The organism is Pedobacter changchengzhani (assembly GCF_004354365.1).
GTDB classification, from domain to species: Bacteria; Bacteroidota; Bacteroidia; order Sphingobacteriales; family Sphingobacteriaceae; genus Pedobacter; species Pedobacter changchengzhani.
The window spans coordinates 1-57,671 of record NZ_SJCY01000011.1 but is presented as its reverse complement, the minus strand read 5'-3'; the positions used below and the strand labels follow the sequence as shown (position 1 = coordinate 57,671).

The window sequence follows — 57,671 nt, the reverse complement described above, 5'->3', positions numbered from 1 at the left end:
TATTCAAAAGTTATTACAATGACAAAATCACCTAAAACTGGTGCATATTCATTCAAAGAACTTATTGTACATAACGACCACGTAAAAGATGCTATCGCATCTAAATAGGGTTAATATTTTTTATATTAAAATATTAAAGGCCGTTCCGTTTTATATGGAAGGGCTTTTTTTCGTTAGATAAAATTAAAGATATGGGTCTATTCGATTTTTTCAAAAAGAAGGAAACTGCGCCTGAAGCACAAGAAGCTTTGGATAAAGGTTTGGAGAAAACCAAAGAAGGTTTCTTTAGCAAAATAACCAAAGCCGTAGCAGGAAAATCTTCTGTTGATGATGAAGTGCTTGATAATTTGGAAGAAGTTTTAGTTACATCTGATGTTGGTGTTACGACGACACTGAAAATTATCAAAAGAATTGAAGAACGTGTTTCCAAAGATAAATACGTAAACACTTCTGAATTGAATTTTATCCTTCGTGATGAAATTCAATTGCTTTTATCCGAAAATAATAGCAATGATTTCCGTCAGTTCGAGTATGGCGATCATAAACCGTATGTAATTATGGTAGTTGGTGTAAATGGTGTTGGCAAAACGACAACCATTGGCAAGCTGGCGCATAAACTTAAAGAGTCGGGTTTAAAAGTTGTTTTAGGCGCAGCCGATACTTTTAGAGCTGCAGCCGTTGATCAACTTAAACTTTGGGGACAAAGAGTAGATGTAAGAGTAGTTGCGCAGCCCATGGGTTCAGACCCTGCTGCAGTAGCATTTGATACTTTGCAATCGGCTGTTGCCAATGGCGAAGACGTGGTGATTATTGATACTGCAGGCCGTTTGCACAACAAAGTGGGTTTAATGAACGAGCTTGGAAAAATTAAGCAAGTGATGCAAAAGGTTGTACCTGGTGCACCGCACGAAATTTTATTGGTACTCGATGCCTCAACAGGGCAAAATGCTTTTGAGCAATGTAAACAATTTACAGAAGCGACGGACGTAAATGCTTTGGCGATAACAAAATTAGATGGAACAGCGAAAGGTGGCGTAATCATCGGAATTTCAGATCAGTTTAAAATCCCTGTAAAATATATAGGTGTTGGAGAAAAAATTGGCGATTTGCAGTTGTTTGACAAAAAAGAGTTTGTAAATAGTTTGTTTAAATAATTCGTATTTTTGCACCTATGAGAAGTATAATTATTCATGCCGAAAACAAGAAAGATATTTCTTTACTAAAAGAATTATCTAAGAAAATGGGGCTTTCTGCTCAGATCTTAAGTGTTGATGAAAAAGAAGACATTAATTTGGCACAAATAATGAAACAGAATAAAGAAAGTGATAACTTAATACAAGAGGAAGCTGTAGCTTATTATCACTCCTTGAGTAAAAAATAATGACAATTAATTACAATAAAAAATTTCTAAAAGATTTAGCCTCCATTCCTAAAAAAGATAGAAATAAAATTGAATTTTTTGCTTTTGAAGAAATATCAAAATTTTCTAACTCTTCTTTATTATTAAACCTAGAGAAACTAACAGGATTTAACCAATACTATAAAATTAGATTTGGCAACTACCGTATTGGAATAAAACTAATTGATGAAGTTTTAACTTTCGAAAGAGTGCTCCACCGAAAAGAGATTTATAAATTATTCCCATAATTATCTAAGTCTAAATCAATACACAACACTATTTATTGATTTACTTGAGCTACAATAAACATTATGAATACCAAACCAATAAAAAAAAAGCCAGTTGTTACCCAACCTAAAATTAATGTAATTACTTTAGGTTGCTCGAAAAATATATACGATTCTGAAGTGTTGATGGGTCAGTTGCGTGGAAACAATTTAAACGTTGTGCACGAAAGTGATAAGATGGGCAAAAATGATATCGTAGTCATTAACACCTGTGGTTTTATTGATAACGCAAAACAAGAATCTATTGATACCATATTGCAGTTTAGCGAGCTAAAAGAAGCAGGTAAAATAGGCAAAGTTGTGGTTACTGGATGTTTATCAGAACGCTATAAGCCAGAACTAACTGCAGAAATTACCAATGTTGACGCTTTTTTCGGCACCAACGATTTACATAATATACTACACGAGTTAGGTGCAAATTACAAACACGAACTTATTGGCGAACGTTTGTTAACTACACCATCGCACTTTGCATATTTAAAAATTGCCGAAGGCTGTAACCGCCCGTGCTCATTTTGCGCCATACCTTTAATGCGTGGCAAGCATTTAAGTAAACCAATGGAAGAATTGGTTAACGAAGCAAAAATTTTGGCCAAAAACGGCACTAAAGAACTTATTTTAATTGCACAAGATTTAACCTATTACGGTTTAGATATTTACGGCGTTCGTAAACTTGATGAATTAATGCGTCGCCTATCTGATGTTGACGGCGTAGAGTGGATTCGCTTGCAGTATGCCTACCCTTCTGGTTTCCCGATGGAAATTTTGGATGTAATGAACGAACGCGATAACGTTTGCAATTATTTAGATATGCCATTGCAGCACATTACAGATAATATGCTAAAATCGATGCGCCGTGGCACTACCAAGCAAAAAACAATTGATTTAGTAAATCAAATTAGAGATAAAGTGCCGAATATTGCCATGAGAACTACGCTAATTTGTGGTTACCCAGGAGAAACGGAGTACGATTTTGAAGAAATGAAAACTTGGGTTGCAGAAACCAAATTTGACCGTTTAGGTTGCTTTACCTATTCTCATGAAGAAAAAACTCACGCGCATAATCTAGTTGATGATATTGCTGACGAAGTGAAACAACAACGTGTTGATGATATTATGGAAATTCAACAAGGAATTTCTTTTGATATTAACCAAGAGAAAGTTGGTAAAACTTATAAAGTATTGGTAGATAAAAAAGAAGGTGATTTCTTTGTGGGCAGAACCGAATTTGACTCGCCAGAAGTAGATAACGAAGTTTTAATTGATGCAAAAACGGGTTATGCAGCTAACGGAAGTTTTGTAAATGTTAAAATTGACAGAGCCGAAGATTTTGATTTATATGGAACGATAGTAAAATAAAAACTACTATTTTTAGATATGCCAATCATATCAATGTTTTATGGGATAATTGTGATGATGTATTACTTTAACAATAAAAAACATCACCTTTCAAATATCAAGGAAAGGAAGCTGTTTTTTCTTTAGAAAACGGTGCAGTTTTGGATGGAGAAGTTCCTAATAAACAAAGAAAACTAGTTGAGGCTTGGATTGAAGTGCACAAAGAAGAATTAATAGCAAATTGGGAGCTTGCTGTAAGTGGTGAAAAAATATTCCCAATAGACCCTTTAAAATAATGAAAGTTATAAAAGTTAAGCCCAACAAGATTTTCAGCTAAAAATAACATTCGAAAATGACGAAGAAAAAATTTTTGATTTCAAGCCTTATTTAACCAAAGGCATTTTTCAAGAATTAAAAGAACCTGAAGCTTTTTACGCAGTTAAGACCTCACTAGGTTCTATAACTTGGCTGTCTGGACAAGACTTTAGTCCTGAAACCTTATACTTGGAGGGAAAATAGACCAAAACATCCTACTAAACGATAGTTTGACGTTTGGTGAGAAAACCCAACCGATAGACGTAAATCAAGTTGCTATAAAACAACAAATGGTCGGCTTAAAACCGACCATTTGTTGTCAAATTAAGTTTTGCAATTGCATCACTTAAAACCTGTTACTTAATACTAGTTTAGTTTTTCTTAACCATTCTAGTTTTAATTTGGCTTGCTTTTAACCAAACTTTGGCACCTTTAGAATTTACATAATACTTTTTGTTTTTCGAATCGATATAAACATCCGATCCATCTGGCGCCATTTTACCTTTCCAAACCTGATCCGTAACTTTTGACGCACCTTTTACAGCAACCTCAGCAGTTTTGTTACCTACAGATTTTGCGCCTTTATCTATCGCTTTACCTGTGTGCTGTATTGCTTTACCAACTTCTGTTTTCTTTTCTTGTGCGTTAACACTTAAGGTTAAACCGCCTAATAATGCAACAGATAATAACCCAATTATATATTTCTTTTTCATAATAATAAATCTTTATTTATATGCTTAACAATGCGGTTGGAGTTTTGTTTCACAAACCCCATTATTACTAAACCTTATTGCAGCGATTATCATTTTTATAAGTTTGAGCGTTGCAAAACGCTAAACTTATAAAAATATAATAGCGAAAAGAAGGACTGTTGGAAGCGATGAGCACTGCCGTTGTTTTTCTAAAATTAATTTAATTTTTCGGTAAGCAGTTTCATGGCCTTATAGGGTGTGCTACCCTCGTACAGAATTTTATAAACCGCATCACAGATAGGCATATCTACCTCATATTGCTTATTTTTTAAATGAATACATTTAGTTGCATAATAACCCTCTGCAATCATATTCATTTCCAATTGGGCAGATTTGACCGTATAACCCTTACCTACCATGTTGCCGAAAGTACGGTTGCGGCTAAATTGTGAATAGGCTGTTACCAACAAATCGCCTAAATATGCCGATTCTTTGATGTCTCTGTTTATAGGGTGTACAGCATCAACAAAACGGCTAATCTCTCTTATTGCATTGCTGATTAATACTGCTTGAAAATTATCGCCATAGCCTACACCGTGGCAAATACCGCTGGCTACGGCGTAAATATTTTTTAAAACCGCAGCGTATTCTGTACCAAATATATCGTCAGAAATATTGGTGTTTATGTAACGAGTTTTTAAAAATGTAGCAAACTTTGTTGCCAATTCCAAATCAGTACAGGCAATTGTTAAGTATGAAAGCTTTTCTAAAGCGACTTCTTCTGCATGGCATGGTCCGCTCAATACCAATATATCGTGATAAGGAATGCCATATTTTTCGTTTAAAAACTCTCCAATAATTAAATTATCTTCGGGCACAATACCTTTAATGGCCGAAATTATCTTTTTGCCTTTTAAATCTGCGCTATTTATGCCTGCTAAGGTGTTTTTCAAAAAAGCTGCTGGCACATTTAATATAATGTAATCGGCATTGCTGATAATTTCTTTCAAATTGGAAGAAAGATGATGATGTGGCAAATTGATTTCTACGGAACTGATGTAGTTTGGATTGTGTTTAAATTTTTTAATATGATCAATAGCTTCATCGTTTCGCATCCACCAAAAAATATCCTTTTCGGTGGTGTTATCAGAAAGCATTTTTATAATAGATGTGGCCCAACTTCCGCCACCAATCATCGCTATTTTTGGTATCATGGTAATAAAATAAAAATCCCGACTTAAATGTTTTAAGTCGGGACAATTTACTATAAAATATTTTGTTCTAAGCCTTACTTTTTCGCTTCGGTAGTAAATAGCTTATCCTTAGTTGTTTTTTCTACAATTAACCCATCTTTTAGCTTGTTCTGGATGGCAGAATAAGGACCTGTAACAATTTCGTCACCCGATTTTAAACCCGATTTAATGATAATAAATTGATCATCTTGAATGCCTGTTGTTACTTCAACCTTTTTAACTTTATTAGCATTTAGCACGTAAACAAACTGTTTTACCGCCTTATCATTTAATTTGGCTTTTTGCTTATCCATACTTGCTTGGTTACCATCATTACCGCCACTCTTATCATCGGCGGGCTTTTTTGTGTCGGTAAAAACCGCCTGAATTGGAATAGACAAACCTTTTAGCGATTCGCTTTCAATATCGACAGTTGCAGACATGCCTGGTTTAAATTTAGATTGTTGTTTGCCCTCTAAACTTTCGGTAATTCTTACTTTAACAGAGAAATTAGTAACCTGATCAACCGATGAAGATGCCGCACCCACTGCTGTAGATGAACTTGCAATTTCGGTTACGATGCCTTTAAATTTTTGGTCGGAAAAAGCATCTACTTCTATTGATGCATTATCGCCCACTTTTACACGGGTAATATCGTTTTCGTTTACATCAACATTTACTTCCATTGATGAAAGGTTGGAAATACGCATAATTTCTGTACCTGCCATTTGTGAAGTACCTAAAATACGGTCGCCCATTTCTATTGATAACTTTGATACCACACCATCTACAGGTGCGTAAATTGTAGCCTTAGCGAGGTTTGCACCAGCTTCTTTTACGTTAGCGCCAGTTTGATCTAATGTAAATTTTGCGCCTGTAACACCTTCTTTTGCACTTGCTAAGTTTGCCTTTGCACTTAAATACGCTGCTTTTGCTGCATCAAATTCTGATGCAGAAATAACTTTTTTGCCAAATAACTCAACATTACGTTTATAAGTAGCTTCTGCATTTGCAAAGTTTGCTTGATTTTGAATTAATTGCTGCTGTGCACCGGCAACACTTGCTTTTTGAGCATTGTATGAGGCTACCGTGCGCTCATAACCAGATTGCAATACATCTGGCCTCACTTTACAGAGTAGTTGTCCTTTTTTTACAATATCGCCTTCTTTAACTTTAAGTTCTACAACTTCTCCCGATACTTCAGAACTTAGCTTAACTTCAGTTTCGGGTAAAATTTTGCCACTGGCGGTAACGGTTTCTACAACGGTACGTTCACTTGCTTTTTCTGCAGTAACTTTTTCGATTTTTTTGCCACCAATTACACCGGTTAAAGCAAGAATGGCCAAAATAGCTAAAAGTGATCCTACGGCTATTAAAATATGTTTTAGTTTCATAATTTATTTTCTTGTTCGTTTTTCGTTGTTCGTGTTCCCCAAAGGGATATTAGTTACGGGTTATGGGTTGCGAGTTATCAGTTTAAGCGCTTATCCCCAAACCCCAAAGGGGCTTTTAAGAACTAATTTGCTGAGCACTTTAAGCTTTGTTCTTTAATCTTTGTTCCTTTATCCCCAAATCCCAAAGGGGCTTTTAATAACCAATTGGCGTTTCAGCTTTAGTCTTTCAGCTTTGGTCTTTTAAGCTTTATTCTTTAATCTTTGTTCCTTTATCCCCAAACCCCAAAGGGGCTTTTAATAACCAATTGGCGTTTCAGCTTTAGTCTTTCTGCTTTTGGCTTTAAGCTTAAAATACAATCTGTTTGCCTAAGTAGTAATCAATCACTTTAGAGCGAAATAGCAAATCGTATTTAGCTTGAATGAAATCAATTTCAGCTTTATTTCTATTGGTTTGTGAGGTGGTATAATCTAATGAGTTAACTAAACCAACATTATAACGTTGTTCGACCACATAAAAAGCATCTTTTTGAGCATCGAAAGCATTTTTAGTTGAAACAAAACGACTTTGAGCCGCTTTAAGATCGGTTATCGCCTGAAAAATAATTTTGTTTAAGTTATTTTTAACCAATTGCTCTTGAGTAGCCGTATTATCGAAATTGATTTTTGCTCTCCTCACGCCACTTCTTGCAGAAAAGCCATTAAAAATTGGGATCTGCAAACTCATGCCAATGCTTTGTCCGAAACGTTGGTTTATCTGATCAGCAAAAGATTGCTGAGGTGTTAGTCCGTTATAGCTGTATTGGTAGGAATACGACGACGATAAGCCAGCGCCGAAACTTAACCTTGGATAATAAGCGCCTTTAGCAACATCTATTGCCTGTTTAGAAGCTAAAGTTCTTAGATTAGCCAATTTAACATCTGGAAAAGTTTTTAAAGCACTATCAAAAATTTCTTGAGTATCTTCTGTAGATGGCGTAACTTTTATTTGATCGATTAATGGCGCTTGAACCACAAATTTATCACCAGGCGACATTTCCATTAACTGACCTAAGGTTAAATAAGAAATGGCCAATTGATTTGTTGCGTTGGTTAAATTTAACTCAGCTGTTGCCACTTGCGATTTTGCCTGAGAAACATCTGCCAGCGTTTTGTTGCCCGCATCTAACAAAGCGTTTTCTCTATTTAAAGTTTTCTTTGCGATATCTAATTGGTCGATTGATGCTTTTTGCAAATCGGTATTGTATAAAACCTGTAGATATGAAGTTACCACTTGAAGGATTAAATCATTCTTAACTTTATCTACATTACTTTTATCGGCCTCTAATAAAGTTTTATTTTGTCTAATTTGATTAATTTTCGAAAAGCCTTGAAACACTTCAACATTAGTGCTTAAATTACCACTTGTGTACAATGAGGTTTGGTTGGTTACCTGAAAAGTGGTTTGATCTAAACCCCGCCCAAAAGTTAAATTCGGTCCAATACTTCCGTTTAACGTTGGGTACAGCGCATATTTAGATTGGCTTAAATTTTCGTCGCTCAATGCTACGCTAAATTGCGCCTGCTTTATTTGCAAATTATTCTTCAATGTAAGGTCCACGGCCTGCTGTATAGTTATTACATTTTGCGCATGCACATTTTGAAAAGCAAAAAAGCTTAAAACGAGGCCAAAGCCACTTAAAAGTTTATTCTGAGTAAATATTTTCATAATTTGTTTCAAATCTATACAATCAAATTAAATAATTTCAATCTATATCAGCAATTCGTAACTTTGACTCGATGTATCTGGTCAAATCGCCACTTTTACTTAAATGGTATTATCCATCTTTACTTTGGAATATGCCACGAACCGACAAAGTTATTTATTTAACCTTTGACGATGGGCCTATACCGAATGTTACAGATTTTGTATTAAAAACCTTAAAACAATTTAATGCAAAAGCTACATTTTTTTGTATCGGCGATAATATTAGGAAAAATCCTGATGTGTTCCAAAGGGTAAAAGATGAAGGGCACGCCATCGGGAACCACACTTTTAATCATTTAAAAGGCTGGAAAACAGACGATGAAACCTATATTCAAAATGCATTAAAATGCCAAACACTTACGCAAACCAATCTTTTTCGTCCGCCTTACGGGAGGATTAAGAAAAGCCAAATTGCCAAATTAGTTACGGGTTACGAGTTGTCAGTTGTCGGTTTAAATCTCCATGCCCCAAAACCCGTAACCAATAACCCACAACTCAAAATAGTGATGTGGGATGTTTTAAGTGGCGATTTCGATGTTAAGCTAAGTCCGGAGAAGTGTTATCAAAATGTGATCAAAAATGCAGAAAATGGCTCCATCGTTGTTTTTCACGATAGTTTAAAAGCCTTTGAAAGGTTGAAATATGCGTTGCCCAAAGTTTTGACGTATTTTACCGAAAAGGGGTTTAGGTTTGAAGGGCTTTAATAAGATTGAGGTTAAGGTTGAGGCTGAGACCGAGACTGAGGCGAAGATTAAGGTTGAGACTGAGGTTGAGGTTGAGATTGAGATTGAGGCTGAGGTTGAGAGTTAAAACTAATTAGCTTGATATCTTTGTTCGTTGTTCCTTTTATCGCCAAATCCAAAAGTAGCTTTTATGTTGTAGAAATAAATTGCCTCATTAATCTTTGTTCTTTAATCTTTACTCATTGTTCCTCTCCCCCAACCAATTATTTAGAATTCTTCCAAATAATACAATGATTGAAGTATGACTTAATCAGCCGCATTTTTTTTGTAAATTCGCAGCAACAGAATAGAATTTTCTCACCTTTTAATAACTAAGAAATCGATGGCTTTTGATTTAGACATGATTAAAAAGGTTTATGCAAACTTTGGTAGCCGTGTTGATGCTGCCCGCAAAATAGTTGGCAGACCTTTAACATTATCAGAAAAAATATTATATGCTCACCTTTGGGATGGAGACCCGAAAAAAGCATTTGCTCGCGGAACAGATTATGTAGATTTTGCTCCAGATCGTGTAGCGATGCAAGATGCAACAGCACAAATGGCATTATTGCAATTTATGCAAGCTGGTCGCCCACAAGTTGCCGTACCTTCTACGGTACATTGCGATCACTTAATTACCGCTAAAGTTGGCGCTGCGATAGATTTACCGAACGCTAAAACAGAGAGTGCCGAAGTTTTCGATTTCTTATCGTCAGTTTCGAATAAATACGGTATTGGTTTTTGGAAACCGGGTGCAGGAATTATTCACCAAGTGGTATTAGAAAACTACGCTTTCCCAGGTGGAATGATGATTGGAACCGACTCACATACCGTTAATGCAGGTGGTTTAGGCATGGTTGCCATTGGTGTTGGTGGTGCTGATGCTTGCGATGTTATGGCAGGTTTACCTTGGGAACTTAAATTCCCTAAATTAATTGGTATTAAATTAACAGGTAAATTAAACGGCTGGACAGCAGCCAAAGATATTATTTTAAAAGTAGCTGGTATTTTAACCGTAAAAGGTGGTACTGGTGCAATTGTAGAATATTTTGGTGATGGTGCAACAAACTTAAGCTGTACTGGTAAAGGAACCATTTGTAATATGGGCGCCGAAATTGGCGCAACTACATCAACCTTTGGTTACGATGAAAGTATGGAACGTTATTTACGTGCAACCAACAGAAATGAAGTTGCCGACGAAGCCAACAAAATAAAAGAATACTTAACTGGCGATGCTGAAGTTTATGCAAATCCTGAAAACTATTTTGATCAAGTAATCGAAATTAATTTGGATGAATTAGAGCCATATTTAAACGGTCCTTTTACACCAGATTTAGCTACGCCAGTTTCGCAAATGAAAATTGAAGCAGAGAAAAATGGCTGGCCTTTAAAAGTAGAATGGGGCTTAATTGGTTCTTGCACAAACTCTTCTTACGAAGATTTATCAAGAGCAGCATCGATAGCCAACCAAGCGATAGAAAAAGGTTTAACCACTAAATCGGCTTTTGGTATCAACCCAGGTTCTGAGCAAGTACGTTATACCGCAAACCGCGATGGTTTCTTAAAAACTTTCGAAGATTTAGATGCAACTATCTTTACCAACGCTTGTGGCCCATGTATAGGTATGTGGGACAGAACAGGTGCAGAGAAAGCAGAAAAAAATACCATTGTACACTCGTTTAATAGAAATTTCGCTAAACGTGCCGATGGTAATCCAAATACATTTGCATTTGTTGCTTCGCCAGAAATGGTTGCTGCAATTGCAATTTCGGGTAACCTAGGTTTTAACCCATTAACCGATACGTTAACAAATAACAAAGGTGAGCAAGTTAAGTTAGATCCGCCTACTGGCCACGAATTACCAGAGAAAGGTTTTGCTGTAGAAGATGCTGGTTTCCAAGCGCCTGCAGCAGATGGTTCGGGTGTTAACGTTTTGGTTTCTCCAACTTCGCACCGTTTGCAATTATTAGCACCTTTTACTGCTTGGGAAGGCACCGATCTTAAAGGCTTAAAATTATTAATTAAAGCTAAAGGAAAATGTACTACCGATCATATTTCTATGGCTGGTCCTTGGTTAAAATTCCGTGGTCACTTAGATAATATTTCTAACAACATGTTAATTGGTGCGGTTAATTATTTTAATGATAAAACCGATACTGTTAAAAATGAAACCACTGGCGAATATGGCCCAGTTCCTGCTACGCAACGCGATTATAAAGCAAAAGGCTTAGGTTCTATCGTAGTTGGCGACGAAAACTATGGCGAAGGTTCATCTCGCGAACATGCAGCAATGGAGCCCCGTCATTTAGGCGTTCGTGCAGTATTGGTAAAATCTTTCGCTCGTATTCACGAAACTAACCTTAAAAAACAAGGTATGTTGGGCTTAACTTTCTGCGATAAAGACGATTACGATAAAATACTAGAAGACGATACGATCGATATTTTAGGTTTAACCACGTTTACACCTGATGTGCCTTTAACTATCGTATTGCATCACGCTGATGGCTCGGAAGAACAATTCCCTGTAAACCATACCTACAACGCCCAACAAATTGAATGGTTTGTAGCAGGTGGCGCATTAAATATTATTAGAAGAGAAGCAGCGGCTAAAGCGGCGCTTTAATGAACAAGGATAAAGGAGCAAAGAATAAAGATAAAGAACCAGATAGTATGGAGAAATGTCTTTGATCTTTGTTCCTTAATCTTTAATCTAAAAAAAAATCCCGTTTTGCCAATTGCAGAACGGGATTTTTTTGTTTGAGGCATAAACTCTTTGGCCCTATTTATGACGAAATTTCAAAGTAACGAATTAGCATTTTTATCGTTTTAAGATTCCCACCTGCGTGGGAAAAGACGACGAAGTGAAACCAATTATATCGAAAAATAGTCCAACTTAATTTTCTTAATTCCTTAATGGTTAAATAATTAAAACTGATTTTTTTGAACTAATTAATAACCGAAAATGTTATGAGAGGAGTATTACGTTCTCTTTGCCTCGTTATTGCTCAGCATTAAAAAATATCGCTCAAAATTATTTGTAAAGCAGGAACAAAAGCATCTATTAAAAGTTCGTCCCGTTCTACCTGCCTACCGGCCGGCAGGCGCTTTATCTTTTTGTAAAGGTATCTCGTTGACATGAAGTAACAGCAACAAAAAGTATATCGCTTCTACCGGGTTTAAATAACTCAGGCCATTTGGTTATAAAATCCTACTCAAATTCATGTCCGCAGGCATAACAATGATAACATTTATTTGCCTTAAATGGATAGCTAGCGGTTAATAACGAAATGATAGTTACCCACCAACTAAATCGCTTTTGCGTAGCTTGGCCATAACTAACATTAGTCGATCCACAATTTTCGCACACTACATTGTCTTCATTTACCACCTCTTCTTCTTCCGTTGCAATAGCATTATCTTCACCTAAGAATGCTTTAATTTCTTCTACATCTCTTTCAAAAACAATTAACCTAACGCCACCAACCGCTTGGTTATAAAGTGGGTTAATGGTTGATATATTTTCATCAGCCAAAAAGCAGGCAAACCCAGCATCATCTAGCCTGGTTTTAATGATATTGGCTTCAATAGGGTTATAATAACTGGCGTAAACAGTAGTTCTGTCGTTCATGGTGTAAATATATGAAACTGTGCTGATTTTGTGTTCGCAAAATCGTAGTTGAGAGGAGGCACAACGAAGCTCGGAATGAGCTCCTTTGGAGCAATCTAATTCGCTTTTATAGAGATTGAACCAACCAACAGGAAAGATTGCATTACCCCATCGCTTTTCCGCACGCCCCATAACGAATGGCAAGCGGACCAAAGACAATTTTACCAAATAATTCTGCTCAAAATAGGTTTTTAAGGCTCTTTCTCAGCCCTTCACTACCGGTTGGTGCCTCACCAAACACAAGAAAACTTCTCAAAACATTTAGGTTAATAGAAACCCTAACCGTTAAAAAAACCACTAATCACAAGCCACAATAAAAATGAAGTAAACCTTTTTTTTTATAGCTTTACTAAATGCGCTTGTTAATATTCATCCTCATTACATTTACTTTCAGCATTTCGTCAGAAGCGAAATTTGCACCACCACTTAACGATGATATAAATGGCGCAATCAACATTACAAACACGAGCGCTTTTTGTACTACCGATGCTGCTTATGAGAATTTTGAAGCAACTACAAGCCCTTTTTCTGCCCCTTCAGGTTGGGGCGCATCAGCAGGCAAAGATGTTTGGTTTAAATTCACAGCATCCAAATACGACGTAAATATATCTGTTAGTGGCCAAGTAAACTCATCCAGTACAAACACACTGATTAATCCATTAGTAGCTTTATATACTTATGACGCCCCTACAGCTAATTTAAATGAAATGCCCAGTAACTCATTTACATCAAACAACGTAACATCTTTAAACAAAGGTGGTTTAACAATAGGTACTATATATTACATTAGAGTAAGCGCACAAAACGACCAAACCGGCACCTTCAAATTGTGTTTGGATAATTACTTCCCACCGCTACAACCCGGACAAGATTGCGGAACAGTTTCAGTTTTATGCACCAAAGAGACTTTTACACAATTGAATGTAACAGGTGCTGGCTTAAACAACCACGAAACTGACGGTACTTGCTTAGGTACTGAATCTAACTCTGCATGGTATTTATTTACAGCAAGCGAGAGTGGCACATTTACATTCTTAATTACCCCTACCGTAACCACAAACGATATAGACTGGGTTTTTTACGACTTAGGAGTTGGTGGAAATTGCGCTAATGTGAGTGCAACTACGGCAATTCGATGTGCTTCTGGCAGTGGCGTAGATTGTTTTCCCAGTTATTATAAAACAGGCTTAAGTTTAACCGAAACTGATTTAAACGAATCGTCTGGCTGTGTAGATGGACAAAATGGATTGGTAAAATATGTAGATTTAGTAAAAGGGCGAACGTATGCATTAATTATTGATAACTTTTCGAGTGGCAATAATGGATTTACATTAGAATTTGGTGGTACAGCAGATTTTGCAGGCGCCAAAGCAGAAATTGATGTCAAAAAATTAAACCCATGTACCGATAACCAAGCTTATGTATTCGAAAGTAAATCATCCAATTATAATACCCTAAAATGGACATTTGGCGAAGGTGCAAGCACAGCATCAGAAACTACTGAAGGTCCGTTTACCATTACCTACAGCACGCCTGGCGAAAAAGTTGTGGTATTAGAGGCAATGGGTGCTAATGGATGTAGTGTAATCAGTACTCAAACTTTCATAGTGGCTAAAACACCCGATAAACCAGTAGTTAATGCATCTAAAACTAATTTATGCGTAGGCGACGTTTTAGAACTTTCCACACCTCAGGTTAATTATGCAACTTACCATTGGACTGGCCCAAATGGTTTTACTTCAAGCGAACAAAATCCTAAAATCCCCATTACTGGGATAGAGAATGTAGGCGAATACAAATTATTTATACAGGTTGGAGATTGTGTAAGCGATCTGAATAGCATAAAAATCCAATCTGTTGATTTAATACCTAAAGCCGTTTTCTCGTGCAATGTAAATAATAAATGTGAGCAAAATCAAAGTTTTACATTCACAAATTCATCCACCAACTACACAAAAATAAAATGGGATTTCGGCGAAGGTGTTGACCAAATTATTAATACACAAAATGATAGCCGTGAAGTAACCTACTCATCCATTGGAGAAAAAACGATAATACTAATTGTAGAAACGAATAATGGATGTACATCTACTCAAATACAAAAATTTATAGTAGAAATTAAGCCAGATAAACCGATAATATCCATTAACCAACCGGCTTTTTGTTTAAACGATGTAATTGAGTTTACCGTAAATAAAGATAATACACTGAAATATTTGTGGACAGGACCTAATAATTTCACCGCTAGCGATGCTGATGTTAAAATACCAATTAACAATTTTAACCAAGCGGGCACGTATTATTTAACCGCAACAGCGGGAAGTTGTACGAGTGATATTGCAAGTATTACCGTACCGCCAATTGCGAAAATCCCCATCGCTTCTTTTACCACCACACCAAACTTCAACATTAAATTTTCGCCACCTGTGCCAATTAATTTCAATAATAACTCCTTATACGCCGATTTTTACGAATGGGATTTTGGCGACGGCACAACTTCATTATCAGCAAATCCGCTTCACACCTATAACCAATCGGGCACCTATAAAATTACCTTAAAAGCAACATCAAAAAATGGTTGTTGGAATTCGGTAACGAAAGGCGATTTGGTCATTTTAAAAAACGCATCAATATTTACACCCAACGCATTTTCGCCAAATGGCGATGGAATAAACGACGAGTTTGTTGTTGGCATTACCAACTTAGTTAAATACCGATTACAAATTTATAACCGTTTAGGAAACCAAGTTTTCTTTACAGATAACATATTCGACAATTGGAATGGCAGATTTAAGAATGAAGACTTACCCGTTGGCGTTTATTATTATGTAATTTTCGGTACCGATATTTTTAAAAAAGATGTTAAATATTCTGGATATATTACGTTGATTAGGTAGATAGAACAAACACTTTGGAGATGCATCTCTTAATTTTTGGCTAAAGCCCAACACGTATTTGATATAATGAGGGTGTCTCAGAATTAATTTTGCTTTTGAATAGTCAGAATAATATTTTATGCGGCCGTCTTTCCAGCGCAGGCGGAAATCGTAATGCGACAAAAACAGGCCACGAAATTAGTCCCTATTAAAGTATTAACCTGAATTCGATAATTCAATCCTTGACTTAAAATATTTTAATTGGCTCTTAGGTCTAAATGGTCATCCTGATCTAACGCTATTGTGTGGGAAACTTCAGCAATTTGCGCCACTTCCGTCCTTCCCGCATAGGCGGGAATCTGAAAGCAATAAATAGGCTTTTCTTTCGCATTAGGATTCCCGTTTTCACGGGAAGGACGAGAGGCATAAGCATAATGCCAATGAAGCATGGTTTTTAATAAGACAAATTTATCGAACTCAGGCTAATAGGATGCCCAGTCGAGCTGAGCATGGCGACAGCGCCAAATTTAATTCTTTTACAATTTCTTAACTTGTTTTTGACACAGCCTCCTATTAATTTATTACTGCAGTCGGTTTTAACCGACTGATATTTATTAAAAATGTTGTTGGCTTTAGCCAAATGTTTAAAAGCGTTTTTCCTGATTCGGTAAATTAATCTAAAGACAGCCCAATCTCTTTTAATAAAATTGCAGCATTAAAAGTTTTACAAGCGCCATGTTTTAATTTATAATCAAATTTCATTTCACCGTCGCTAATTTGAATATCGAAATGATAATTCCGAACCGCAGTTTGATGCGTTTCTTTAAGCTCGGAAAGTTGCAAATCGTGCGTTGCAAATAAAGCAGGCGTTTTGGTAGAAATCAGCTTCTCTATAAAAACTTTCGAGCCTAAATATTTATCTCTACTGTTAGTACCGCGCAACATTTCATCAATTAAAACCAAAGCGTTTTTGTGTATTGCCACCTGATCCAAAATCATTTTTAACCGATTTAATTCAGCTTTAAAAGTCGATGTACTTTCATTTAGCGAATCCTTAATACGCATATAGGTAAGGATTTTAAAACTCGATAAAGACATTTTATTTGCACAAACCGGCGCACCCAAGTAAGCCAAAACCATGTTTATCCCTAAAGTGCGTAAAAAAGTGCTTTTCCCCGCCATGTTTGAGCCTGTTACAATATCTACAGTTGGTTGTTTCTCCAACTCAAAACTATTTGCTACGCGATAACTTTCATTAATAAGTGGATGCCCAAGCTCAACAGCCACAATTTCAAAATTATGCTTAATGTCAGGAAAAGTCCATTTAGGTTGATTATACGCAACTGTGGCAATTGATATCAATTCCTCAAAATCGCCAATTCGGTTTAGCGCATCAATTACATGGTCGGATGATGTTTTGCACCACTGGTTTAGTTTAATGCAACACCTAAAATCCCAAAGTAAAAATGCATTTAAAATTCCGCCAACTAAAATATTTAGGCGTGCATCAAAATTTTGAATAATCTTAGAAAGCGACTTAATTTCATGGCTAACTGGGGTTTTAAATTTGAATAACGAAAGAATGTACGCACTTTTCCAATTTTGGTTTTCTGTCCACTTTACTGCTACAGCATAATCATTTAATAAGTTTGAACCATTACCAAACCCATAAAATACTAGGTTAACTTTTGGATTTAATATAATTGTCCACCCGATATTTGCAACCAAAAATAAGCCTAAAAGATTACCAAAAACACCATCGACAAATAAAGTTAATAGCACTAAACCAATGGTAAAATATGGGATAATTTTAGTGTAAAACTTAAAGAATGTTCCATTTGTAAATTCTAATTGCTTTTGCAGTTGATTTTTTAATTGAGATTTTATCTGTTCAATTTTAGTGTTATCATGTCCGTAAAGATTTGCTCGAAAACCATAAGTATCTGTTGTTTTTGAAGTAATTTCTTTAACTGCTTCCTGCCGTTGGATGATTAAATTTATATCTACTGGTTCGGCCAAATGTGATGCCAGCAAATGATTTCCATTTTTTGTACTGCATCTATTTAGTAAAGCAAATAACGATGACGGACCAAAAATATCTAAATCAGAAGAATAAGGATGCGCTTCTGAAGCGAAACCATCACCGTTATCGTAACCGTTTGGTAAATCGTGTAAAATATTAAGCTCATTTTGATACACCCATAAAAGCTGCTTTAGATAAATGACTTCCCGATCTAAAATACTTTGCTTTTTAACAACTAAAGCAAACAAAATAATCGGCACTAAAATAGAAATGCCAAAAATGAGGTTAAAAACTTCTTTTTCTGCGCTCACAAATAGCACGAAAAGCAAAATGGCCAACAAAAATAATCCGACACGTACAAAAGATAATTTATCAATCTGCTTTTTAGTTTTAGCAATTGTAGCCGTAATCTTTGTAGTTTCTAAATTATAATCACTAATTATTTCTTCTTGTGTTTTAACCATTATATTTACATTTTAAAATCATAAAGGTAGCTAATTATTTAAATGAAGATTACACTAATCGCCATTGGCAAAACCGAAGACAAATATTTAATTGAAGGCATTGAAAAATACATTAATCGGCTAAAACATTATATAAATTTCAGCTTTTTGGCTATCCCCGATGTTAAGAATGTTAAAAATTTAAGCGAAGCACAACAAAAGACCAAAGAAGCAGAATTGCTGCATAAACAAATTAACAATAACGACGTTGTAATACTGCTTGATGAGAAAGGCAAAAAATATAGTTCAGTTGCTTTTTCTGATTATTTAAACAAACAAATGGTGGGCAGTGTACAACATTTAATATTTATAATTGGCGGTCCTTACGGTTTCGACGAAACCATTTATAAAAGGGCAAATGGTTCAATTTCTTTATCTGATATGACTTTTTCGCACCAAATGATCAGAATGTTTTTTGTTGAACAACTTTACAGAGGTTTCAGCATTTTAAAGGGCGAGCCTTACCACCACGCTTAATTTTAAAAACAATACTGTGGAAATTCCCACCAAAAATCATCATTAAAATAAAAATTATGTTGTTAGATAAATATAAAAGAAACTACAAAATAAAAAGCAATCAAAAAGAGAGCAACAAATATTTGAAAATTAGCGTATTCATATCATTTGTTATCATTATTGCTTTGTGGTACTTTTTTGGTTAAAGTCCAAAAAAAAACATCAACCGAGGCTGATGTTTTTTAATAACTTTAAAAAAGATTAAACACCTTTCTTACTTGTCATACTTGCTTTTTTAGCAGGTGCAGATGTTTTAGTACTTGCTTTTGCGCTTGATGCTTTTCCAGTAGCTGTTTTTTGCTTTTTATCAGCAGCGGTTTTCTCTTCTGATAATTTAACTTCAGCATCTGTTCCAGGCGTATCTGGCGTATCTTCGGTAAATAAAGGCAAATCTTTAATGATGTTGTACCAGCCAATTATTTTCTTCATATCTGAAGCATAAACTTTCTCATCATCATGATTTGGAGCCACCTCGTTAAAATAAGTACGCAATACAGTAGTGTCTGCTTTAAGATCAGGCGTAGTTCCTTTAGCTGTAATTTTTGTAAAAATATCAACTAATTTAATTTCATCTTCTAAACCATAAACGGTAATATCTTCTAGCGAAGCCAATTTAGTATTGGTCATGTTTGCAATAACCTTAAGTTTTTGCTCATCAAGACTTTCTAAAATATAACCCACTTTATTTTGTCCAATTAATTTGAACAACCCAGGTCTGCCACTAACGGCAACAATTCCTCTTAAATTCATATTTCTTTTTTGAGATGTGAGATATGAGCTTGAGATATGAGTATCAACCCAAACCAAACAAGTCAAATCGCGTGTCTAATTAATTAAAATGAGAAAGAATTATAAATATGAGTATCTAAACTCAAATCTAATATCTAGCTTCTCAAATCTATATTTTAATCTTCAATTATTTCAATAGATAAAATTTTGTCTCCCTGGCGGATATCATCAACAAGATCAACATTTTCCACTGCTTTACCAAAAACAGTGTGTACACCATCTAAATGTGCAGTATTTGTACGGCTATGGCAAATGAAAAATTGAGAACCACCTGTATTACGACCAGCATGAGCCATAGATAACACACCGCGATCGTGATGTTGGTTTGCGCCAGTAGTTTCACAATCAATTTTGTAACCCGGGCCACCAGTACCCGGCATTCCTGATGCACCATCTTTAGAATTTGGGCAACCAGTTTGAACCATAAAATCAGAAATTACACGGTGAAAAGAAACACCGTCATAAAAGCCTTCTTTAGCAAGTTTTTTAAAGTTCGCTACAGCTTTTGGTGCATCATTATCAAAAAATTCGACAGTCATATCGCCTTTTTCGGTTTTTATTATTGCTTTACTCATATAAATTTTATCTTATTAATTAAATTAAACAGCGTATAAAAGTAATTGTAATTTATTATACGAAACGCAAAAATAGCAAAATTGTATAACTTATAACATCATTAATTTTAGTACCCAGTTAAATTGATTATTTTAGTGTTTTCTGAGACCATGAAATCGACAAAAATATATTTTATTTTCACTATAATCTTCCTTTGTAATATCGCAGCAAAGGCTTCATCAATATTAATTTATATGGATGAAGATCAAAAAAATCAGCTTAAAGCTTACGGCATTGCCTATTGGACAATTAGCAAACAGCTTGAAGTAGATTGGTTGCTAAATTACCGGGGCGGAAGTTTCTTAATCAAATACAATAAAAACATAGAAGATGAATGTAAAATAAGAGGCGTATCTTACCTAGTGATGGCAGATGGAAAAGTAGTTAATTTATTAAACGAAATTAGCGACCCAGCCGTAAACATGGAAATGGTGAAATTAGAAAAGACACCAAAAATTGCCGTTTACTCGCCAAAAAGCAAACTTCCATGGGATGATGCAGTAACTTTGGTACTTACCTACGCAGAAATACCTTACGAGGTAATTTATGATGAGGATATTTTAAAGGATAAATTGAGTAAATACGATTGGCTACACCTCCACCATGAAGATTTTACAGGCCAATACGGTAAATTTTGGGCCAATTTTAGGTACGCAACTTGGTATCAAGATGATGTTAAAAACCAGGAGGCTTTAGCAAAAAAAATGGGCTACAAAAAAGTTTCGGAAATGAAACTTGCAGTAGCAAAGCACATAAAAGAATATTGTGCAGGCGGTGGATTTTTGTTCGCCATGTGCTCCGGAACGGATAGTTTCGACATTGCGCTTGCTGCAGATCGTGTAGATATTTGTGCACAAGTTTTTGATGGAGATCCGGCGGATCCAAACGCACAATCTAAATTAGATTACAGCAAAACGTTTGCTTTCCAAAACTTTAAATTGGATACCAACCCAATGAACTACGAATTTTCGGATATAGACGCAACACAAACCCGCACGCTAAACGAAAGCAACGATTATTTTACCTTGTTTGATTTTTCTGCGAAATGGGATTTAGTGCCAACCATGCTCACCCAAAACCACGAGAAAGTGATTAAGGGTTTTATGGGCCAAACCACAGCATTTAACAAAAGGTTAGTTAAAACAAGTGTAACTGTACTTGGTGAAAATAAAGGCGCATCAGAAGTTAGGTATTTACATGGAGAAATTGGCAAAGGACAATTTACCTTTTATGGTGGCCACGATCCTGAAGATTACCAGCATGCGGTTGGCGATCCACCTACGGATTTAAGTTTACACCCGAACTCGCCGGGATACAGATTAATATTAAATAACGTGCTTTTCCCAGCAGCAAAAAAGAAACCTCAGAAAACATAAAATTTAATGCCTTTACGCGAAGGTTGATTTTAACAATTGCAATACTTAAAATTGAATTTTATTAAACTTTTAATCATAAAAATTCCAGCTTACTCCAAATTTTAAAAACTTATCGGGCATTGGATATCTATTTACCGTGTAGTAGCCGTTGGCCGATAAACCCTGATTGATGTAATCGTATTTTAGAAAAAGGTTTGCACGTTTTAAGTTTGCTTTTATAAATACGTCAATTACGGGCTCAGATTTAAAAGTAACCGCATCGCCCACATAAAACTGCGCAATGCCCGGCGAGTACGAATAAGCCAAATAACTGGTGTTGTACCTTACATCGAAACCAATATTTGTTTTTAGCACTTTAAAAAAAACCTGATCAAAATAAATACTATTATAAGTGTAAACTTCTGGCGTTCTTAGTATTTGTTTGTTATCGTTTTTTTGATAAGCAACATAATTTTCCATTACGAACTTACCGAACCTCCATTTTTTCCAAATATCAATCTTTAACAAACTTATATCGGCAGTTTCTTGCATCGGCATGATGGAGTTTATACCATTTTTATCGAAGTACAAAAAATTACTAGTAAGCACATATTTTGCGCCAGCATTTAAGTTTAGCTTATCATTAATATAGTTGAAAGATAAATTGGCAATTTTTGTGTTTTTAAAATTATTATCCCATCGGTAATGATTGCCATTGTAGTGGTTAAAAAGTTCATCGGGAGATTTATTTTGCAAATAAGCACCCAACTGAATTCTACCAAATGTTTTGCTTAAGGCAATATTACTTTTTGCTTCGTATAAAAAATCGCCAGCATTTCTACCTTGAAATATTTGTTGTATATCTACATTAAGATCAACCTTACTGCTTAGGCGATAACCCGCAGCACCCAATAAAGTTAAATTTTGAAAAGTTATACTTCTATTTTCATATTTACTGCCGTCGCTTCTAATGCCTAAATTTTCGTAGTTGTAATAATCATGCCGAATACCTACATCAACTTTTAACTCGTTTTTAATAACGGTAGAATTTTTAGCCCTTAAAAAAAAGCTATACATAAACTCATTTTTTAGATGCTTTACGCTTGTAGAATCATTGGTAAAGATAGAGTCAATTCGCAAATCATTTTTTAACAAAGCCTTGGGCAAAACGCCATATACATCAGGCTCATTTTTAGAAAAATCGTAAGTATCGCTATCATATTCGAAAGTATGGGTTACTTTATTAGTAGGCAAAACGTTACTGTTGGCACCCGAAGTAGAATCTATCCGACCGACATAATAAGTTTGTTTTAGAAAAAACAGATTCTTTCGATAAACATTTTTAGCTGTATTCAGTCTAATTCTTTCTGATTGCCTATCTATCTGTTGTGTATTTGGAGAAAAAATACTATCATTCAATACCGAACCATTTTCATAAGCCCTTAAATTATTAAATATGGCCGAAGCCCATAAATTATAGCGTTTACTGCTAGATTGATACCATGAAAATACGGCTACATTTAAATTATCGCCTCTTTGGTTGATGTACTGCCCTCTAGAATCTGCGCGATTAAAATTAACGCCTAAATTTAAGTTTTTATTAATATTCTGTGTGTGTATTGCTTTAAAAACCTGTTCTGTTTTTCCTGCGCTTACAAAGTATAAATTTGTAAAAGGTGCTCTGGCCCTGTAAAAAAGTATATCTTCTGGATAAAGCGAATACGGATCTAAAGCATGAAAACCTGCATTAAAACCAATCGTTTTTGTTGGCTCATAAAGTAAATTTTTAGATGCCAAACCCATCACACCGGTATAAATATAAGGGTGCATTGGTTGCAAAAGCGGACTATAATTTTGAATATTTACCGTAGATGTATCAAGAGGCAATAGCACAATGCTATCTTTTGTTAGCGAAAGTTTGGTAAATCTTATAAATTTAGCGGTGTAAACTACCGAGTCTTTTGCGCCTTCTTCCTTTTTACGTAGCGAATCCAACTCCTTGTTATCGCCAACACCAATTTTTAAATCTTGCGCTAGCACTTGGTTTCCTATTAAAAGGAAAAAGATTAAATAACATGCTTTTAAAAACTTTTGCATTTACAGTTGGGCAATTAATCGCGTTAAAATTTCGGTCATTTTGGGTTCTGCCTGCGCTGCAGTTTCTAAAATCTCATCCAAATTAAAAGGTTGCAAATCTTCAGGAAAACCTTCATCAGTTAAAACGGATATAGCAAATACGGGCAAACCGGCGTGGTTGGCTACAATTACTTCGGGCACGGTACTCATACCAACGGCGTCTGCGCCAATTAATCGTAAATATTTATATTCTGCTTTGGTTTCTAAATTTGGGCCAGAAACAGCTACATAAACGCCTTTATGGCACTTTACATCTACATCTTTTGCAATTTCTAAAGCTTTAGCTATAATAGAACGTTTATAGGGTTCGCTCATATCAGGGAAACGAGGGCCTAAATCGCTAGAAATTAAACCACGAAGTGGATTTTCTGGTTGCAGATTGATGTGATCGGAGATAATCATTAAATCTCCTTTTTTAAATTCGGGATTTAAGGAACCTGCAGCATTCGAAACCATTAAAGTTGTTATGCCCAAGCCTTTTAAAACACGAACAGGAAAAGTAATTTGCTCCATACTATAACCTTCGTAATAATGTAATCGGCCTTGCATGGCAACAATTTTTTTGCCGTTTAACGTTCCGAAAATTAATTTACCGCTATGAAACTCTAAAGTAGAAATCGGGAAATTTGGAATATTAGAATACATTAACTGAAATTCAACCTCAATTTCATTAACCAATCCACCCAATCCGGTGCCTAAAATAATGCCAACTTCTGGTTTAAAGTTTTCAGTTTTACGCTTTAAATACTCAACGGTTTCTTCTATAGCTATTAACATATTTCAAAATAAGTTCGTTAAAGATAACTTTATCCTTTTCGAATAAATCTACTTCAATGGGTAAATAATAAGTTGGCAAATTTAACAGTAAATCTTCAAATTCGTTAATCTTTAAACGTTTGCTATCCTTTTCTGTTGTGATGATGATTTTTTGCAAAAATTTAGACTGATTAAAATTAGATTTTAGTTGTTCAATATCATTTCTACTAAACACATAATGATCGGCAAATTTATGATGGTTTATGCTTTCGCTGTACGTACGTAAATGGTTTAACAATGGCTTTGGATTGGCAATGCCGGTAAGCAAAAATATTTCGAAACCTTTAATCGATGCTAATTCGATGCTTTCATCCTTAAAAATATGTTGCAAATTATCATACTTCAAAAAAGAATGTACTACCTGTTGATTGGGTAACGGTTTCAGTTTTTTTACAGATTCTTGCTCGGCTTGTTCCGTTATCGGGATGGGCGATTTTGTAACCATCAACACATCGGCTCTTTTACGCGATGAAAAAACATCTCTCAAATTTCCTGCGGGAAGCATCAGCTGAAATTCCCTTAATTTTTGAAACTCAAACAGCAAAATATTTAACCCTGCGCTAACTGCCCGATGTTGAAAAGCATCATCTAAAATAATTAAATCGTGAGTTGTTTTTAACTGCCTAATGCCCGCAACTCTATCCTCACAAACAGCAGCGGTTACATTTTTAAATTTTTGGAAGTATTGTAAAGGCTCATCGCCAATACTTTCTGCGGTTGCATTTTCATCAGCTAAAATAAACCCTTTAGTCTTCCTACCGTATCCCCTACTCAAAATTGCTACTTTATAATTGCTTAACAGGCGCACTAAATATTCGGTTGTAGGCGTTTTACCCGAACCACCAACAGCCAAATTCCCTACACAAATTATAGGCAAATCAAATTCCACGCTGTTGAAAATATGCCAATCGTAAAATTTATTGCGTATAACGATTACGAATCCATAAACGAACGAAAAAGGGAAAAGTAAAAGTCGCAGGTATTTGAGCATGTGCCTCAAAAATACAGATTATTTAAAAAAGAACAGCACAAGAATATTTATCGGTGATATTTACAACTTGGCAGGTTTTGCCACGGAAACACGGAACACACGGAAAAGAGGTTGGCTAAGATTGATCTTGAATTTAATAGGCAACATAATATTTTGGGGAGGCGTCATTCCCGCGCAGGCGGGAATCGTAATGCAAAAAAAAGACTGCTACATTAGTTCCTACCAAAGCATTAAGATGCCCTTCCGATAGTTATCGGAACAAGCTGAGCATGACGATGCCATTAATTCAATCCTTTTACCTTTTTTTCTTATTGTTTTCACACAGCTTCAAAAACACCTAATAATTCGTTATAATTGTTAAAAAATAAGATTAGTCAAATGGCAAATAGAGAACGTTTAAAAGTAGGACAAGGTGAAATTAGCGGATACTTATCAATTTTTTTAGGAGTACTGGTAATGTTAAGCGTTTTATGTTTTAGGTATCCTGAACGATTAACAACACCAGAATTTAGAGAAGTTTACACCAAGAGCACGGCAGAAGCATTGATGATTTTTGGGGTAATTAGTTCGTTCTTCTTTGCTTTATTGAGCTTATTACTGAGCAAAAAAATAAAATGGGCTTTAATTGGCTCATCAATTACTGGCTTAGCCATTGTACTTGGCGCCCTTACTTTAAAAGGTACCGATGTTGCAAAAAGCAATTGGCATTTCGGTTTAGATTGGATGATTTTGGATTTGCTTTTGATGGTTGCCATCTTCGTTCCGTTAGAATTATTCTTCCCTAAAAATGATAAACAAACCAAATTTCACGAAGAATGGCGCACCGATTTAACCTATTTTGTAATTAGCCATTTATTTATACAGTTTTTCGGTATTGTTACTCAAAAACCCGCTGTATTGTTTTTCGGATGGATCGGGTTAGAAAATCTTCACGCTTGGGTGCAAGGCTTACCCTTTGTAGTAGCATTATTTTTGGCATTCTTCAGCACGGATTTATTTCAATATTGGGCACACCGCTTTTTTCATACACGGGTTTCGCTATGGCGTTTCCACTCCATACATCATTCTACACAAAATATGGATTGGTTAGCAGGCAGTAGAACACACTTTATCGATATATTTTTTACACGTGCAATGACCTTTATTCCGTTGTATATTTTAGGATTTTCGCCACTTGTGTTTAACATTTACATCATTTTTATTGCGATACACGCCGTTTTAATTCACGCCAATACGCGTATTAATTTTGGTCCGATAAAATATATTTTTACCACACCTCAATACCATCATTGGCACCATTGCGAAGACCCTAAATATTACGGACACAATTTCGCATCTATATTTCCATTTATTGATATGATTTTCGGAACGTATTATTTACCCAAAAATGAATGGCCTGCGGGCACAGGTGTGCACGAAGGATCTTACCCAAAAGGTTTTATAAAACAATCCATTTATCCCTTTACAAAAAGCCCTTTTGATACCGATTTGAAAATGGAAGAGCGAAGTGATAGGTAGGATTTTGAGTTTTGCCCGATAAAGCAATTTTATCAATTGTACAAAAACTAAATAACCTAAACAATCGTAATTAGAATGTGTTAACTTAGTTTAGTTTTAATTTCAATACATGATTGATGCGGATGTAATTATTATTGGAGGTGGTTTGGCAGGCTTAGTGAGTGCAATCCATTTACGAAAAGAAGGAAAATCTGTTATTTTAATCGAAAAAGATGCCTATCCGCACCATAAAGTTTGCGGCGAATACATTTCTAATGAGGTGCTACCCTATTTGGATGATCTTGATGTTAATCCATCTGTTTTACAGCCAACACGTTTAAAAAACTTTGAAATGACTACGCCAAATAGTGCAGTTATCCATTCGGGTCTGCCATTGGGCGGGTTTGGCATAAGCAGGTTTGCACTAGATCATTTTTTAATGAAAAAAGCATTAGAAAATGGTGCTTCAATACTAACTGATACGGTACTTGATGTAAATTATGACGGAAGTATTTTTAACGTAATCACAAAAAACCAAATCTATAAAAGTAAACTGGTAATTGGTGCTTATGGAAAAAGATCTACATTGGATGTAAAACTAAACAGAACATTTATTCAACAAAAATCATCTTGGTTAGCCGTTAAAGCACATTATTCTGGAAATTTCCCGAATGATTTAGTTGCACTTCATCATTTTAAAGGTGGTTATTGTGGGGTGTCAAAAGTAGAAGATAACTTAATCAACATTTGTTATTTGGTTAATTATGCTTCATTTAAAAAGTATAAAAACATACAAGAGCATCAAAAAAAAGTATTGTATAAAAATGCGCATCTAAAATCAATTTTAGAAAACTGCACCATGCAATTTGATGCTCCACTTACCATTAGCCAAATTTCTTTTGAGAAGAAGGAAAGTGTAAAAAATCATATTTTAATGGTTGGCGATACGGCTGGATTAATTCATCCGCTGTGCGGTAACGGAATGGGAATGGCCATACACGGTGCAAAAATTGCAAGCACATTAATTGTTAACTACCTTAATGGCGAAATTTCTTCGCTAACACAACTAGAAAAACAGTACACCAACGAATGGAAATTAAATTTCAAATCGAGATTAAAAACAGGATCGTTACTTTCGGGTTTACTTAGAAAGGAAAAACTTGCTAATTTTTTAATTAATTTGATTGCTAAATTGCCATTTCTTTTGCCAATAATCATTAAAAAAACACACGGAAAACCTATAAGTCTAAATTAAATGCCGAATACGAAAGAAAGAAGTGATGAACCCGAATTAATGGACGATTTTGCACTTGAAGGCGAAACCCTGAGGGAAGCGCTGGATAAAATTGCAAGTATAAATACGTTTTTGGGCGGAAACAAAGTTACCCTAAATGGTGTTAAAAGTTTAATTAATGGCTGCGATGCTGAACAAAACATTACCATTGCCGATATTGGTTGCGGCAATGGCGATATGCTGAGAGCGCTTGCAGATTATGCCACTAAAAACAGTTTAAATTTTACCCTAATTGGTGTAGATGCAAATGCCTACACCATTAAACATGCAGAAAGTTTATCTCTAAATTATAAAAATATTAGTTACCAATGTGTTGATATTTTTGGGGATGAATTTAAAGCCGAAGTGATTGATATTTTTGTTTGTACATTAACACTTCATCATTTTAAAGATGATGAAATTTTGAACTTGGTAAAGTATTTTCATGATAAAGCTAAAATTGGCGTGGTTATAAATGATCTGCACCGTAGCAATTTGGCGTATTATTTATTCGAAGTAATTTGTTTTGTATTCAGGTTAAATTCTATGTCGAGGCAGGATGGATTGGTGTCTATTTTAAGAGGATTTAAAAAAGCAGATCTTGTTCGATATTCAAAAAAATTAAATTTTAAAAGTTTCAGCATACATTGGAAATGGGCTTTTCGCTACCAGTGGATTATAAAATCAACATGAGCGTAAAAATAAAAACGGTTAGCAAGGCGATGCCAGCATATAGCCGCAATACAGACGAGATTATTCCATTCTTAGATGCTTGGTTGTACGATCAGGATGAACGTTTTATTCGTAAAGTGAAGAAAATTTTCGAGAATGCAGCGGTTGATAAAAGATATTCTTTCATGTCGCCAGAGGAAGTGTTTAGCAATGTTTCTTTTGAAGAACGGAACAAAATTTACATTCGCGAAGGCATAAAACTTGGCACTAAATGTTTGAGCGATGCTTTGGAAAAAGCTGATTGGAAGCCAGAAGATATTGATTTTTTAATCACCGTAAGTTGCACTGGGATTATGATTCCCTCATTAGATGCTTATTTGATTAACAAATTAAAACTCCGCCAAGATGTAGTGCGCTTGCCGGTTACGGAAATGGGTTGCGCTGCTGGTGTTTCGGGCATTATTTATGCGAAAAACTTTTTAAAAGCAAATCCTGGAAAACGTGCTGCCGTTGTTGCTGTCGAATCGCCAACATCTACTTTTCAATTAAACGATTTCTCGATGACAAACATTGTTAGTGCTGCAATTTTTGGAGATGGCGCCGCTTGTGTACTTTTATCATCAAACGAAGAGGATGAAGGACCAGAAATTGTTGCCGAAGAAATGTACCATTTTTACGATGCCGAAGAAATGATGGGTTTCGACCTAACCAATACTGGCTTAAAAATGGTATTGGATATTGAAGTACCAAATAAAATAGAGGCACATTTTCCCGATATTTTACATCCGTTTTTAGCGAAACAAAACCTAACAATTGAAGATATTAACCATTTAATTTTTCACCCCGGAGGCAAAAAAATTGTACAAATGGTAGAAAGTTTATTTGGTGCGTTAGGGAAAAATATAAACGATACCAAAGAAGTTTTACGCCTTTATGGCAACATGAGCAGCGCAACGGTGCTTTATGTTTTAGAACGGTTTTTAGATGCTAAACCCGCGAAAGGCGAGCGAGGTTTAATGTTGAGTTTTGGCCCAGGTTTTTCTGCACAAAGGGTATTATTAGAATGGTAAAATGAATGCTCAAGAAATTATATCGCTTCTACCCTATTCAAAACCATTTCTTTTTGTTGATGAAATAGAGAAAATTGATGAAAATGGAGTTGTTGGGAACTTTACCTTCCAACCCGAACTGGATTTTTATCGAGGTCATTTTAAAGATTATCCGGTTACGCCGGGCGTGATTCTAACGGAAACCATGGCACAAATTGGTTTAGTTTGTTTGGGCATTTATTTATTAGCTGAGGAGGAATTTGTAGGCCAAGTGGCGATGACTTCATCGAACGTAGAATTTTTAAAACCCGTTTTCCCGGGCGAAAAAGTAACGGTAACTTCCGAAAAAGTTTATTTTCGTTTTAATAAATTGAAGTGTAAAGTGCTGATGCAAAACGAAAAAGGAGAAAAAGTTTGTGAAGCAGAAATGGCGGGGATGTTTTTGAAAGTTTAGTTTCATAGTTATTTCAGGAAAAGATGGTCTATGGGCAGTAAAAATGAGGTATTTTATTGTCCTTGCCGGACGGGCTCTTTTCTTTTTGATGTCAAAAAGAAACAAAAAACACCGGCTGAAAATTTTTGTACTAAAGTTAGTGCGAAGGGTTGGGCACTGCATCCCCAAAACCGAGCACCTTATGCGAGCTCATGAATGCAATTAAAAAACAATAAACGCTAATAAATAAATTTATTAGGCCGGATTTAGGCGGAACGGAGATGCACTGCTTAGACTTAGCAGGGCGTAAATAGTGAGAGCTTTAAACCAGTCAATCGAAACGGGATAATATCCCTCATCAGTAAAAATAGAATTAGAACGTATAATCATCAATATGAGTTTAAAACGCTAGCATGGATAACAATAGAGTTGTAATTACAGGATTGGGTGTGGTTTCGCCAAATGGTATTGGTTTGGATAATTTCCTCCATGCCATAAAAAACGGAATTTCTGGAATTCGGCATCAACAACTGTTAGCAGATTTAAAATTCTCTTGTCAGATTGCTGGTTTACCAGAAATTACACCAGAAATTACCGCGCAATATTTAACCCCATTACAATTGCGAAGTTTTAACAGCATGGGTATTTTGTATGGCGTAATTGCCGGAATGGATGCTTGGAAAGATGCTGGATTAACCATAAACGAAACAGACGAACCTTATTGGGATTATGGAATGGTGTTTGGCGCAGGCACTTCGGGCATCGATCGCTTTAGAGAAGCCATTTATACCATTGATAAACTAGAAATTAGAAAATTAGGAAGTACAGTTGTTGCGCAAACGATGAACAGCGGTGTGAGTGCCTATCTATCAGGAAAAATTGGATTGGGCAATCGAATTTCGACCAATTCATCGGCTTGCTGTACCGGCACAGAAAGTTTATTAATGGCTTACGAACAAATAAAAAGTGGACAAGCAAGCATCATTTTAGCAGGCGCAACAAGCGACAGTGGCCCTTACATTTGGGGCGGTTTCGATGGCATGAAAGTTTGCACTTATAAAAATAATGAAACGCCAACGCAAGGTTCTCGACCAATGAGCGCAACCGCAAGTGGTTTTGTACCGGGAAGTGGCGCAGGTGCTTTTGTGGTCGAATCTTTAAGTCATGCGAAAGCCCGCGGCGCAAAAATTTATGCAGAAGTGCTTGGTGGTTATGCAAACTCTGGCGGTCAGCGGGGTGCAGGAACCATGACAGCCCCGAACTCTGTTGCGGTACAGAAATGTATTTCACAAGCATTAGAATGTGCGAAAGTTACCGCCGATGAAATTGATGTCATTAATGGCCACTTAACCGCAACTGCGATGGATGCCACAGAAATTAAAAACTGGACGATTGCCTTAAATAGAAAAGGGAAAAATTTTCCATATATAAATGCTTTGAAAGGTATGACAGGCCATTGTTTAACGGCTTCTGGTGCGATAGAATGTGTTGCTTCGGTTTTACAGATTAAGCACGATTTCCTTTTTCCAAATGTAAATTGTGAAGATTTGAACCCCGAAATAGCCGAGCTGATTGACACAGAAAAAATCCCGCAAAGCTATAAGTCGCAAAAAATTAATACCTTGATTAAAGCAAGCTTTGGTTTTGGCGATTTAAACGCCGCCATTGTTTTAAAAAAATATACCGACTAATGACTAACGAAGAAATCATAAACAAGCTGAAACCCATTATTGTAACCTACGCTCCCGCTTCTGAGTCGTTAGATAATTTAAACGAAAATTCTGATTTCATCAAAGATTTGAACATCAATTCGGCCAATTTGGTTGATATTGTTTTAGATGTGGAAGAAGAATTTGGAATTACCATCGACAATGAATCCATGGAAAAAATGCTGACTGTTAAAGCATCAATAGATGTAATTTCTGCGAAGCTACAAGCTAAATGATCGGCAACGATTTAGTCGATTTAACCTTAGCTAAAACGGAAAGCAATTGGCGCAGGAAGGGTTATTTAAATAAAATTTTCACGATTGCTGAGCAGGAGATCATTCTTTCTGCTGCTAAACCCGATGAAATGGTTTGGACCTTTTGGAGCATGAAAGAAGCAGCGTATAAAATCCATAACCGTAAAACTGGCGTCCGGAATTTTGCCCCAACTAAATTGGCTTGTTGGGTTGAGTTTGCGGGAAATAACATTACAGGTTTTGTGCGGATTGATGAGGTGATTTATTTTACAGAAACTTCGATTTTTAGCGATTACATTCATACGATTGCTGGATGTTGTTTCGAGCAACTACCTGAAATTAAAACCTCAATTTACGAATGGCCGAATAACGAGTTTGATTATAAAAAATTAGGTGCGGGTTGTGTGAGTCATCATGGGCGGTTTTTAGCGTTGGTTTATTGAGGGAAGCGTAAGATGAATAAGATTGGGCATTCGAAATCTTTTATGTACAGTGGTATTATGTTTAATTTTGTTTTCCTTTAAATCCTTCTTGACAATTTAGTTCTTTTAGGATATTCAATAATGTTAAATCAGACAGATGGCAAAAAAAACATGGAAAATACCGGTGTGGTTAATTTGTTGAGAGATTGGCGTAGGAAACCTAAATTAATAAAAAAAAACCAAAAAAATCAAAAACACTGAACCCAAAGCGCCACAGAAAGGAAAAAGCCTTCCTTTAATTGGAATGTTTATCAAAATCAATCATCTTTGTAAAAAATTAACTTCCCTCAATGGAACTACATTATATATGGGTTAAAAATTCTGGATATCTAAGTCAGGCAGGAATTAATCTTTCAGCAAGATTTGTTTTTGAGATGGTTGAATTGGAAAATAAAAATCAACAAGGAGACTTCTTATTAAAAATATCCGTTAACCCCAATTTTATCCCAGATTTTTTTGATAAAAAAAATGTTTCGAATGTCACAGCAATAATTGGAAAGAACGGTGCTGGTAAGTCCAGTATCCTAAAATATATTAAATCAAACCTCCCAGAAGGTCTGCAAGCTGGTTTAATGTATGATTTATTTTGCTATTCGTTTAAGGAAAAGGAAAGCGAAGTTGAATCTTTCCGTGTCGTTATTCCAGATGGTATGGAAATTAAAGTATTTGATGAAACAAAGTTGTTTTCTAAAGAGGGCTATGGTGGAAACACATCTCTTAGGTTTGAATCTAAGCTATCGGATGTAGATTATATAAATTATTCATATTTTCTTGAATTAAACGAAGATATGGTCGATTGGGGAGGATTGATTAATATTTCTACAGCTTCTTTACTACTTAAGGGGCGAAAAAGAATTTTTGAAGAGAGGTATACGGAAAGCGCAAGATTAGAACTCTTATCTCAAACCAGCGATCTTGAAAATTTAAATCTAGATGAAGTAGCCCGTGCTATACAGCTTCTAGGTATGGAAGGGCTTCAACTCCCATTTTCAAAACCCAAAGAACTTACCATTGAAATAAATATTAACGAAAGGATTTTTTTTGAAAATAATCGGAGCCAAAAGGCAGTTGAAACCTTATTAGATGATTTGACAAGTGCAAATACTTGGCATAATCCAAAGGAAGGCTTTTTAAATAACCTGTTATTCGCGATCTTGGTTAATTTTCTAATAGATGATAAAAAATATTCCGTAAATAATCCGACTAATTATTCAGTTCCTTACAAGAAAAATGAAAATGTTCAAGAATACATTCTGCGTTTTTTTTCAGGAATGGCAGACTATCGTTTTGAATACGAGAACATGGAAGTTAGTGTTTCAAGGTATAAGGAGCTATCTTTTTTGGTCAAAGAATTTTACGAGTTCTTTAAAGATCTAATAGCAAAAGGAACGATCAGGATAGGTGAAGGTAGCACGTCATTTACTATCCCATTAAATGATAAATCAGATGTGGTTTTTTCGAAGTTCCGGGCGTTCTATTTAAAGGTCAAGGGCATTGGCTCATTTTTTAACTTTAAGTGGCGGTCTCTAAGCACAGGTGAGCAATCTTATCTCTCATTTATGTCGAGGTTTTATCAAGTCAAGTTTCATGGGCATCATGATCTTAAAGATAATCTAGTCATCATGATTGATGAGGGAGATGCTTGTTATCATCCAGAGTGGCAAAGAAAATTTTTCAATGAATCCCTAAATTATCTTAGCAATTTATTTAGTGATAAAAATATTCAATTGATCTATACTGCTAATACACCGTTTCTATCTTCAGATCTTCCAAAATCTCATGTGCTCTTTATCGAAAAGAAAGAAAAAGATGTTTCAATTTTCCATTCGAAAAATAATAATCGTGAAGAGACCTTTGCAGCAAATATTCATAGTCTTTTTTCAGACTCTTTTTATCTTGATGGAATTTTGATTGGAGAATTTGCAAAAAACAAACTCGACAATATTATTAAATTTTTAAGAAATGAAGATTCATTTTATCCAAATGATGCTTATAAAAAGACTATTGATATAATTGGTGAACCTGTTCTCCGTAGAAAGTTACAAGACATGTGGTTTGAAAAGTTTGGATTAGAGGAAGAATTAATTGCCTTACAAAAGCGAATGGATGAGATACAAAAGTTAAAATTAAAGAATAGAAGGAAAAGGGGCTTAAAATGATCAGATGTCAACATAGCTTATTAGATCTTGATGAAATGGCTAAACTCTTTTATCGGGAAATCCATCGTGAATTTGATATATTAAATAAACTCAGTGCCCGGCCTTTAGATGAGATATCTCCAGTGATGGCATATTTGCACAATAATTTGCCAGAGATTATAAAGGGCAGACCTGAAAGATTAGAGTTTCATGCTTTACAAATAAGCCCATTGTTGGTGGCAGCAAAAACGAATTATGATCTGGCAAATCCAATAATAACTGTTAATGGAGTTATCTTGAGTATAGCAAAAAGAAAACAATATATCACTAAGTGGGCAAAAGATGAAATCAGACTCATATTTAATTATGATTTTAATAATAGTTCGTTTTCTTCTCGTCATGATGGTGCTTTAGCTTACAGACATGCGAAAAGACTAAGTATGAATACGTGTTCTTACTGTAATTCCTATTTCACATTTACAATTAAAAATAAAAGAACTAAGACTAGACCTCAATTTGATCATTTTCTAGATAAGTCTAGGCATCCTTACTTAGCATTGTCCTTTTACAACCTCGTTCCATCTTGCCCAGTTTGTAATTCCACGGGTGTCAAAGGAACTACGCTTTTCTCAATATCTTCTCATCTTCATCCCTTTGTTGACAGTATGGATGGAGCATATCAATTTAGAACAAATGTGGGTGCCGTTGATTTTTTGGTGAATGGGGCTGATTTTGAACTTTTACTTCGTCCAAAATTAGGAGCTAATCGAGCAGAAAAAAAGAAGGCGCTTGGAAGTATTAAATCTTTGGCATTAAATGATCGGTATAAGTTTCATAAAGACCTAGCTCACGATATAATAAAAAAGGCTTATTTTTATAATAACTCTACTGTTGAGAGTCTTTTTACCTCTTTTGTAGTTGGAGGAGTTAATGTGTTTGCATCAGAAAGCGAAATAAAAGAATTGGTGATGGGAAATTACATGCATCCTGATCATTTCCATAAAAGGATATTTTCTAAGCTAACTAAAGATATATCTGAAGAATTTGGATTGACCATCTAACAGTTTTTAAATAATTGGATACAAAGCGATTGAACAGAAATTTAACAAAAAAATTGATATTATTGATAAATAGTGGTCTTTAATTCTGAGAAGATAAAAAGCGATCAAAAGAATTTAATACAAATAATTGTAAAAGATAGTTTGGCAAATGATACAGAAATCTATATAAAGGCATTTCAATTACCAATAATAAACAAGGGACTTTTAAACCAAGAGCTTGAATCTAAAGTAGCGCTCAAAGAGTTATTCGAGCCAACAAGAGCTTTACTTAAGCAAAAGATAGAACAAATACTGTTACCAACGGTATCTGAATAGTTATGGACATGAAGGTAATAAATTAGTTGGTTTAAAGTTTCGTTTTAATGAAACTTTTGTTATCTTTGTTTTCTCTCAGGATTAAAAATGGACAAACGATTTGAAATCATATTTCTAGAAGAAGCGTTTGAATTTTTAAAAGGATTAGAACGAAAACATTACGAAAAGATACTTTATAACATCCGTAAAGCCCAAATAGAAACTGACCCAGAGCTTTTCAAGAAACTTAATAATGACGTTTGGGAGTTCAGAACTTTATATCAAGGCTTGCAGTATCGACTTCTCGCTTTTTGGGATAAAACTTCTTCAACTGAAACATTGGTTATATCTACCCACGGCTTTATAAAAAAACGAAGCAAAGTACCCGATAACGAGATTCAAAAAGCAACTCAAATTCGAACAAAATATTTTGAAGAAAAGAAATTAAAGAGATGAAAACATATACATTAGACCAAGTACAAGACAAATTAATAGGTAAAATTGGTACCACTGACCGAGATTTGTTCGAGTATGAACTTCAAATGGACTTAATTGGAAAAGCGATTAAGCAAACACGGCAACAACGTAATTTAACACAAGAGGAATTGGGTAAATTAATTGGCGTTCAGAAAGCACAAATCTCAAGACTTGAAAATAACGCAAGTAACGCTACAATGGCTACATTATTAAGAGTTTTTAAAGCATTAAAAGCAAAAGTAAAAATACAAGTTGAACTTCCAAACTTAAATATTAATGTTGGCTAGTATCGAGGCCAACTGAGTGAAGTTTTTAGTTTGGTACCAATACCACTAACTTTTCAATAAATCCTAATCGTCCTTCGATAAAACCCTTCCACCATCCCCATAATAAATCTACCCTTATAGCATTATATAAACTTGGTGAAAAAACAAATCATTTCTGTAAACTTTTACTTTCAAAATTTAACGCATATCCAATAATTGATGTGCGATCGACGGGAGAGTTTACGAAAGGTCACATCACGAGTGAAAATACCATTAAACAAACGCAAATCCTAAAAAAGCCAGTTAAGATTAAACCGAACATAAGCCAATTAGAGCCAGCCTAACTCAATTTCTAAAAATCACCATCAATCAGCTAAGGCTCTTAATAAGTCTTCTGTATAACCGCCCCAAACAGTCTGATAAAAAGTTGCGATTAATTTTACTTTTGCTTGTACTTTCGGGTATTTGTCCACTATTTTCCAGAATTCTTTTCCTCCAGCAAAAATATTTTCTGCATACATATTGAAATCGTTCTCAAAATTAGATAAGGAATAGGGTGTTAAATAACCCTGCTCGCAAAGAACTAAATCAAAATCAGTTGAAAACAGACCAGCTTTTACTGCGGATGCACTGTTGCCCGATCTCAAATAAGGACTTAACTTTTTCCATTCTTCCTCAAATTTTACAGCTCTTTTATTTCTTAAAAGAATACTTGAAAACTCGTGGTGAAATGTTTTTTCTATCTCTTGATTACCATCGCTACCTATATAAATTGCGTTGTTAGAATTTGTGCCTAAAAAATTTTGCCGGTTAAAACGCAATTTTCCTGTGATGTAAACAGTTTTTAATGCATCATTTAATACGCTAATGGGATATTTATTAAATGCGGTTTTTAACGCAACAGTATCCTTTTGAAATTTATCTTTGTCGGCTGCTGTTGCCTTGGCATTGGTTTTTCTATCTAGCCAACTACTAGGAAATATAACTGAGCGACCGTTATAGCAGACTATCGCCACATTGCTTGTGTCCTGTGCTTGTGAATTGAATATAATTCCAATAGCAAATATGATACTAAATATTAAATACTTCATGCCATAAAAATATAGTTTTGTATGGAAATAAAATATACCCTTATCACGGTATTTATTTCAGGCTTATTTTATAAAGTTAGGCAATGAGGGAAAATAAAAATCACGTTAGGGATTATATAATCATCAACTATATAAACAGATCGAAACAACTTGTTAATGGATGATAGAATTTTGAAATGCTTTTTAAGGAATAGCATTTGAAACAGAAACGTTCATCACCTTAATTTTTTATTTTTTATTGAAAATTTTAAATGTGCTCAAGAGAGCTTTGCCGTTTATTGAGTTATCTTAAATACTATAAAGACGCCGATAACTATCCGTTTAGACAGCGATGGTAAGCCTAATTATAGCGATAACGACGGTCCATTCTCCATTATACGCACAAAATCGAGCATGCATTGAATTGTTATTGTATATAAAATACTTTAAAAAACAACTTTAAAGTTGTTTTTAGAAAAAAGTAAACCTATCTTTATACTCCCAATATAATATATGAGTTCACCATCAGAAATAGCCTCATTCTTAAATGACTTTAAAGAAAAGATGAGGTTTTGGGATGTGATTTTTCGAGATGACAGAGGTAAAAATACTAAAACGCTACTCGAATTAGAACTTAGACCTATTGAGCGAAAAACTATTCTAGAAGTACTAGAGACCAAAGACTATAGTGAAGGTCCGCTCGAAGAAAAATTATATGGTGGCGCTGATATGTGGGTATTTGGGAAAACCATCAAGAAAAAAGAATTGTATATCAAAATTACAATGGGCGACATAAACAACAATGTTATCTGTATTTCTTTTCACATCGCTGAACATAAGATGAACTATCCTTTAAAATAAATAATATGAAAAGTCCAATAACTGGTAAAGAAATGAAATTGACTAAAGAAATTAGATCAATTGATTTCAGAAAGGAAACTTTTGAAGTAGTTTTTCATTATTACAAATGCGAAGATAGTGGAGAACAATTCACCAACACCGCATTAGATGAAGTAAATACCAATCAGGTATATAACCAATACCGAAATCGATTCAATATTCCGTTTACGGATGAGATCATTAGAATTCGTTCTAAATATGGTTTGTCGGCAATAAAAATGTCAGAGATTTTAGGTTTTGGAGTAAATAGTTACCGCCAATATGAAGCAGGCGAAATACCAAGCATTGCCAACGCCAAATTAATTCAAATGGTGGATGTTCCGAAGTTTTTCATCGACATGGTCGAGCTATGTGCAACTTTAGAAGAAAAAACCAAAACAAAATATATTCAAAAAGCCCAATTATTGGCTGAGGATAGAGCTCGAAATATTTTCGATTTGAATTTTAAAGAGTATTTATTGGGCAATCAATTTGCCGATATTTATTCGGGGTACAGAAATCCAAATTTTGAGAAATTTACCGAAATGGTGGTTTATTTTTCGGAACAAATATCACCATTCAAAACGAAAATGAATAAGCTATTATTTTACGCAGATTTTTTAATGTTTAAAGAAAGTTGCTTTTCGATTAGCGGGCTACGTTACAATGCGATAGATATGGGACCTGTTCCAAATAACTTCCAAAGCATATTCGAATATTTAGATAATAATAACGAGATAGAAATTCAAACCACTGAATTTTCAAATGGTTACACCGGCGAACAATTTAAGACAAGAAAAGATAGGTCATTCAACCCTGATTTGTTTTCTGAAGACGAATTGAAAATTTTAATGAGCGTAGCGGCTACATTTAAAACAACCACGACAAATGAAATCATTGAGTTAAGTCATCTCGAAGAAGCGTGGAAAAAAAATGAAAAGGCCAAAAGCCTAATCAGTTATGCATATGCATTTGAGTTAAATCAAATTTAGAGTTTAATTCCACCAATAGTTTAAGAAAACTTAACCGTCATTCAATATAGCCCTTCCACCATTCCCATAATAAATATACCTTTACCACACAACACAAACCCGGTGAAAAAACAAACTATTTCCGCAGACTTTTACTTTCAAAATTTAACGCACATCCCAATAATCGATGTGCGGTCGCCGGGAGAGTTTGCGAAAGGACACATTCCGAATGTGCAAAATATCGAATTATTTACCGATGGAGAACGTGCAGTAGTTGGCACGGCTTATAAACAAGAATCGAAAGAAAAAGCTATTGAGATTGGTTTTGAATATGTTAAGCCAAAGCTGGATGATTTCATAGAAAAATCTATCGCAATTGCGCCTAATAAAACCGTTGTAGTTCACTGTTGGCGTGGTGGCATGAGAAGCAATGCTTTCGCAGATCATCTTGTAGAGAACGGTTTCGAAAAAGTTTATGTGATCGAAAAAGGCTACAAAGCTTTCAGAAATTATGTTTTGCAATTTTTCGAGCAAAATTTTAACCTCAAAGTTTTAGGTGGCTATACAGGCTCGGGTAAAACCGAAATTTTGCACAGCTTACAAAAAAAACATCAACAAGTTATAGATTTAGAAGCCTTGGCAAACCATAGAGGTTCGGCTTTTGGAGGGATAGACCTTCCGCCACAACCTACAACAGAACAATTTGAAAATAATCTGTTTAATAAACTGCGACGTTTAGATGCTAACTTACCAATTTGGGTAGAAGATGAAAGCATTTCAATTGGTAAAATATCCATCCCGACTGGATTTTTTGCGAAGATGAGAGATTTACCTGTCTATTTCTTAGCTATTCCGTTTGAGGAAAGAACAAAACACCTAGTGCATACCTACGCAACATTAAGCCATAATCAATTGGCCGATGCAATTAGTAGAATTACCAAAAGACTCGGTTACGATAAGGCAAAATTTGCTTTGGAAGCGCTCGACAAAAAAGATTATTACAAGGTGGTGGAGCTTACACTTTTATATTACGACAACTGTTATTTAAAAGGTTTACAAAAACGTGAGGCAACCTCAATTTTAAAATTCGAGATCGCTGAGGTAAATGCCGATAAAAATGCCGAATTTTTAATACACTTAACGAATTAGAAAAATGAATGAACCGATAAAATTAACAAGCTTTAGTCACGGTGCCGGTTGTGGGTGCAAAATATCGCCAAAGGTACTCACCACCATATTAGCATCTACTTCGCCAAAAATTGAAGACCCGAGACTTTTGGTCGGTAACGATACCAGAGATGATGCAGCCGTTTACGATATGGGGAATGGCACAGGAATTATCAGTACCACCGATTTTTTCTTACCCATTGTTGATGATCCTTTTACTTTTGGTAGGATTGCCGCCACAAATGCCATAAGCGATGTATATGCAATGGGCGGAAAACCGTTAATGGCAATCGCAATTCTCGGTTGGCCGATAAACAAACTAGCACCAGAAATTGCGGCACAAGTGATGGAAGGCGGCAGAAAAGCCTGTACCGATGCAGGAATTATCCTTGCCGGCGGACACAGCATTGATAATGAAGAACCTATTTTTGGTCTGGCTGTTACCGGTTCGGTGGTTATCTCTAATTTAAAACGCAACGACAAAGCCGAAGCTGGTAGTATTCTTTATTTAACTAAACCTTTGGGCGTCGGTATTCTATCAACGGCACAAAAGAAAGGTATTTTAGACGATGCGCACAAGGATATTGCTGCAAATTCGATGGTTATTTTAAATGATGTTGGGTTGCAGTTATCAGAAATTGAGGACGTTACCGCTTTAACTGATGTAACAGGTTTTGGATTGATGGGCCATTTGATTGAAGTGTGTGAAGGCAGCAACGTATCGGCGATTATCAATTACAGTAAAGTGCCTGTTTTCGACGAAATTTATGGTTATTTAGATCAAAAATGTTTCCCGGGAGGTACAACAAGAAACTGGGATAGCTATGGTTACAAACTGAAAATCGAAGATAAAACACAGCGACATATTTTATGCGATCCACAAACCAGTGGTGGATTATTGATTGCTGTTAAAAAAGAATCTGCCGGGAAAGTTGAATCTATTTTGAAAAGTAAAGGACTTTATGCAACGCCAATTGGCGAACTAATTGAAAAATCGGAATTGCCAGTATATATTAAATAGTAGCGAATTAGCAAAGTTAATCCGTTATAAATCAAGACAAACGCCTTTAAAATTGCATTTGATTAAACGCGAATAACTTGCCTAATGAATATTTTTCGCCTCCATATTTGATATAATCTCTAGACTTGAAGCCAAGCGCAATGAACGCTGGTTTTGCCGTCGGATATTTATTGAAAATTTTGTTGGCTTTAGCCGCAATGTTTAAAAGTGTTTGCCCCGAGTACAAATAAAATATTCACCGTTTTTTAAAATTTTGATAAATAGATAAATTTTATACATTTGTAAACAGGAAATGGTGTCTTCCTTAAAACCGCGATAGCTGATGGCGCCTACAATATTAATCTCCATATAAATAATTTATGTGGACTGTAAAACTATTGTAGATGATCGCAAATTCAAAATTTCTTACTCCAACACTATTAATTCATCGTCGATTTCTATCTGTTGAATTTTTTCTTGCTTTAGAGATATGTATTGTTAAAAACGCCATAAATTATAATGCATTTACCAATTTAGCACAGCATTATAAAGAAACACAAAAAAGAAATAACAATCAAACTGAAAAAAAATGAGCGCCTCGAATACAAAAAACAATACCAATATATCGCTAAAAGAGCATTTTGCCATTGTAAAACACCTCACCCGGTGGACACTCATGGTAGTTCCCGTAGCTGTTGCAATCGGCAGTATGGTCGCACTTTTTTTATGGCTATTAACTAGTGCCATACATTTCCGTTTCGATCATAAGTGGTTGCTATTTCTCCTGCCCGTTGCAGGTTTGGTAATACACTTTATTTACCAATCCGTTGGCAAATCATCAGAAAAAGGAAATAACCTGATTATGGAAGAAATTCACACTGCGGGTGGTGGCATCCCTAAAAGGATGGCACCAATTATCATGATCACCACAGTACTTACACATTTATTTGGTGGTTCAGCTGGCAGAGAAGGAACTGCGGTACAAATGGGAGGTAGTATTGCTGCCATGTTTGGTAGGTGGTTTAAATTGGAAGGATTAGATATGCGCATGATTCTTACCGCTGGTGTTGCCGCTGGTTTTGGTGCTGTATTTGGCACGCCTGTAACCGGAGCCATCTTTGCAATGGAAGTATTAACTATTGGGAAAATACAATATGAAGCACTAATTCCTGCATTAATTGCGGCCGTTATAGCCGATTTAACAGTCTCGGCATGGCATATATCACATACCCAATACCACATCGCTGTACTTGCAAAAACACCCTACTTTTTGGATAATTTCTTTCATATAGATATTCTATTGCTCGGAAAGGTAATTATCGCATCGGCAATTTTTGGTTTGGCCAGTTATCTTTTTGCAGGAATGGTACACGAAATAAAAAGCATCTGTTTAAAAATATTCAAATCTAAATGGATGATCCCTGTTTTTGGTGGCCTTTGCATTATTGCATTTACATTCATCAATGGCAAGCCCGATTATTTAAGCCTTGGTGTAGATGCAGAATATCCAGGTGCAATTACGCTTCCTTCAGCTTTTAACGCAGGCGGTGCAGATACATGGAGCTGGCTATGGAAAACAATATACACATCGGTTACACTGGCTACTGGTTTTAAAGGTGGCGAAGTAACGCCATTGTTTTACATAGGCGCCACATTGGGCAATACGTTATCATCACTCTTTAATGCACCTGTAGCATTGTTTGCAGCACTCGGTTTTATTGCTGTATTCTCTGGCGCCACCAATACGCCGCTCGCTTGTACTTTTATGGGCGTCGAATTATTTGGTGGAGAGCATGTACTTTTGTTTGCTGTAGCGTGTTTTACCGCTTATCTTTTTAGTGGCCATTCTGGCATTTACAGTGCACAGTTAATTGGTGTACCGAAGGTTTTCGATGCGCATTTTAAAGATGAAACTTCTTTAACCGAAGCCAACCATCGGCGTGGATATATGCATCAAAAATTGAGGAAATATCTATTACTATTTAGCAGAAAACACGACGACAAAGGCAAACAAAATCCCCACAATCAAAGCGATTAATTTAACCTAACCTTTCTAAATCGATTTATGCGATTGGAAAACTGCGAACTACTGCAAGAAATCTACGTAAGCAAGGAGAAAAAGACGTTGTATAAAAATATGTAGAGTTGGAATATTAAAAGATTCGACGATTATTTAAATACCAATGAACAAATAAAATGGAAGATGTAATTATTATTGGGGGTGGATTATCTGGCCTTGCCACAGCCTATCACCTCAAAAAAAGAAATATTGCTTTTAAAGTATTGGAAGCTCAAAGTCGTTTAGGTGGCAGAATTGAAACCCACTTAGGCAAGCTAAATACGCCAATGGAAATGGGTGCTACTTGGTTTAGTAAAGATCATAAAAATCTTTTAAAACTCTTAGAAGAACTAAACGTTGGTCATTTTGAACAACATAATGAAGGCATCGCACTGTTTGAGACCATGTCTTTCGAGCCACCTCAACAATATTTTGTACCGGCCAATACCCACTCTGCATATAGAATTGAGGGCGGAACGCGCAATCTCATTGATGCTTTACAGAATTGTATTGGCGAAGAAAATATAATTTTAAATACACAGATTATGGCAGTAATTGATGAGGGTGATTACATCAGCATTACAGATGAAACCAAAAATATTTACCAATGTAAACAACTCATCATTGCGATGCCACCGAGTTTGTTAATCAATAAAATCCATTTCTCGCCGAGTTTACCGCAAAATGTAACGAAAGTGATGCAACAGACGCAAACTTGGATGAGCGGTTCGATAAAATTTGCTGTTGAATATAAAACAGCTTTTTGGAAAGAAAATGGTTTTTCGGGCAGTGTATATAGTCAGTCTGGTTTAGCATCAGAAATTTACGACCACAGCAACTTTGACAATACTAGGTTTGCTATAAAAGGCTTTCTAAATGGTTCAAGCGTACATTATAGTTTTAAAGAGCGAGAACAAAAGGTTATTAACCAATTGAAACATTATTTTGGTAGCCAAGCCACAGATTTTATCAGTTACAACGATAAAATATGGAATGATCAATATATCCAAGCTGATACTCAAACTTTTCTTCCACCACATTTTAACAATGGCGACCCCCTATTTGCCGAAAGTTACATGGATAATAAACTTTTCTTTGCAGGTACAGAAACGAGCAGAATGTTTAGTGGCTATATGGAAGGCGCTACCATCGCTGCAGATTCAGTTGCGAAAAAAATTAAAGGAAATTAGTTTTTTTTAGTAGGATATTTTTTTATCTTCTGCACATAATGGATTTAAATTAAAGCGACAAACAGTTGCTAATTGAAAAAAATTCCGTGTGACTAAATAAACTTTCTCTCTACAATACCATTGTCAAACTTACGCGCCAACATTTATTTTCTAATCAGAATAATTGAATAAACCCTTCCAAAAACCGTATTTTTGTGTAAATCATAAAAATATGCTTAAAGGATTTTTTAACGTACCTACTCCGGTAAACGAAACAATTTTAAACTATGCACCAGGCAGTAAAGAGCGTGCATTATTAAAAGAAGCACTTGCAGAAGCGCGTTCGCACAAGCAAGACTTACCAATGTATATTGGTGGCAAACAGGTGCATACTGCTAAAAAAGGCAAAGTTGTCGCACCTCACGATCATCAACATATTTTAGCAAGCTTTAGCATTGGCGATAAAAACCACATTGCAGATGCCATTGATGCCGCTTTGGCAGCAAAACACGACTGGGAAAACTTAGCTTGGGAACATAGAGCAGCCATATTTTTAAAAGCTGCAGATTTAATTGCAGGCAAATATCGCTATAAATTAAATGCAGCAACCATGCTTGGGCAAAGCAAAAATGCTTATCAAGCAGAAATTGATGCAGCATGCGAACTGATCGATTTCTTGCGTTTTAACGTAAGCTACATGGCCGATATTTACAAACAACAACCTCCAGTTTCGCCCCGTGGTACATGGAACCGCTTGGAGCAACGCCCATTGGAGGGTTTTGTATTTGCACTTACTCCTTTCAACTTTACTGCCATTGCAGCAAACTTACCAGCATCTGTTGCAATGATGGGCAACGTAGTAGTTTGGAAACCCGCAGATACACAGGTTTATGCCGCTAACCTTTTAATGGAAATTTTTATTGAGGCAGGTTTGCCAGCTGGCGTAATTAATTTGGTTTACGCCGATGGACCAGAAACCGGCGAAGTGGTTTTCAACCATCCCGATTTTGCGGGAATACATTTTACAGGTTCAACAAAAGTTTTCCAAGAGATTTGGAAAACAATTGGCACCAATATTCACAAATACAAATCGTATCCTCGTATTGTTGGCGAAACAGGCGGCAAAGATTTTATTTTGGTTCACCCATCTGCGCAAGCTGATATTGCGAGCACTGCAATTGTTCGTGGCGCTTTCGAATATCAAGGACAAAAATGTTCTGCAGCGAGTCGGGTTTACATTGCAGAAAGCCTTTGGCCAGAAATTAAAAAACAAATGCTTCGCGATTTAGCCACTTTTAAAATGGGCGGAACAGAAGATTTTACCAATTTTATCAACGCCGTTATTGATGAACGTTCTTTTGATAAATTAGCGAAATACATCGATCAAGCTAAAAAAGATAAAGGTGTAGAAATTATTGCCGGTGGAAATTACGACAAGCGCAAAGGTTATTTTGTTGAGCCTACGGTTTTGGTTGTAGATGATCCAAAATACACCACCATGTGCGAAGAGTTGTTTGGACCGGTTTTAACCGTTTACGTTTATGCAGACAAGGATTTTGATTCGATTTTAGAAATTATAGATACCACATCGCCTTATGCTTTAACGGGTGCCATTATTGCACAAGATCGTTATGCAATCGAAAAAGCATCGCATGCATTGCGTAATTCGGCGGGTAACTTTTACATCAACGATAAATGTACAGGAGCTGTTGTTGGGCAACAACCATTTGGCGGTGCCAGAGGAAGTGGTACAAATGATAAAGCAGGTTCGATGATTAACTTGTTACGCTGGGTTTCTCCACGTACCATTAAAGAAGTATTCGAATCACCTACCGATTATCGTTATGCCTTTTTAGGAGAAGATTAGTTGAGTATTTAGTATAAAGTATTTAAATAAAAAGTGAAGACCGCTGAGCAATCTGCGGTTTTTGTTTTTTGGATATTTTGAAAAGCAATAGCAGCACATTTATTAATGTTCGTCGGGCTTTCCACTAAATCTTTTTTGTTATCCAACCTTAAAAATTAAAATTTCCTTAACAAAAAAGTATATCGTTGCAATCCCGTTTAAAAACTCAGGTAAATACACCTAAATACCGTTGCATGATGTATAGGGTAACTTTGAAAGTTTTGTGCAAATAACTTCCATATTAAACCTACAGATCATCGTTATGCAGTTTTGGGAGAAGATTAGGAAACATTATTATATTCTTTTGCTGGTTTGGATTTGTAATCCAAATCCTAGAGTAGAGGATTTAAAATCATAAGTTGAGTAAGTCAGGAAAACATTCCTGATCAACAAAGATGAAGCTATGCCAAAGGCATCCGTTTGGGCAACTTTTTAAACTAATGCCAAATTTAACGCAGTGCAAAAAAACAAACAGACATCTCGTCGCTATGCTCACTCGATGTGACGACCGCCCGAACCGGCTCAAATCCGATAGCTATCGTATAAAAACTCGTGAAATATTACCCAAAATTTAAAAGTTTGGAACACTATACTTTAATCATAACCCCGACTGAAGCGTCAGCTCCCGTTAAGATATCAATCCTATCTTTGTTGGTACGAATTCCCCAGCCAACTTGCGTCCTTCCCACGTAGGTGGGAATCTTAAAGCAATAAATAGGCCCTTCTTTCGCATTACGATTTCCGTTTGCGCGGGAATGACGACCAGAACTACTAAATGCGAGTAATGACATTACTAATTTTCTAAAATTAGCTCACAAATACTTTGCTTAAACCAACGCTTTTAAGGACAGAACATGCAACAAACGATTTATCCATAAATCAGGATCCTCGAAAATCTAAATTTCAGCCTCTTAAAACCATCTCCTAAAAAAGCTGTTGTATTTATAAAGAACTACATCATGGAAAATAACAAAATAAAAAACGAAAATTTGGAAGATGATAAAATCGAAAATTCTGTAGATCAAACCAATATGCCCGATGGTTTAGTGCCACGGTTTCATAGCGATGAAAATACAGACCAAAATAAGGTAGAATCTGATGCTGGCTTTTTAGGAAAGAGCTTTGGCAAAGGCGATTTCGGATCAGAAGAAGCGAGGCAAGATGCCGAAAAAGGCAATAAAGGACACGCAGGGAATCAACCCTTTTCAGAAGAAAAATAAAAAAAGCTCCGATTTTACAATCGGAGCTTTTACGCTTATAAGATTTTGAATAAGATTACTCAGCAACTACTTCAAAAGGAACTTTAACTTTAACTTCTTTGTGTAAGTTTAAGTTAGCTACGTATTCACCAATCATTTTCGGATCAGTTTCGAAAGTAATACGACGACGGTCAACTTCAAAGCCTTTAGCTTTTAAAGCTTCAGCAATTTGGATGGTATTAACCGCACCAAATATTTTACCGCTTTCGCCTGCTTTAGCACCGATAGAAAGTTTAACATCAGCTAAACGTTCTGCGATACCTTCTGCATCTTTTTTAATTTTATCTTGTTTAAAAGCAGCTTGCTTTAAGTTTTCTGCTAAAACCTTTTTTGCAGAGGTTGTAGCTAAAATACCAAATCCTTGCGGAATTAAGTAGTTACGGCCATAACCATTCTTAACATTCACTACATCATCCTTCTCACCTAGTGATTTGATATCTTGTTTTAAAATAATTTCCATATCAATCTTCTATTTTAATTGGTCAGCAACGAAAGGTAACAAACCAATGTGGCGAGCGCGTTTAACAGCCTGCGCCACTTTACGTTGAAATTTTAATGATGTACCAGTTAAACGGCGTGGTAAAAGTTTACCTTGATCGTTAATAAATTTTAACAAAAAGTTTGCGTCTTTGTAATCAATATATTTAATTCCGTTTTTCTTAAAACGACAATATTTTTTACGGTTATCCTCTACTTTAGGGGCAGTAACGTATTGTATTTGTTCTCTTGCCATTACGCTGCAACCTCCTTAGTTTTTTTGTTAAATGCACCGCTACGCTTTTTCTCGTTATAAGCTAAGGCATGTTTATCTAACCTAATGGTTAAAAAACGAAGCACACGCTCATCACGTTTCAATTGTAACTCTAATTTACTAATCAAATCTCCCGGAGCACTATACTCGGTTAAGTTGAAAAATCCGTTTGTTTTTTTAGCAATCGGATACGCTAATTTTCTTAAACCCCAATTATCTTCATGGATAATTTCGGCTCCGCCATCAGTTAAAACTGCTTTGAATTTAGCCATAGCTTCTTTCGCAACATCTTCTGACAACAACGGGGTTAGAACGATAACAGTTTCGTACTGATTCATTGTTATAAAATTGTTTTTAATTTTTTAATCCTAATTAAATGCGGTTACTCAACAAGAGCTCCCTTTTTTTTTAGGAGGCACAAAAATAGTAATATATTTCTAAAAATCAAAGGTTTAATTATAAATAACCAACTTAAAACAACCAATTGAAATATTTTAAATTTTATGTATCATTACTTCCGCAAAATAAACCTAAATGAGCAAACTAATCGTAATTATTTTTATACTTTTTACAACACACGCTTTTGGGCAAGCGCTAACTATTAGGCCGATAAATTGCGTAATTAAAGAATCTGACAATAAAAAAATTGCAAGACTGTTAAATTACGAGCGTATGTTTTATAACGAGATTTTCGACACGGATATTAATTTTGATGTTCCGATAACTCTCAACATTTACGGAAAGATAAAAGATTTTAAGGCATTAAAACAGCAATATGAAATTCTTAAGTCGGCAGATGGTTTTTACGCAAGTAACGTAAACGAAGCTTTTTTATTTAAGAGTAGTGATTATATATCTATTTCGCTACACGAAGTCAGCCATGGTTTAATGCAATCGAACTTTAAAAACCCTCCTCGCTGGCTCAACGAAGGGATGGCAGAGTTTTTCGAAACTTTTGACTTTGATGAAAATGGCGATTTGTATTCATCTCCGCAACAACGCATTATTCAAAATATTAAAACAGGTATAGAATTGAAAGAGAAAAACAGATTACAAACTTTTTTTAGTTTAAATGCAAACAATTTTTACACCGAAGGCATTGCCGATAACTATAGTACCGCTTACAGCGTGATTTATTTTTTGGTAAAAACAAAAAATAGCGCAGCACTTACCAATATTGTAAAACTAATTAAACAGGGTAAAACCAGTGAAGATGCAATTTCCACTACGTTTGGCAGCTTTAAAAATTTCGAGGATGGTTATAAGCGGTTTTACTATTACGTAAAATAGCCTTTTAACGCACGTAACAGCCAATTTTTCAACATTCTAATTTTCAATCACCTCAAACCATAAAAAATTTCATATTTTCGTGCCAATGGAAAATTTTATTGTTTCGGCACGAAAATACAGACCGGCTACGTTTGAAACCGTAGTTGGGCAACAGCACATTACCGGAACACTAAAAAATGCTATTAAAAATAATCAGCTTGCACAGGCTTTCTTATTTTGCGGTCCGCGAGGAGTTGGTAAAACCACTTGCGCCCGTATTTTAGCAAAAACCATAAACTGCACCAATTTAACTGCAGATACCGAAGCCTGCGGCGAATGCGAAAATTGCATTTCCTTTCAAACAGGTCATTCTTTTAACGTTCATGAGCTCGATGCAGCATCGAACAACTCGGTTGATGATATTAGAAGCTTAACAGAACAAGTTAGAATACCACCACAAGCGGGTAAGTATAAAATTTATATTATTGATGAGGTTCACATGCTTTCGGCAAGTGCATTTAATGCATTTCTAAAAACTTTAGAAGAACCGCCACCTTATGCAATTTTTATATTGGCAACTACTGAGAAGCATAAAATTTTGCCAACTATTTTATCCCGTTGTCAGATTTTTGATTTCAACCGCATACAAGTAGAAGATATATCAAATCATTTAGTATCTATCGCAAAGCGAGAAGCCATTACTGTAGAAATTGATGGCTTACATATTATTGCACAAAAGGCCGATGGCGGTTTACGCGATGCGTTATCGATGTTTGATCAAATTGCCAGCTACTCAAACAAAAATATCACCTACAAATCGGTAATCGACAATTTAAATATTTTAGATTACGACTACTTTTTTAAAATTACTGAACACCTAACTACAGCCGAGGTTAGCCAAACCTTGCTCCTATTTGATGAAATTTTGAATAATGGTTTCGATGGAAATAATTTTATAAATGGGTTGGCGAGCCATCTTCGTAATTTATTGGTAGGTAAAGATGCATCTACCTTAAAACTTTTAGAAGTAAGCGAAAATATTAGGCAGAAATACTTAGAACAGGCAAAACAGACCGAACTTTCGTTTTTATTAACGGCGCTAAATTTGGCAAACATTTGCGATTTAAATTATAAAACCTCCAAAAATCAAAGGCTACAGGTAGAACTCGCACTGATTAAAATGTGCCACATTCGATCCGTCGTCCACCTTGCACAGCAACCTTTAAAACCTACATCAACCACAGCAACTGACCAAGATCAGGATAAAAAAAAAACTAATGTCGTAGCCCAGGAAGCTGAAAGCTTAAAGCTGAAAGCTGAAAGCGAAGGAAGTAAAGCAGCTGAAAGCTTAAAGCTCAAAGCTCAAAGCGAAGTAGCTGAAAGTGAAAAGGTTAAAGTGGCACTACCCGCTTCGGCGTCGTCTATTAGTATTAATATCCCGAAATCAAATTCTTTAAATACCTTAATTCCATCTTTAAATGATTTGGGGCGGGTTGCAAATGGCGATGATGATAATACGCCAAAAACCGTTACAGGCGAAGCCAGAGAAGCTTTTAATTATGATAAACTTTTAGAAATTTGGAACCGGTATATTCAGATTTTAAAAGATGCCGATAAAATTAACCTTTACACCATTCTTAATAATTTTGCACCAACGCTTAAAAGTGATGTGCTAATCGAAATTTCGGTAGAGAGCAAAACGCAAGAGCAACTCATTCAACAAGAGTCGGTAGAGTTAATGAACTTTTTAAGAAATGAACTCCAAAACTTTGCGATAGATATTATTTTTAAACAGGTTGAGCGTAAAATAGAAAACAGACTTTATGGAAATAGAGAAAAGTACGATTACCTGCTCGGCAAAAACCCTAAGTTAGACGATTTAAGAAAAAAATTTAATTTAGATATTAGTCCTTAAAAGGTTGCGAGTTGCGGGTTATAAGTTACGGGCTAGGAGAACGAAAAATATAGCATAAAAAGGTACGTAGCTGTAATTTTTAAGTTGGTGTTCAACCACGCGACACGCAACACAAAACTTATTTTTAGTTCTTAATTTGGCGCTCAAACAGACAACTCGTAACACATAACCCGTAACTTATTTCTTCTCTATATCATTAACAGGATAACCTTCCTCGTCTAAATCATCACGATCATCCTCAGGTGTTCGAGCCAAAATTTCATCTTCAGAACTTAATTTTACACTCTCGCCATTATCTACATGCATCCCTAATTCATCTAATTCGTCATCGGCAATTGCCTCATCTTTGGCATATTCATCGCCTACATAAGGGTTAGAATTATCGTAAGTCGAATCATCATCTTTAGCACCAGTTGCAACAGTTTCGTATCCCATTGGGTGATCATAGTCTTTGTTATCGCCTTTTACATCCAATTCGTAACTCTGCTTACGCTCATCAAATGATAGATTTTCGTTATTAATTTCACTATTTTCGGTAGTGGTGTGTATTTTATCGTTCGAGCCTTTATTTTCTTCGGTAGCCATAATTTTATCTCCTATTTTTATTCAATTATAACAAAGTATTGGACATATGGTTTGAGTTGTTGATGGTTATTGGATAAAATTTATTTGGGCGCCTGCCTGCCGGCAGGCAGGTGCCCCATTACCGAAGAGGTAAGGGGTCGGGCTATACGCTTCAAGTCCTCAACCGCAAAAAAGCGGTCTCCGGGCTTTCCACTACTATCCCTCACGCAAAAACTAAACCAACATAAAGCTTATAAATAGTATAGAAATACCGCAATGCAGAGATCAAAAAAAAGAGCTGGTCTTTTCGACTGTCACAAATTAATGCCTTTGGCAGAGTGTAGAGAAACGGAAAAGTCTCTTAAGTGTTGATAACATAGGTTAAAGATTTCTCGGCTTCGCTCGAAATGACGATTTTTTTTATATTACCTATCGGTTGGTATCCTCGCCAAACCGTAGAGCTGCGTCAAAACAGAATCCTCCCCCTGCGCCCTCCAAAGGGGGGAAAGCATGGTGCATAAATAAAAGTACGTCTAAATAATTCGAGCGTACTGATTGGTGAGGGCATCAACCGATAAAAAAACCAGAATCCTAGTACTGAATAAAATTGCTTATTGCTATAAGATTCCCACCTGCGTGGGAAAGACGTAGAGGCTAAATGGTTTTATACTCTTGAGTATTCAATAGAAGGTAATAACCCATAAAAAAGGCCCTCGATTTCAAAAAATCGAGGGCCTTGAAAATTCAGTTAATAATATTTTACAAACTTGCTAAAGCTGTATTTAAAGTCTCACTTGGGCGCATGGCTTTACTTACTGCATCAATATTTGGGTGATAATAACCACCGATATTTTGAGGCTTGCCCTGTGCGCCAATTAGCTCTTCGTTAATTTTAGCTTCGTTTGCTTTTAGGCTTTCAAACAATGGCGTAAATCTAGCTTTCAAATCTGCATCTTTAGTTTGATTTGCCAAAGCTTCTGCCCAGTACATTGCCAAGTAAAAATGAGAACCGCGGTTGTCAATCGTTCCTAATTTACGGCCAGGAGATTTATCCGTTGCCAAGAATTTCGCGTTTGCTTCATCCAGTGCATCAGCTAAAACCTGCGCTTTTGCATTGTTTTGAGTTTGAGATAAATGCTCTAACGAAGCTTGCAAGGCTAAAAACTCGCCTAACGAATCCCAACGCAAATAACCTTCGGCAATAAATTGCTCAATATGTTTTGGCGCAGAACCGCCAGCACCAGTCTCGAACAAACCACCACCACTCATTAAAGGTACAATAGATAACATTTTTGCAGAAGTTCCAAGTTCCAAAATCGGAAATAAATCTGTTAAATAATCACGTAGTACGTTGCCCGTTACCGAAATTGTATCTTCTCCTTTACGGATACGATCTAAAGTAAAATGTGTGGCTTGAATAGGAGCTAAAATGCGAATATCCAACCCTTCAGTATCGTGATCGGTTAAGTAATGTTTTACTTTAGTGATAATTTCTCTATCGTGCGCTCTATTTTCATCTAACCAGAAAACAGCTGGCGTTGCCGATAAGCGTGCTCTATTTACTGCCAATTTTACCCAATCTTGTATCGGTGCATCTTTGGTTTGGCACATGCGGAAAATATCTCCTTTTTGTACTTTTTGATCGAAGAAAACTTTACCATCTGCATCTGTTACACGAATAAGTCCGTTTGCTTTTGCCTGAAAGGTTTTATCATGCGAACCATATTCCTCAGCTTTTTGCGCCATTAAACCAACATTCGGTACAGATCCCATAGTGGTTACATCAAATGCGCCGTTTTTTTTACAATCATCGATCGTGGCGGTATAAACACCAGCGTAACAACGATCTGGAATTAAGGCCGTAGTATCTTGAGATTTACCTGCAGCATTCCACATTTGGCCAGAAGTACGTATCATTGCGGGCATAGAAGCATCAACAATCACATCAGAAGGTACGTGTAAATTGGTAATTCCTTTATCAGAATTTACCATGGCTAACGCAGGGCCGTTTTCTATTGCTTTGGCTAGCGCAGCTTCTACCTCAGCTTGTTCTGGCTGACCAGCAATTTTTGCATAAACATCGCCTAAGCCATTGCTGGTATCAACATTAAGTTTTTTAAATAAATCTGCATATTTTGTAAATACAGTTGCGAAGTAAACTTCTACAATTGCGCCAAAAATAAGCGGATCAGAAACTTTCATCATCGTTGCTTTTAAATGTGCTGATAATAATGTCCCGTTTGCTTTGGTTGCGACAATTTCTTTGGCCACAAATGCTTTCAAAGCAGTTAAACTAAGTGCCGAACTGTCTATCACTTCGCCAGCCTTAAGTGGCGTCAAACCTTTCAATTGGCTAACTGCACCATCTTCTGCAACAAATTCTATTTTAAATTGAGAAGCTTCGGTAAGCGTTACCGATTTTTCTGAACCATAAAAATCACCTTCAGTCATGCTGGCTACGCGAGTTTTAGAATCTGCCGACCATGCACCCATTGAATGTGGATTTACTTTAGCATAATTTTTAACGGCTTTTGGCGCTCTACGATCTGAATTACCTTCTCGCAAAACCGGGTTAACTGCCGAACCTAGTACTTTGCCATACTTGGCTTTAATCTCTTTTTCCTCATCCGTTTGCGCATTATCAGGATAATTGGGAATAGCAAAACCTTGTGCCTGCAATTCGGTAATGGCATCAACCAATTGCGGAATAGAAGCAGAAATATTGGGTAATTTAATAATATTTGCTTCTGGCGTTGTGGCTAAAGCACCAAGTTCTGCCAAAGCATCGCTAACTTTTTGTTCTTCTTTTAAATATTCAGGAAAGTTTGATAAAATCCTTCCTGCCAAAGAAATATCTCTAGTTTCTACATCAATACCTGCCGATGCCGTAAAGGCTTGTACAATTGGTAAAAGTGAATAGGTGGCCAACATTGGCGCTTCATCCGTTTTGGTATAGATTATTTTCGAAGTGTTTGACATATCAAATTGTTTTGTAAAAATTAAAATGAAATTAATTTTAGCACGATGGTTAAAATCGCCTAAAGATAAAATAATCATACGAATTAAGCAGTATGGTTTTTACTTTTGACGAGCAAATGTTAAAGAAAATATTATCTTAGGAGATGATTAATGCCAATGCCAGATTTTAAAAAACTATACTTTTTCGTTATTGTATCCCTATCTTCACTTTCTGTTTTTAGTCAGGATTTTTATGCAGATTGGAAATCATTTGTACCACCGAACAACTGGAAAATTGAATTTATAAAAGATTCGACCTTTAACTTTAACAAAAAAGTTGTTGGCAAACTCGTTCTTCAAAATGAATTGGACCCACAATTTGCAATTGAATACCAAATTTTTAACAGTTTAGAGATCGACAGTTTGTTTAAAGGACATGTTAAACAGCACCAAATATTATCGCCTTGCGTTACGAATATAAATTTTAGTGCCTTTGCTTACAAGGGATATTATTATTTGCCTGATGGTTGTAATGCCTGTAACACCAATAGGATTGGCGGATATAAGGTGAATAATAAAAATAAATATGGAAATTTAATGACTAATTGTGAACATTTGAACGCTACCATTTTGAAATTTACTACTTTAAAATATTAGCATGATAGAAAGCCATAATCTTATTTTAAAGCCGTTAAGCAGTAAACAGTTGACAAAATACCTTAAAAATGATGGATCTTTGGAAAAAGATTTACGCTTAAATAGAAGTCAGTACATTATTTCCAACAAAGTTGAGGAAGGTTTTGTTGAAAATATTTTACCTGATGTAAAAGATGCTGGCAAAAACCACCTTTTTACTTCATTGTGGGTAATTATTTTAAAAACTCAAAGCAAAATAATTGGCGACATTCATTTTTTAAGTTTACCAGATGTTGATGGCGAAATAGAAATTGGATACAGCACTTTTAAAGCATTTAGAGGCAAAGGTTACATGACTGAAGCAATAGCGTGTATTTTAGCGTGGGCTAAAAGACAAGATTTTGTTAAATCCATCTTCGCGCAAACTGCAAAAACCAATATGCCATCGTGGCGAATTTTAGAAAAAAATGGCTTTGAGAAAGTTGGGGACGATGAAAGTTTATTTAACTGGCGATTGATATTTTGATAATCCGTAACCTTACAAACGCTTAAAAATGATAGAACAATTGGCTGAAAGAAATGATCAAATAGAAACTCAATACCTAATTAGTACAACAAAATTTGTAATACTTTCTATTTTAACGCTAGGATTGTACGAATTTTGGTGGGTTTACAAAGCTTGGCGGTTTTTTCAAGAAAAAGAAAATTCTGGTATAAATGCTCCGTTAAGGACAATTTTGAGTATCGTTTTTTTAATGTCGCTGTTTAGTAAAATTAATAGTTATGCGCTTGATAAGGGAAACCCCAAAAAGTTTTATGCCGGTGTTGTATTTGTAAACTATCTCTTAGTAAGCCTTAGTGGTTTTTTGCCATTTCCATTTTTAATATTAGCTAACTTTTCGGTTTTTATGTTAATAACGCCTTTTAAAGCTTTAAATTTCGCAAAAAGACATTCGAAGACCGTTGCAAAAGTGAGACATTATTTGTTTTTCATTTTTTTTGATTTTCTCTTCGATTTTTCGTCGTTGTTTTTAGTTTTTCATCGAAAATATTAGTGTTAAACGAGGGTTTATCCCTCATTTT

General features: G+C 35.6%; 53 protein-coding genes, 2 pseudogenes and 1 riboswitch (1 of these 56 running past the window's edge). Of the genes and pseudogenes, 38 read left to right on the top strand and 17 right to left on the bottom strand.

Annotation, left to right across the window (positions count from 1 at the left end; genetic code table 11):
• The 7 genes and pseudogenes from EZJ43_RS14325 to EZJ43_RS17620 form a co-directional block, all read left to right on the top strand.
• A protein-coding gene (locus EZJ43_RS14325) for a DUF4295 domain-containing protein (RefSeq protein ID WP_133263402.1) crosses the window boundary here: on the top strand, positions 1 to 108 show its 3' portion. It extends 48 nt beyond the left edge of the window; only the last 108 of its 156 coding nucleotides appear in the window; its start codon lies beyond the left edge, outside the window; the stop codon is at positions 106 to 108.
• Positions 109 to 191: 83 nt separating this feature from the next.
• Positions 192 to 1,154, top strand: coding sequence for a signal recognition particle-docking protein FtsY (ftsY, locus tag EZJ43_RS14320; protein WP_133263401.1), 963 nt, complete (start codon positions 192 to 194; stop codon positions 1,152 to 1,154).
• 17 nt (positions 1,155 to 1,171) lie between these two features.
• A complete protein-coding gene (locus tag EZJ43_RS14315; protein ID WP_133263400.1) occupies positions 1,172 to 1,381 on the top strand; it encodes a hypothetical protein in 210 nt (69 codons plus the stop codon).
• Positions 1,381 to 1,647: a type II toxin-antitoxin system RelE family toxin gene (locus EZJ43_RS14310; RefSeq protein WP_133263399.1), complete on the top strand. Its 267-nt coding sequence runs from the start codon at positions 1,381 to 1,383 to the stop codon at positions 1,645 to 1,647. The genes EZJ43_RS14315 and EZJ43_RS14310 overlap by 1 nt, the downstream gene beginning before the upstream one ends.
• 63 nt (positions 1,648 to 1,710) lie before the next feature.
• Complete coding sequence (gene rimO, locus EZJ43_RS14305) at positions 1,711 to 3,045, top strand: 30S ribosomal protein S12 methylthiotransferase RimO (protein WP_133263398.1); 1,335 nt, start codon at positions 1,711 to 1,713, stop codon at positions 3,043 to 3,045.
• Between the two features lie 104 nt (positions 3,046 to 3,149).
• Positions 3,150 to 3,320: pseudogene (locus EZJ43_RS14300) on the top strand (DUF4160 domain-containing protein); the annotation flags it as partial.
• A gap of 37 nt (positions 3,321 to 3,357) precedes the next feature.
• Positions 3,358 to 3,543: pseudogene (locus EZJ43_RS17620) on the top strand (DUF2442 domain-containing protein); the annotation flags it as partial.
• Between the two features lie 167 nt (positions 3,544 to 3,710).
• On the opposite strand, the gene EZJ43_RS14290 reads toward EZJ43_RS17620, so the two are convergent.
• The 4 genes from EZJ43_RS14290 to EZJ43_RS14275 form a co-directional block, all read right to left on the bottom strand.
• Positions 3,711 to 4,052 carry a hypothetical protein gene (locus EZJ43_RS14290; RefSeq protein WP_133263397.1) on the bottom strand — a complete coding sequence of 114 codons (342 nt, stop codon included), beginning with the start codon at positions 4,050 to 4,052 and terminating at the stop codon, positions 3,711 to 3,713.
• 194 nt (positions 4,053 to 4,246) lie between these two features.
• Positions 4,247 to 5,245 (bottom strand): NAD(P)H-dependent glycerol-3-phosphate dehydrogenase, encoded by a 999-nt coding sequence (locus EZJ43_RS14285; RefSeq protein WP_243718103.1) that lies wholly within the window; start codon positions 5,243 to 5,245, stop codon positions 4,247 to 4,249.
• A 74-nt stretch (positions 5,246 to 5,319) separates the two neighbouring features.
• Positions 5,320 to 6,657, bottom strand: a complete 1,338-nt coding sequence (locus tag EZJ43_RS14280; protein ID WP_133263396.1) for an efflux RND transporter periplasmic adaptor subunit — start codon at positions 6,655 to 6,657, stop codon at positions 5,320 to 5,322.
• 346 nt (positions 6,658 to 7,003) lie between these two features.
• Positions 7,004 to 8,362, bottom strand: coding sequence for a TolC family protein (locus tag EZJ43_RS14275; protein ID WP_133263395.1), 1,359 nt, complete (start codon positions 8,360 to 8,362; stop codon positions 7,004 to 7,006).
• Between the two features lie 71 nt (positions 8,363 to 8,433).
• Here EZJ43_RS14275 and EZJ43_RS14270 point away from each other — a divergent pair, with 71 nt between their 5' ends.
• On the top strand, positions 8,434 to 9,105 hold the full coding sequence (locus EZJ43_RS14270; protein ID WP_133263394.1) for a polysaccharide deacetylase family protein: 672 nt from the start codon (positions 8,434 to 8,436) through the stop codon (positions 9,103 to 9,105).
• 361 nt (positions 9,106 to 9,466) lie between these two features.
• Positions 9,467 to 11,746 carry an aconitate hydratase gene (locus EZJ43_RS14265; protein WP_133263393.1) on the top strand — a complete coding sequence of 760 codons (2,280 nt, stop codon included), beginning with the start codon at positions 9,467 to 9,469 and terminating at the stop codon, positions 11,744 to 11,746.
• Between the two features lie 585 nt (positions 11,747 to 12,331).
• Here the strand turns inward: EZJ43_RS14265 and EZJ43_RS14260 are convergent.
• On the bottom strand, positions 12,332 to 12,751 hold the full coding sequence (locus tag EZJ43_RS14260; protein ID WP_133263392.1) for a putative signal transducing protein: 420 nt from the start codon (positions 12,749 to 12,751) through the stop codon (positions 12,332 to 12,334).
• A 392-nt stretch (positions 12,752 to 13,143) separates the two neighbouring features.
• Between EZJ43_RS14260 and EZJ43_RS14255 the strand changes: the two genes are divergently transcribed.
• The gene (locus tag EZJ43_RS14255; protein ID WP_133263391.1) at positions 13,144 to 15,687 is read left to right on the top strand and encodes a PKD domain-containing protein; all 2,544 of its coding nucleotides are present in this window, start codon (positions 13,144 to 13,146) and stop codon (positions 15,685 to 15,687) included.
• 651 nt (positions 15,688 to 16,338) lie between these two features.
• On the opposite strand, the gene EZJ43_RS14250 is transcribed toward EZJ43_RS14255, so the two are convergent.
• Positions 16,339 to 18,153, bottom strand: coding sequence for a MutS-related protein (locus EZJ43_RS14250; RefSeq protein WP_133263390.1), 1,815 nt, complete (start codon positions 18,151 to 18,153; stop codon positions 16,339 to 16,341).
• A 42-nt stretch (positions 18,154 to 18,195) separates the two neighbouring features.
• Here EZJ43_RS14250 and rlmH point away from each other — a divergent pair, with 42 nt between their 5' ends.
• Positions 18,196 to 18,669 carry a 23S rRNA (pseudouridine(1915)-N(3))-methyltransferase RlmH gene (gene rlmH, locus EZJ43_RS14245; RefSeq protein WP_133263389.1) on the top strand — a complete coding sequence of 158 codons (474 nt, stop codon included), beginning with the start codon at positions 18,196 to 18,198 and terminating at the stop codon, positions 18,667 to 18,669.
• A gap of 240 nt (positions 18,670 to 18,909) precedes the next feature.
• On the opposite strand, the gene EZJ43_RS14240 is transcribed toward rlmH, so the two are convergent.
• Complete coding sequence (locus tag EZJ43_RS14240) at positions 18,910 to 19,458, bottom strand: DUF5606 family protein (protein WP_133263388.1); 549 nt, start codon at positions 19,456 to 19,458, stop codon at positions 18,910 to 18,912.
• A 155-nt stretch (positions 19,459 to 19,613) separates the two neighbouring features.
• Positions 19,614 to 20,072: a peptidylprolyl isomerase gene (locus EZJ43_RS14235; RefSeq protein ID WP_133263387.1), complete on the bottom strand. Its 459-nt coding sequence runs from the start codon at positions 20,070 to 20,072 to the stop codon at positions 19,614 to 19,616.
• Between the two features lie 234 nt (positions 20,073 to 20,306).
• Between EZJ43_RS14235 and EZJ43_RS14230 the strand changes: the two genes are divergently transcribed.
• A complete protein-coding gene (locus tag EZJ43_RS14230) occupies positions 20,307 to 21,488 on the top strand; it encodes an asparagine synthetase B (RefSeq protein WP_133263452.1) in 1,182 nt (393 codons plus the stop codon).
• Between the two features lie 69 nt (positions 21,489 to 21,557).
• On the opposite strand, the gene EZJ43_RS14225 is transcribed toward EZJ43_RS14230, so the two are convergent.
• From EZJ43_RS14225 to lpxK, 3 genes are read right to left on the bottom strand one after another with little or no spacing between them, the layout of a single operon-like run.
• Complete coding sequence (locus tag EZJ43_RS14225; protein WP_133263386.1) at positions 21,558 to 23,564, bottom strand: putative porin; 2,007 nt, start codon at positions 23,562 to 23,564, stop codon at positions 21,558 to 21,560.
• Positions 23,565 to 24,380 carry a purine-nucleoside phosphorylase gene (locus EZJ43_RS14220; protein ID WP_133263385.1) on the bottom strand — a complete coding sequence of 272 codons (816 nt, stop codon included), beginning with the start codon at positions 24,378 to 24,380 and terminating at the stop codon, positions 23,565 to 23,567. It lies immediately after the preceding gene.
• Positions 24,352 to 25,410 (bottom strand): tetraacyldisaccharide 4'-kinase, encoded by a 1,059-nt coding sequence (lpxK, locus tag EZJ43_RS14215; RefSeq protein ID WP_133263384.1) that lies wholly within the window; start codon positions 25,408 to 25,410, stop codon positions 24,352 to 24,354. The genes EZJ43_RS14220 and lpxK overlap by 29 nt, the downstream gene beginning before the upstream one ends.
• 378 nt (positions 25,411 to 25,788) lie before the next feature.
• Here lpxK and EZJ43_RS14210 point away from each other — a divergent pair, with 378 nt between their 5' ends.
• The 13 genes from EZJ43_RS14210 (at position 25,789) to EZJ43_RS14150 (ending at position 37,036) form a co-directional block, all read left to right on the top strand.
• The gene (locus EZJ43_RS14210) at positions 25,789 to 26,928 is read left to right on the top strand and encodes a sterol desaturase family protein (protein WP_133263383.1); all 1,140 of its coding nucleotides are present in this window, start codon (positions 25,789 to 25,791) and stop codon (positions 26,926 to 26,928) included.
• Between the two features lie 109 nt (positions 26,929 to 27,037).
• Positions 27,038 to 28,162 (top strand): NAD(P)/FAD-dependent oxidoreductase, encoded by a 1,125-nt coding sequence (locus EZJ43_RS14205; RefSeq protein ID WP_133263382.1) that lies wholly within the window; start codon positions 27,038 to 27,040, stop codon positions 28,160 to 28,162.
• Positions 28,163 to 28,873, top strand: a complete 711-nt coding sequence (locus tag EZJ43_RS14200) for a methyltransferase domain-containing protein (protein WP_133263381.1) — start codon at positions 28,163 to 28,165, stop codon at positions 28,871 to 28,873.
• Positions 28,870 to 29,922 (top strand): type III polyketide synthase, encoded by a 1,053-nt coding sequence (locus EZJ43_RS14195; RefSeq protein WP_133263380.1) that lies wholly within the window; start codon positions 28,870 to 28,872, stop codon positions 29,920 to 29,922. Before EZJ43_RS14200 ends, EZJ43_RS14195 begins: the two co-directional genes overlap by 4 nt.
• Position 29,923: 1 nt before the next feature.
• Entirely contained in the window at positions 29,924 to 30,355 is a 432-nt protein-coding gene (locus EZJ43_RS14190) for a 3-hydroxyacyl-ACP dehydratase FabZ family protein (protein ID WP_133263379.1), read from the top strand.
• A gap of 392 nt (positions 30,356 to 30,747) precedes the next feature.
• Complete coding sequence (locus tag EZJ43_RS14185; RefSeq protein WP_133263378.1) at positions 30,748 to 32,025, top strand: beta-ketoacyl-[acyl-carrier-protein] synthase family protein; 1,278 nt, start codon at positions 30,748 to 30,750, stop codon at positions 32,023 to 32,025.
• Positions 32,025 to 32,279 (top strand): acyl carrier protein, encoded by a 255-nt coding sequence (locus EZJ43_RS14180; protein ID WP_133263377.1) that lies wholly within the window; start codon positions 32,025 to 32,027, stop codon positions 32,277 to 32,279. Before EZJ43_RS14185 ends, EZJ43_RS14180 begins: the two co-directional genes overlap by 1 nt.
• Positions 32,276 to 32,740, top strand: a complete 465-nt coding sequence (locus tag EZJ43_RS14175) for a 4'-phosphopantetheinyl transferase family protein (RefSeq protein WP_133263376.1) — start codon at positions 32,276 to 32,278, stop codon at positions 32,738 to 32,740. The genes EZJ43_RS14180 and EZJ43_RS14175 overlap by 4 nt, the downstream gene beginning before the upstream one ends.
• A 329-nt stretch (positions 32,741 to 33,069) precedes the next feature.
• Positions 33,070 to 34,938 (top strand): AAA family ATPase, encoded by a 1,869-nt coding sequence (locus EZJ43_RS14170; RefSeq protein ID WP_133263375.1) that lies wholly within the window; start codon positions 33,070 to 33,072, stop codon positions 34,936 to 34,938.
• 35 nt (positions 34,939 to 34,973) lie between these two features.
• Positions 34,974 to 35,978, top strand: coding sequence for an HNH endonuclease (locus EZJ43_RS14165; protein ID WP_133263374.1), 1,005 nt, complete (start codon positions 34,974 to 34,976; stop codon positions 35,976 to 35,978).
• Between the two features lie 72 nt (positions 35,979 to 36,050).
• Positions 36,051 to 36,293 (top strand): hypothetical protein, encoded by a 243-nt coding sequence (locus tag EZJ43_RS14160; protein WP_133263373.1) that lies wholly within the window; start codon positions 36,051 to 36,053, stop codon positions 36,291 to 36,293.
• 87 nt (positions 36,294 to 36,380) lie between these two features.
• The gene (locus EZJ43_RS14155) at positions 36,381 to 36,728 is read left to right on the top strand and encodes a type II toxin-antitoxin system RelE/ParE family toxin (protein WP_133263372.1); all 348 of its coding nucleotides are present in this window, start codon (positions 36,381 to 36,383) and stop codon (positions 36,726 to 36,728) included.
• Positions 36,725 to 37,036, top strand: a complete 312-nt coding sequence (locus tag EZJ43_RS14150) for a helix-turn-helix domain-containing protein (RefSeq protein ID WP_133263371.1) — start codon at positions 36,725 to 36,727, stop codon at positions 37,034 to 37,036. Before EZJ43_RS14155 ends, EZJ43_RS14150 begins: the two co-directional genes overlap by 4 nt.
• A 344-nt stretch (positions 37,037 to 37,380) precedes the next feature.
• On the opposite strand, the gene EZJ43_RS14145 is transcribed toward EZJ43_RS14150, so the two are convergent.
• Positions 37,381 to 38,106: a putative zinc-binding metallopeptidase gene (locus EZJ43_RS14145; RefSeq protein WP_133263370.1), complete on the bottom strand. Its 726-nt coding sequence runs from the start codon at positions 38,104 to 38,106 to the stop codon at positions 37,381 to 37,383.
• Between the two features lie 492 nt (positions 38,107 to 38,598).
• Between EZJ43_RS14145 and EZJ43_RS14140 the strand changes: the two genes are divergently transcribed.
• The 8 genes from EZJ43_RS14140 (at position 38,599) to EZJ43_RS14105 (ending at position 48,456) form a co-directional block, all read left to right on the top strand.
• Positions 38,599 to 38,946, top strand: coding sequence for a toxin (locus tag EZJ43_RS14140; protein ID WP_133263369.1), 348 nt, complete (start codon positions 38,599 to 38,601; stop codon positions 38,944 to 38,946).
• Positions 38,947 to 38,951: 5 nt separating this feature from the next.
• On the top strand, positions 38,952 to 39,956 hold the full coding sequence (locus EZJ43_RS14135) for a type II toxin-antitoxin system antitoxin SocA domain-containing protein (protein WP_133263368.1): 1,005 nt from the start codon (positions 38,952 to 38,954) through the stop codon (positions 39,954 to 39,956).
• A 102-nt stretch (positions 39,957 to 40,058) separates the two neighbouring features.
• Complete coding sequence (mnmH, locus tag EZJ43_RS14130) at positions 40,059 to 41,084, top strand: tRNA 2-selenouridine(34) synthase MnmH (protein ID WP_133263367.1); 1,026 nt, start codon at positions 40,059 to 40,061, stop codon at positions 41,082 to 41,084.
• Positions 41,085 to 41,088: 4 nt separating this feature from the next.
• Positions 41,089 to 42,123 (top strand): selenide, water dikinase SelD, encoded by a 1,035-nt coding sequence (gene selD / locus EZJ43_RS14125; protein ID WP_133263366.1) that lies wholly within the window; start codon positions 41,089 to 41,091, stop codon positions 42,121 to 42,123.
• A 279-nt stretch (positions 42,124 to 42,402) separates the two neighbouring features.
• Positions 42,403 to 42,462, top strand: a riboswitch (Fluoride riboswitch).
• Positions 42,463 to 42,691: 229 nt separating this feature from the next.
• Positions 42,692 to 44,140, top strand: coding sequence for a voltage-gated chloride channel family protein (locus EZJ43_RS14120; protein ID WP_133263365.1), 1,449 nt, complete (start codon positions 42,692 to 42,694; stop codon positions 44,138 to 44,140).
• A gap of 158 nt (positions 44,141 to 44,298) precedes the next feature.
• Positions 44,299 to 45,351, top strand: coding sequence for a flavin monoamine oxidase family protein (locus EZJ43_RS14115; RefSeq protein ID WP_133263364.1), 1,053 nt, complete (start codon positions 44,299 to 44,301; stop codon positions 45,349 to 45,351).
• Positions 45,352 to 45,562: 211 nt separating this feature from the next.
• On the top strand, positions 45,563 to 47,197 hold the full coding sequence (pruA, locus tag EZJ43_RS14110; RefSeq protein ID WP_133263363.1) for an L-glutamate gamma-semialdehyde dehydrogenase: 1,635 nt from the start codon (positions 45,563 to 45,565) through the stop codon (positions 47,195 to 47,197).
• A gap of 998 nt (positions 47,198 to 48,195) precedes the next feature.
• On the top strand, positions 48,196 to 48,456 hold the full coding sequence (locus EZJ43_RS14105) for a hypothetical protein (RefSeq protein ID WP_133263362.1): 261 nt from the start codon (positions 48,196 to 48,198) through the stop codon (positions 48,454 to 48,456).
• Positions 48,457 to 48,511: 55 nt separating this feature from the next.
• Here EZJ43_RS14105 and rplI read toward each other — a convergent pair whose 3' ends face one another.
• The 3 genes from rplI to rpsF are packed head-to-tail and all read right to left on the bottom strand — an operon-like array spanning position 48,512 to position 49,584.
• Complete coding sequence (rplI, locus tag EZJ43_RS14100; protein WP_133263361.1) at positions 48,512 to 48,955, bottom strand: 50S ribosomal protein L9; 444 nt, start codon at positions 48,953 to 48,955, stop codon at positions 48,512 to 48,514.
• A gap of 9 nt (positions 48,956 to 48,964) precedes the next feature.
• Complete coding sequence (rpsR, locus tag EZJ43_RS14095) at positions 48,965 to 49,228, bottom strand: 30S ribosomal protein S18 (RefSeq protein WP_010599582.1); 264 nt, start codon at positions 49,226 to 49,228, stop codon at positions 48,965 to 48,967.
• Positions 49,228 to 49,584, bottom strand: a complete 357-nt coding sequence (gene rpsF / locus EZJ43_RS14090) for a 30S ribosomal protein S6 (protein WP_133263360.1) — start codon at positions 49,582 to 49,584, stop codon at positions 49,228 to 49,230. Before rpsF ends, rpsR begins: the two co-directional genes overlap by 1 nt.
• 196 nt (positions 49,585 to 49,780) lie before the next feature.
• On the opposite strand from rpsF, the gene EZJ43_RS14085 reads away from it, so the two are divergent.
• Positions 49,781 to 50,536: a DUF1570 domain-containing protein gene (locus tag EZJ43_RS14085; protein WP_133263359.1), complete on the top strand. Its 756-nt coding sequence runs from the start codon at positions 49,781 to 49,783 to the stop codon at positions 50,534 to 50,536.
• Positions 50,537 to 50,621: 85 nt separating this feature from the next.
• Entirely contained in the window at positions 50,622 to 52,430 is a 1,809-nt protein-coding gene (locus EZJ43_RS14080; RefSeq protein ID WP_133263358.1) for a DNA polymerase III subunit gamma/tau, read from the top strand.
• 177 nt (positions 52,431 to 52,607) lie between these two features.
• Here the strand turns inward: EZJ43_RS14080 and EZJ43_RS14075 are convergent, their stop codons facing one another.
• A complete protein-coding gene (locus tag EZJ43_RS14075; RefSeq protein WP_133263357.1) occupies positions 52,608 to 53,015 on the bottom strand; it encodes a hypothetical protein in 408 nt (135 codons plus the stop codon).
• A 738-nt stretch (positions 53,016 to 53,753) separates the two neighbouring features.
• Complete coding sequence (locus tag EZJ43_RS14070) at positions 53,754 to 55,973, bottom strand: NADP-dependent isocitrate dehydrogenase (RefSeq protein ID WP_133263451.1); 2,220 nt, start codon at positions 55,971 to 55,973, stop codon at positions 53,754 to 53,756.
• 156 nt (positions 55,974 to 56,129) lie between these two features.
• Here EZJ43_RS14070 and EZJ43_RS14065 point away from each other — a divergent pair, with 156 nt between their 5' ends.
• The 3 genes from EZJ43_RS14065 to EZJ43_RS14055 are packed head-to-tail and all read left to right on the top strand — an operon-like array spanning position 56,130 to position 57,643.
• Positions 56,130 to 56,609, top strand: a complete 480-nt coding sequence (locus EZJ43_RS14065) for a hypothetical protein (RefSeq protein ID WP_133263356.1) — start codon at positions 56,130 to 56,132, stop codon at positions 56,607 to 56,609.
• Between the two features lies 1 nt (position 56,610).
• Positions 56,611 to 57,114, top strand: a complete 504-nt coding sequence (locus EZJ43_RS14060; protein ID WP_133263355.1) for a GNAT family N-acetyltransferase — start codon at positions 56,611 to 56,613, stop codon at positions 57,112 to 57,114.
• Between the two features lie 28 nt (positions 57,115 to 57,142).
• Positions 57,143 to 57,643, top strand: a complete 501-nt coding sequence (locus EZJ43_RS14055) for a hypothetical protein (RefSeq protein WP_133263354.1) — start codon at positions 57,143 to 57,145, stop codon at positions 57,641 to 57,643.
• The last annotated feature ends 28 nt before the right edge of the window (positions 57,644 to 57,671 follow it).

Excerpts from the sequence above, each read along its gene's own strand:
- ftsY (WP_133263401.1), top strand. The coding sequence starts at position 192 with ATGGGTCTATTCGATTTTTTCAAAAAGAAGGAAACTGCGCCTGAAGCA.
- EZJ43_RS14315 (WP_133263400.1), top strand. The coding sequence starts at position 1,172 with ATGAGAAGTATAATTATTCATGCCGAAAACAAGAAAGATATTTCTTTA.
- EZJ43_RS14310 (WP_133263399.1), top strand. The coding sequence starts at position 1,381 with ATGACAATTAATTACAATAAAAAATTTCTAAAAGATTTAGCCTCCATT.
- rimO (WP_133263398.1), top strand. The coding sequence starts at position 1,711 with ATGAATACCAAACCAATAAAAAAAAAGCCAGTTGTTACCCAACCTAAA.
- EZJ43_RS14290 (WP_133263397.1), bottom strand. The coding sequence starts at position 4,052 with ATGAAAAAGAAATATATAATTGGGTTATTATCTGTTGCATTATTAGGC.
- EZJ43_RS14285 (WP_243718103.1), bottom strand. The coding sequence starts at position 5,245 with ATGATACCAAAAATAGCGATGATTGGTGGCGGAAGTTGGGCCACATCT.
- EZJ43_RS14280 (WP_133263396.1), bottom strand. The coding sequence starts at position 6,657 with ATGAAACTAAAACATATTTTAATAGCCGTAGGATCACTTTTAGCTATT.
- EZJ43_RS14275 (WP_133263395.1), bottom strand. The coding sequence starts at position 8,362 with ATGAAAATATTTACTCAGAATAAACTTTTAAGTGGCTTTGGCCTCGTT.
- EZJ43_RS14270 (WP_133263394.1), top strand. The coding sequence starts at position 8,434 with ATGTATCTGGTCAAATCGCCACTTTTACTTAAATGGTATTATCCATCT.
- EZJ43_RS14265 (WP_133263393.1), top strand. The coding sequence starts at position 9,467 with ATGGCTTTTGATTTAGACATGATTAAAAAGGTTTATGCAAACTTTGGT.
- EZJ43_RS14260 (WP_133263392.1), bottom strand. The coding sequence starts at position 12,751 with ATGAACGACAGAACTACTGTTTACGCCAGTTATTATAACCCTATTGAA.
- EZJ43_RS14255 (WP_133263391.1), top strand. The coding sequence starts at position 13,144 with ATGCGCTTGTTAATATTCATCCTCATTACATTTACTTTCAGCATTTCG.
- EZJ43_RS14250 (WP_133263390.1), bottom strand. The coding sequence starts at position 18,153 with ATGGTTAAAACACAAGAAGAAATAATTAGTGATTATAATTTAGAAACT.
- rlmH (WP_133263389.1), top strand. The coding sequence starts at position 18,196 with ATGAAGATTACACTAATCGCCATTGGCAAAACCGAAGACAAATATTTA.
- EZJ43_RS14240 (WP_133263388.1), bottom strand. The coding sequence starts at position 19,458 with ATGAATTTAAGAGGAATTGTTGCCGTTAGTGGCAGACCTGGGTTGTTC.
- EZJ43_RS14235 (WP_133263387.1), bottom strand. The coding sequence starts at position 20,072 with ATGAGTAAAGCAATAATAAAAACCGAAAAAGGCGATATGACTGTCGAA.
- EZJ43_RS14230 (WP_133263452.1), top strand. The coding sequence starts at position 20,307 with ATGGATGAAGATCAAAAAAATCAGCTTAAAGCTTACGGCATTGCCTAT.
- EZJ43_RS14225 (WP_133263386.1), bottom strand. The coding sequence starts at position 23,564 with ATGCAAAAGTTTTTAAAAGCATGTTATTTAATCTTTTTCCTTTTAATA.
- EZJ43_RS14220 (WP_133263385.1), bottom strand. The coding sequence starts at position 24,380 with ATGTTAATAGCTATAGAAGAAACCGTTGAGTATTTAAAGCGTAAAACT.
- lpxK (WP_133263384.1), bottom strand. The coding sequence starts at position 25,410 with ATGCTCAAATACCTGCGACTTTTACTTTTCCCTTTTTCGTTCGTTTAT.
- EZJ43_RS14210 (WP_133263383.1), top strand. The coding sequence starts at position 25,789 with ATGGCAAATAGAGAACGTTTAAAAGTAGGACAAGGTGAAATTAGCGGA.
- EZJ43_RS14205 (WP_133263382.1), top strand. The coding sequence starts at position 27,038 with ATGATTGATGCGGATGTAATTATTATTGGAGGTGGTTTGGCAGGCTTA.
- EZJ43_RS14200 (WP_133263381.1), top strand. The coding sequence starts at position 28,163 with ATGCCGAATACGAAAGAAAGAAGTGATGAACCCGAATTAATGGACGAT.
- EZJ43_RS14195 (WP_133263380.1), top strand. The coding sequence starts at position 28,870 with ATGAGCGTAAAAATAAAAACGGTTAGCAAGGCGATGCCAGCATATAGC.
- EZJ43_RS14190 (WP_133263379.1), top strand. The coding sequence starts at position 29,924 with ATGAATGCTCAAGAAATTATATCGCTTCTACCCTATTCAAAACCATTT.
- EZJ43_RS14185 (WP_133263378.1), top strand. The coding sequence starts at position 30,748 with ATGGATAACAATAGAGTTGTAATTACAGGATTGGGTGTGGTTTCGCCA.
- EZJ43_RS14180 (WP_133263377.1), top strand. The coding sequence starts at position 32,025 with ATGACTAACGAAGAAATCATAAACAAGCTGAAACCCATTATTGTAACC.
- EZJ43_RS14175 (WP_133263376.1), top strand. The coding sequence starts at position 32,276 with ATGATCGGCAACGATTTAGTCGATTTAACCTTAGCTAAAACGGAAAGC.
- EZJ43_RS14170 (WP_133263375.1), top strand. The coding sequence starts at position 33,070 with ATGGAACTACATTATATATGGGTTAAAAATTCTGGATATCTAAGTCAG.
- EZJ43_RS14165 (WP_133263374.1), top strand. The coding sequence starts at position 34,974 with ATGGCTAAACTCTTTTATCGGGAAATCCATCGTGAATTTGATATATTA.
- EZJ43_RS14155 (WP_133263372.1), top strand. The coding sequence starts at position 36,381 with ATGGACAAACGATTTGAAATCATATTTCTAGAAGAAGCGTTTGAATTT.
- EZJ43_RS14150 (WP_133263371.1), top strand. The coding sequence starts at position 36,725 with ATGAAAACATATACATTAGACCAAGTACAAGACAAATTAATAGGTAAA.
- EZJ43_RS14145 (WP_133263370.1), bottom strand. The coding sequence starts at position 38,106 with ATGAAGTATTTAATATTTAGTATCATATTTGCTATTGGAATTATATTC.
- EZJ43_RS14140 (WP_133263369.1), top strand. The coding sequence starts at position 38,599 with ATGAGTTCACCATCAGAAATAGCCTCATTCTTAAATGACTTTAAAGAA.
- EZJ43_RS14135 (WP_133263368.1), top strand. The coding sequence starts at position 38,952 with ATGAAAAGTCCAATAACTGGTAAAGAAATGAAATTGACTAAAGAAATT.
- selD (WP_133263366.1), top strand. The coding sequence starts at position 41,089 with ATGAATGAACCGATAAAATTAACAAGCTTTAGTCACGGTGCCGGTTGT.
- EZJ43_RS14120 (WP_133263365.1), top strand. The coding sequence starts at position 42,692 with ATGAGCGCCTCGAATACAAAAAACAATACCAATATATCGCTAAAAGAG.
- EZJ43_RS14115 (WP_133263364.1), top strand. The coding sequence starts at position 44,299 with ATGGAAGATGTAATTATTATTGGGGGTGGATTATCTGGCCTTGCCACA.
- pruA (WP_133263363.1), top strand. The coding sequence starts at position 45,563 with ATGCTTAAAGGATTTTTTAACGTACCTACTCCGGTAAACGAAACAATT.
- EZJ43_RS14105 (WP_133263362.1), top strand. The coding sequence starts at position 48,196 with ATGGAAAATAACAAAATAAAAAACGAAAATTTGGAAGATGATAAAATC.
- rplI (WP_133263361.1), bottom strand. The coding sequence starts at position 48,955 with ATGGAAATTATTTTAAAACAAGATATCAAATCACTAGGTGAGAAGGAT.
- rpsR (WP_010599582.1), bottom strand. The coding sequence starts at position 49,228 with ATGGCAAGAGAACAAATACAATACGTTACTGCCCCTAAAGTAGAGGAT.
- rpsF (WP_133263360.1), bottom strand. The coding sequence starts at position 49,584 with ATGAATCAGTACGAAACTGTTATCGTTCTAACCCCGTTGTTGTCAGAA.
- EZJ43_RS14085 (WP_133263359.1), top strand. The coding sequence starts at position 49,781 with ATGAGCAAACTAATCGTAATTATTTTTATACTTTTTACAACACACGCT.
- EZJ43_RS14080 (WP_133263358.1), top strand. The coding sequence starts at position 50,622 with ATGGAAAATTTTATTGTTTCGGCACGAAAATACAGACCGGCTACGTTT.
- EZJ43_RS14075 (WP_133263357.1), bottom strand. The coding sequence starts at position 53,015 with ATGGCTACCGAAGAAAATAAAGGCTCGAACGATAAAATACACACCACT.
- EZJ43_RS14070 (WP_133263451.1), bottom strand. The coding sequence starts at position 55,973 with ATGTCAAACACTTCGAAAATAATCTATACCAAAACGGATGAAGCGCCA.
- EZJ43_RS14065 (WP_133263356.1), top strand. The coding sequence starts at position 56,130 with ATGCCAGATTTTAAAAAACTATACTTTTTCGTTATTGTATCCCTATCT.
- EZJ43_RS14060 (WP_133263355.1), top strand. The coding sequence starts at position 56,611 with ATGATAGAAAGCCATAATCTTATTTTAAAGCCGTTAAGCAGTAAACAG.
- EZJ43_RS14055 (WP_133263354.1), top strand. The coding sequence starts at position 57,143 with ATGATAGAACAATTGGCTGAAAGAAATGATCAAATAGAAACTCAATAC.